The sequence below is a fragment of the Streptomyces sp. NPDC046870 genome (assembly GCF_040704595.1).
GTDB classification, from domain to species: domain Bacteria; phylum Actinomycetota; class Actinomycetes; order Streptomycetales; family Streptomycetaceae; genus Streptomyces; species Streptomyces argyrophylli.
In genome coordinates this window covers 422770-479597 of record NZ_JBEYXM010000002.1, presented here as the reverse complement: position 1 = coordinate 479597, position 56828 = coordinate 422770, and the positions used below count along the sequence as shown (strand labels likewise).

General features: G+C 70.9%; 48 protein-coding genes and 4 pseudogenes (2 of these 52 only partly in view). 20 read left to right on the top strand and 32 right to left on the bottom strand.

Features of this window, described 5'->3' with window-relative positions; genetic code table 11:
- Positions 1–21 carry the 5' portion of a helix-turn-helix transcriptional regulator gene (locus tag AB0946_RS06625; RefSeq protein ID WP_366759495.1) on the bottom strand. 888 nt of this gene lie to the left of the window's left edge, so 21 of the gene's 909 nt are visible here — the first part of the coding sequence; the start codon lies at positions 19–21; the stop codon falls past the left edge of the window.
- Positions 22–192: 171 nt separating this feature from the next.
- Between AB0946_RS06625 and AB0946_RS06620 the strand changes: the two genes are divergently transcribed.
- Positions 193–1233, top strand: coding sequence for an NAD(P)-dependent alcohol dehydrogenase (locus AB0946_RS06620; protein WP_366759494.1), 1041 nt, complete (start codon positions 193–195; stop codon positions 1231–1233).
- Positions 1234–1398: 165 nt separating this feature from the next.
- Here the strand turns inward: AB0946_RS06620 and AB0946_RS06615 are convergent, their stop codons facing one another.
- Complete coding sequence (locus AB0946_RS06615) at positions 1399–2124, bottom strand: Type 1 glutamine amidotransferase-like domain-containing protein (protein ID WP_366759493.1); 726 nt, start codon at positions 2122–2124, stop codon at positions 1399–1401.
- Between the two features lie 104 nt (positions 2125–2228).
- Positions 2229–2327 (bottom strand): annotated as a pseudogene (locus AB0946_RS06610) (peptide-methionine (S)-S-oxide reductase); the annotation flags it as partial.
- A gap of 46 nt (positions 2328–2373) precedes the next feature.
- Between AB0946_RS06610 and AB0946_RS06605 the strand changes: the two are divergent.
- Together AB0946_RS06605 and AB0946_RS06600 are read left to right on the top strand one after the other, a co-directional pair.
- Positions 2374–3861 carry a recombinase family protein gene (locus AB0946_RS06605; RefSeq protein ID WP_366759492.1) on the top strand — a complete coding sequence of 496 codons (1488 nt, stop codon included), beginning with the start codon at positions 2374–2376 and terminating at the stop codon, positions 3859–3861.
- A gap of 253 nt (positions 3862–4114) precedes the next feature.
- A pseudogene (locus AB0946_RS06600) lies at positions 4115–4797 on the top strand (sporulation protein); the annotation flags it as partial.
- A 3-nt stretch (positions 4798–4800) separates the two neighbouring features.
- Here the strand turns inward: AB0946_RS06600 and AB0946_RS06595 are convergent.
- From AB0946_RS06595 to AB0946_RS06560, 8 genes are all read right to left on the bottom strand, one after another.
- Entirely contained in the window at positions 4801–5715 is a 915-nt protein-coding gene (locus tag AB0946_RS06595) for an aminoglycoside phosphotransferase family protein (RefSeq protein WP_366759491.1), read from the bottom strand.
- A gap of 777 nt (positions 5716–6492) precedes the next feature.
- The gene (locus AB0946_RS06590; RefSeq protein WP_366759489.1) at positions 6493–7188 is read right to left on the bottom strand and encodes a DUF4145 domain-containing protein; all 696 of its coding nucleotides are present in this window, start codon (positions 7186–7188) and stop codon (positions 6493–6495) included.
- 861 nt (positions 7189–8049) lie between these two features.
- Positions 8050–10059 (bottom strand): caspase family protein, encoded by a 2010-nt coding sequence (locus AB0946_RS06585; protein WP_366759488.1) that lies wholly within the window; start codon positions 10057–10059, stop codon positions 8050–8052.
- A gap of 8 nt (positions 10060–10067) precedes the next feature.
- Positions 10068–10394 (bottom strand): hypothetical protein, encoded by a 327-nt coding sequence (locus AB0946_RS06580; protein WP_366759815.1) that lies wholly within the window; start codon positions 10392–10394, stop codon positions 10068–10070.
- Positions 10395–10913: 519 nt separating this feature from the next.
- Positions 10914–11585, bottom strand: a complete 672-nt coding sequence (gene msrA, locus AB0946_RS06575; protein ID WP_366759487.1) for a peptide-methionine (S)-S-oxide reductase MsrA — start codon at positions 11583–11585, stop codon at positions 10914–10916.
- 89 nt (positions 11586–11674) lie between these two features.
- Positions 11675–12793 (bottom strand): hypothetical protein, encoded by a 1119-nt coding sequence (locus tag AB0946_RS06570; protein WP_366759486.1) that lies wholly within the window; start codon positions 12791–12793, stop codon positions 11675–11677.
- 84 nt (positions 12794–12877) lie between these two features.
- Complete coding sequence (locus tag AB0946_RS06565; RefSeq protein ID WP_366759485.1) at positions 12878–14509, bottom strand: M48 family metalloprotease; 1632 nt, start codon at positions 14507–14509, stop codon at positions 12878–12880.
- A gap of 210 nt (positions 14510–14719) precedes the next feature.
- Positions 14720–15838, bottom strand: a complete 1119-nt coding sequence (locus tag AB0946_RS06560) for a hypothetical protein (RefSeq protein WP_366759484.1) — start codon at positions 15836–15838, stop codon at positions 14720–14722.
- A 260-nt stretch (positions 15839–16098) separates the two neighbouring features.
- On the opposite strand from AB0946_RS06560, the gene AB0946_RS06555 reads away from it, so the two are divergent.
- Positions 16099–17256 carry a cystathionine gamma-synthase gene (locus tag AB0946_RS06555; RefSeq protein WP_366759483.1) on the top strand — a complete coding sequence of 386 codons (1158 nt, stop codon included), beginning with the start codon at positions 16099–16101 and terminating at the stop codon, positions 17254–17256.
- Positions 17257–17262: 6 nt separating this feature from the next.
- On the opposite strand, the gene AB0946_RS06550 is transcribed toward AB0946_RS06555, so the two are convergent.
- The 3 genes from AB0946_RS06550 to AB0946_RS06540 all read right to left on the bottom strand — a co-directional run bounded on the left by AB0946_RS06550 (position 17263) and on the right by AB0946_RS06540 (position 18752).
- Positions 17263–17511: a hypothetical protein gene (locus AB0946_RS06550; protein ID WP_366759482.1), complete on the bottom strand. Its 249-nt coding sequence runs from the start codon at positions 17509–17511 to the stop codon at positions 17263–17265.
- 94 nt (positions 17512–17605) lie between these two features.
- Positions 17606–18109 carry a sigma factor-like helix-turn-helix DNA-binding protein gene (locus tag AB0946_RS06545; protein WP_366759481.1) on the bottom strand — a complete coding sequence of 168 codons (504 nt, stop codon included), beginning with the start codon at positions 18107–18109 and terminating at the stop codon, positions 17606–17608.
- 136 nt (positions 18110–18245) lie between these two features.
- Positions 18246–18752, bottom strand: coding sequence for a MarR family transcriptional regulator (locus tag AB0946_RS06540; protein ID WP_181140640.1), 507 nt, complete (start codon positions 18750–18752; stop codon positions 18246–18248).
- A 162-nt stretch (positions 18753–18914) separates the two neighbouring features.
- Here AB0946_RS06540 and ilvA point away from each other — a divergent pair, with 162 nt between their 5' ends.
- The 3 genes from ilvA (at position 18915) to AB0946_RS06525 (ending at position 22206) form a co-directional block, all read left to right on the top strand.
- Positions 18915–20144, top strand: a complete 1230-nt coding sequence (gene ilvA / locus AB0946_RS06535) for a threonine ammonia-lyase (protein WP_366759480.1) — start codon at positions 18915–18917, stop codon at positions 20142–20144.
- A 230-nt stretch (positions 20145–20374) separates the two neighbouring features.
- Positions 20375–21358 carry an ATP-binding cassette domain-containing protein gene (locus AB0946_RS06530; protein WP_366759479.1) on the top strand — a complete coding sequence of 328 codons (984 nt, stop codon included), beginning with the start codon at positions 20375–20377 and terminating at the stop codon, positions 21356–21358.
- The gene (locus AB0946_RS06525; protein WP_366759478.1) at positions 21355–22206 is read left to right on the top strand and encodes an ABC transporter permease; all 852 of its coding nucleotides are present in this window, start codon (positions 21355–21357) and stop codon (positions 22204–22206) included. The genes AB0946_RS06530 and AB0946_RS06525 overlap by 4 nt, the downstream gene beginning before the upstream one ends.
- 100 nt (positions 22207–22306) lie before the next feature.
- Here the strand turns inward: AB0946_RS06525 and greA are convergent, their stop codons facing one another.
- Together greA and AB0946_RS06515 are read right to left on the bottom strand one after the other, a co-directional pair.
- A complete protein-coding gene (gene greA, locus AB0946_RS06520) occupies positions 22307–22804 on the bottom strand; it encodes a transcription elongation factor GreA (protein WP_171153308.1) in 498 nt (165 codons plus the stop codon).
- A 200-nt stretch (positions 22805–23004) separates the two neighbouring features.
- The gene (locus AB0946_RS06515; RefSeq protein ID WP_366748743.1) at positions 23005–23403 is read right to left on the bottom strand and encodes a DUF4307 domain-containing protein; all 399 of its coding nucleotides are present in this window, start codon (positions 23401–23403) and stop codon (positions 23005–23007) included.
- 103 nt (positions 23404–23506) lie between these two features.
- Here AB0946_RS06515 and mca point away from each other — a divergent pair, with 103 nt between their 5' ends.
- The gene (gene mca, locus AB0946_RS06510) at positions 23507–24388 is read left to right on the top strand and encodes a mycothiol conjugate amidase Mca (RefSeq protein ID WP_366759477.1); all 882 of its coding nucleotides are present in this window, start codon (positions 23507–23509) and stop codon (positions 24386–24388) included.
- Entirely contained in the window at positions 24381–24629 is a 249-nt protein-coding gene (locus tag AB0946_RS06505) for a hypothetical protein (RefSeq protein ID WP_366759476.1), read from the top strand. Before mca ends, AB0946_RS06505 begins: the two co-directional genes overlap by 8 nt.
- 10 nt (positions 24630–24639) lie before the next feature.
- On the opposite strand, the gene AB0946_RS06500 is transcribed toward AB0946_RS06505, so the two are convergent.
- A complete protein-coding gene (locus AB0946_RS06500) occupies positions 24640–27846 on the bottom strand; it encodes a tetratricopeptide repeat protein (RefSeq protein WP_366759475.1) in 3207 nt (1068 codons plus the stop codon).
- Positions 27847–28095: 249 nt separating this feature from the next.
- Between AB0946_RS06500 and AB0946_RS06495 the strand changes: the two genes are divergently transcribed.
- On the top strand, positions 28096–30129 hold the full coding sequence (locus AB0946_RS06495) for a thioredoxin domain-containing protein (protein ID WP_366759474.1): 2034 nt from the start codon (positions 28096–28098) through the stop codon (positions 30127–30129).
- Positions 30130–30554: 425 nt separating this feature from the next.
- Here AB0946_RS06495 and AB0946_RS06490 read toward each other — a convergent pair whose 3' ends face one another.
- The 3 genes from AB0946_RS06490 to AB0946_RS06480 form a co-directional block, all read right to left on the bottom strand.
- A complete protein-coding gene (locus AB0946_RS06490) occupies positions 30555–31277 on the bottom strand; it encodes a Mut7-C RNAse domain-containing protein (protein WP_366759473.1) in 723 nt (240 codons plus the stop codon).
- A gap of 33 nt (positions 31278–31310) precedes the next feature.
- A complete protein-coding gene (locus AB0946_RS06485) occupies positions 31311–31943 on the bottom strand; it encodes a TetR family transcriptional regulator (protein ID WP_366759472.1) in 633 nt (210 codons plus the stop codon).
- Positions 31944–32107: 164 nt separating this feature from the next.
- Positions 32108–32821 carry a hemolysin III family protein gene (locus AB0946_RS06480; protein ID WP_366759471.1) on the bottom strand — a complete coding sequence of 238 codons (714 nt, stop codon included), beginning with the start codon at positions 32819–32821 and terminating at the stop codon, positions 32108–32110.
- A gap of 280 nt (positions 32822–33101) precedes the next feature.
- Between AB0946_RS06480 and AB0946_RS06475 the strand changes: the two genes are divergently transcribed.
- On the top strand, positions 33102–34925 hold the full coding sequence (locus AB0946_RS06475) for a phosphoenolpyruvate carboxykinase (GTP) (protein WP_366759470.1): 1824 nt from the start codon (positions 33102–33104) through the stop codon (positions 34923–34925).
- A 171-nt stretch (positions 34926–35096) separates the two neighbouring features.
- Here AB0946_RS06475 and AB0946_RS06470 read toward each other — a convergent pair whose 3' ends face one another.
- The 6 genes from AB0946_RS06470 to AB0946_RS06445 all read right to left on the bottom strand — a co-directional run bounded on the left by AB0946_RS06470 (position 35097) and on the right by AB0946_RS06445 (position 41567).
- Positions 35097–35723, bottom strand: coding sequence for a hypothetical protein (locus AB0946_RS06470; protein ID WP_366759469.1), 627 nt, complete (start codon positions 35721–35723; stop codon positions 35097–35099).
- Positions 35710–37248, bottom strand: a complete 1539-nt coding sequence (locus AB0946_RS06465) for a substrate-binding domain-containing protein (protein ID WP_366759468.1) — start codon at positions 37246–37248, stop codon at positions 35710–35712. Before AB0946_RS06465 ends, AB0946_RS06470 begins: the two co-directional genes overlap by 14 nt.
- Complete coding sequence (locus AB0946_RS06460; RefSeq protein WP_366759467.1) at positions 37245–38408, bottom strand: toxic anion resistance protein; 1164 nt, start codon at positions 38406–38408, stop codon at positions 37245–37247. Before AB0946_RS06460 ends, AB0946_RS06465 begins: the two co-directional genes overlap by 4 nt.
- A 17-nt stretch (positions 38409–38425) precedes the next feature.
- Entirely contained in the window at positions 38426–39502 is a 1077-nt protein-coding gene (locus AB0946_RS06455; RefSeq protein WP_366759466.1) for a substrate-binding domain-containing protein, read from the bottom strand.
- Between the two features lie 344 nt (positions 39503–39846).
- On the bottom strand, positions 39847–40266 hold the full coding sequence (locus AB0946_RS06450; protein ID WP_366759465.1) for a hypothetical protein: 420 nt from the start codon (positions 40264–40266) through the stop codon (positions 39847–39849).
- Between the two features lie 89 nt (positions 40267–40355).
- The gene (locus AB0946_RS06445) at positions 40356–41567 is read right to left on the bottom strand and encodes a pyridoxal phosphate-dependent aminotransferase (RefSeq protein ID WP_171153286.1); all 1212 of its coding nucleotides are present in this window, start codon (positions 41565–41567) and stop codon (positions 40356–40358) included.
- Between the two features lie 126 nt (positions 41568–41693).
- Here AB0946_RS06445 and AB0946_RS06440 point away from each other — a divergent pair, with 126 nt between their 5' ends.
- Positions 41694–42533, top strand: coding sequence for a hypothetical protein (locus AB0946_RS06440; RefSeq protein ID WP_366759464.1), 840 nt, complete (start codon positions 41694–41696; stop codon positions 42531–42533).
- A 609-nt stretch (positions 42534–43142) separates the two neighbouring features.
- Positions 43143–44006, top strand: a complete 864-nt coding sequence (locus AB0946_RS06435; RefSeq protein WP_366759463.1) for a serine protease — start codon at positions 43143–43145, stop codon at positions 44004–44006.
- A gap of 7 nt (positions 44007–44013) precedes the next feature.
- Here AB0946_RS06435 and AB0946_RS06430 read toward each other — a convergent pair whose 3' ends face one another.
- Together AB0946_RS06430 and AB0946_RS06425 are read right to left on the bottom strand one after the other, a co-directional pair.
- Entirely contained in the window at positions 44014–45624 is a 1611-nt protein-coding gene (locus AB0946_RS06430) for a D-aminoacylase (protein WP_366759462.1), read from the bottom strand.
- A 9-nt stretch (positions 45625–45633) separates the two neighbouring features.
- Positions 45634–46905 (bottom strand): amino acid deaminase, encoded by a 1272-nt coding sequence (locus tag AB0946_RS06425; RefSeq protein ID WP_366759461.1) that lies wholly within the window; start codon positions 46903–46905, stop codon positions 45634–45636.
- 171 nt (positions 46906–47076) lie between these two features.
- Here AB0946_RS06425 and AB0946_RS06420 point away from each other — a divergent pair, with 171 nt between their 5' ends.
- From AB0946_RS06420 to AB0946_RS06400, 5 genes are all read left to right on the top strand, one after another.
- The gene (locus AB0946_RS06420; RefSeq protein WP_366759460.1) at positions 47077–48192 is read left to right on the top strand and encodes a sugar kinase; all 1116 of its coding nucleotides are present in this window, start codon (positions 47077–47079) and stop codon (positions 48190–48192) included.
- Positions 48189–48953, top strand: a complete 765-nt coding sequence (locus AB0946_RS06415; protein WP_366759459.1) for an IclR family transcriptional regulator — start codon at positions 48189–48191, stop codon at positions 48951–48953. The genes AB0946_RS06420 and AB0946_RS06415 overlap by 4 nt, the downstream gene beginning before the upstream one ends.
- Entirely contained in the window at positions 48950–49360 is a 411-nt protein-coding gene (locus tag AB0946_RS06410; RefSeq protein ID WP_366759458.1) for a RidA family protein, read from the top strand. The genes AB0946_RS06415 and AB0946_RS06410 overlap by 4 nt, the downstream gene beginning before the upstream one ends.
- A gap of 143 nt (positions 49361–49503) precedes the next feature.
- A complete protein-coding gene (locus AB0946_RS06405) occupies positions 49504–50988 on the top strand; it encodes a gluconate:H+ symporter (RefSeq protein WP_366759456.1) in 1485 nt (494 codons plus the stop codon).
- Positions 50989–51121: 133 nt separating this feature from the next.
- Entirely contained in the window at positions 51122–51634 is a 513-nt protein-coding gene (locus AB0946_RS06400) for a hypothetical protein (RefSeq protein WP_366759814.1), read from the top strand.
- Position 51635: 1 nt separating this feature from the next.
- Here AB0946_RS06400 and AB0946_RS06395 read toward each other — a convergent pair whose 3' ends face one another.
- The 3 genes and pseudogenes from AB0946_RS06395 to AB0946_RS06385 form a co-directional block, all read right to left on the bottom strand.
- Positions 51636–52982, bottom strand: coding sequence for a M14 family metallopeptidase (locus AB0946_RS06395; RefSeq protein ID WP_366759454.1), 1347 nt, complete (start codon positions 52980–52982; stop codon positions 51636–51638).
- 190 nt (positions 52983–53172) lie between these two features.
- Positions 53173–53343 carry a DUF397 domain-containing protein gene (locus tag AB0946_RS06390; RefSeq protein WP_366759453.1) on the bottom strand — a complete coding sequence of 57 codons (171 nt, stop codon included), beginning with the start codon at positions 53341–53343 and terminating at the stop codon, positions 53173–53175.
- A 6-nt stretch (positions 53344–53349) separates the two neighbouring features.
- Positions 53350–53487: pseudogene (locus AB0946_RS06385) on the bottom strand (Scr1 family TA system antitoxin-like transcriptional regulator); the annotation flags it as partial.
- Between the two features lie 68 nt (positions 53488–53555).
- Between AB0946_RS06385 and AB0946_RS06380 the strand changes: the two are divergent.
- Positions 53556–54464, top strand: a pseudogene (locus tag AB0946_RS06380) (hypothetical protein).
- Between the two features lie 193 nt (positions 54465–54657).
- Here the strand turns inward: AB0946_RS06380 and AB0946_RS06375 are convergent.
- Positions 54658–56373, bottom strand: coding sequence for a glycoside hydrolase family 18 protein (locus AB0946_RS06375; protein WP_366759452.1), 1716 nt, complete (start codon positions 56371–56373; stop codon positions 54658–54660).
- A gap of 238 nt (positions 56374–56611) precedes the next feature.
- Between AB0946_RS06375 and AB0946_RS06370 the strand changes: the two genes are divergently transcribed.
- On the top strand, positions 56612–56828 hold the start of the coding sequence (locus tag AB0946_RS06370) for a hypothetical protein (RefSeq protein WP_366759451.1). It continues 707 nt past the right edge of the window; only the first 217 of its 924 coding nucleotides appear in the window; its start codon is at positions 56612–56614; its stop codon lies off the right edge, out of view.

The following is a 56828-nucleotide window of genomic DNA, read 5'->3' as shown; positions in this document are numbered from 1 at the left end:
CTGCTCGTCCCTGCTGTCCATGCCTCCAGTATTCCTGGTCGTATGCACGGCAGCCTGACCCCGCCGGTGGTAGGCACGGCGGTCGTACGCAAAAGCGTGGTCTGGGTGGGCGGCGCCCCGCCCGGCAGGCTGGAGACCGTGCCCGGCGGGAAGGCAGCCGGGCACGGAACCCCTCGCTAGGAGATCCTCCGCATGACCACTGTTGCCGCATACGCCGCGCCCGCCGCGAAGGCCCCGCTGGAGCGGACGACCATCGAGCGACGCGCGGTCGGTGAGCACGACGTCCTGATCGACATCAAGTTCGCCGGTATCTGCCACTCCGACATCCACCAGGCCCGCGAGGGCTGGGGCGAGGCGATCTTCCCGATGGTCCCCGGCCACGAGATCGCGGGCGTGGTCGCCGAGGTCGGCGCCGGCGTGACGAAGTTCCAGGTGGGCGACCGGGTCGGGGTCGGCTGCATGGTCGACTCCTGCCGCGAGTGCGAGAACTGCCTGCGAGGCGAGGAGCAGTACTGCCTCAACGGCATGGTCGGCACCTACAACGCCGTCGGCAAGGACGGCGAGCCCACCTACGGCGGCTACTCCGAGAAGATCGTCGTCGACGAGAACTACGTCCTGCGCATCCCCGACGGGCTGTCCCTGGACGTCGCCGCGCCGCTGCTCTGCGCGGGCATCACCACCTACTCCCCGCTGAGCCACTGGAACGCCGGCCCCGGCAAGAAGGTCGCGATCGTCGGCCTGGGCGGGCTCGGCCACATGGCCGTCAAGATCGCCCACGCCATGGGCGCCGAGGTCACCGTCCTGTCCCAGTCCCTGCGCAAGAAGGACGACGGGCTCAAGCTGGGCGCCGACCACTACTACGCCACCAGCGACCCGAAGACCTTCGAGGAACTGGCCGGCACCTTCGACCTGATCGTGTCGACCGTGTCCGCGCCGATGGACTTCGGCGCGCTGCTGTCGCTGCTGAAGACGGACGGCGCGCTGGTGAACGTGGGCGCCCCCGAGGAGCCCGTCGCGCTCAACCTCTTCTCGGTGATCGGCGGCCGCAAGACGCTCGCCGGCTCCATGATCGGCGGCATCCGCGAGACCCAGGAGATGCTGGACTTCTGCGCCGAGCACGGCATCGGCGCGGAGATCGAGCTGATCAGCGCGGCCGAGGTCAACGAGGCGTACGAGCGGGTGCTGGCGAGCGACGTCCGCTACCGCTTCGTGATCGACACGGCCACGATCTGACCTGCGGTCCTGCCCGGCCGTAGCGCTGACAGGCCGTAGCCCTGCGAGGCCGTAGTCCTGCCGGGCTACGGCCTTCGGCGGATCAGCTGCGGGGGCGCGGGCGGTCTGCCGGGTGCGGACCGTCGTGGCGGCCGTTCGCGCAGTTCCCCGCGCCCCTTCGGGGCACTATCCGAGACCGAATCCCTCCCCGGCGCCGTACGCCCGCACCGTGACGGCTCCGTCGTCCGCCGGCCGTACGACATGGGCCCGGCCGGACCCGGCCACCCGGGCCTCGCCGTCCCCCACCATGAGCAGCGTGTTCTCGTCCACGGCGACCCCGTACGGCGCGTCCCCCCGCGCCACCGCCGTCACCAGCCGCGCCAGCGTGCCCCACTGGGCCGCGTGCACGTCCACCGCGAACGGCACCAGGCCGAGCCCCGGCCGGACCTCGATCTCCGCCAGGTCCTCCCCGGTCTCCTCCGCGCACACCGGGACCCCGTCCAGCAGCCAGCCGCCGGCGACGGCCCGTCGCGCGGCCACGGCGGCGCCGGCGGAGAAACCGGCGTACGGCATCCCGCGCGCCGCCAGCAGCGCCGGCAGCCGCTCCAGGCAGTCCGCGAGCGCGTCCAGGTAGGCGGGCGTCAGCCCACCGCACACCAGCAGCCCGTCGATCCCGTCCAGCACGGCCTCCGGCTCGAACCGTCCGCCCAGCGGCACGAGCAGCGGCACCGGTGTGCACGGCGGCCCGGCCTTGCCGAGCGCCGCCGCGTACCGCTCGAACTGCGCGGCCCCGTCCCCCTCGTCGAGGACCAGGCACCCGACCCGCCGCTCACCGCCCAGCTCCCGCAGGAACGGCTCATACACCTCGGCGTGGTCCCAGCCCCCACCGATGAGAAAAACCCGACTGCCCATGCCCTCCCCTTCGCTCCGCGCCGAACCGTCTCGACACGGGGGCGAATCTACGGGGAGAGGCCCGGAGCCGTCGCCGGAATCAGCTCAGCCCCGCGCCGGCCGTGTCAGGCTCGCGCGACCCCGACCGGGCAGGACACCCCGGTCCCGCCCAGCCCGCAGTAACCCGCGGGGTTCTTGTCGAGGTACTGCTGGTGGTAGCCCTCAACTTGGTGCAGCATAAGAACTCCTCACGGAACTCGGGGAGTTGGCATGAGCAACAACGATCACTTAGTACCGGTGGTGGCGTACGCCCGGATCTCGGCTGACCTGGCCAGGGACGCCCACGGGGTGGAGGACCAACACAAGGTCAACGACGAGACGGCAGCCGCGGTCGGATGCCGAATCGTGCACTACTACACGGACAACGATCACTCTGCGGCGAAGGCCGACCTCGTCCGGCCGGACTTTGAAGCGATGCTCAAGGCGCTGAAGGCCGGCCGCTTGCCGGACGGCCAGGCAGTGCGCGGTGTGATCGTCGTCGCGGACGACCGTCTTGTGAGGCGGGTGGGCGACTACGAACGATTCGTGGACGCTCTGACGTACGAAGACGGCCGGCTGTACGCGGACGCCAAGGGCCTCAAGGATCTCTACAACGAAGACGTCGAGTCCATGGGATTGTTCGGCGTCGTCATCTCCAAGGCGGAGGTGCGCAAGATCCGACGTCGCACGCGCCGCTCGCACCGTCGCCGGGCAGAGCAGGGCATCCCTGTGGGTGGTAAGCGCCCGTTCGGCTGGAACGACGACAAGCGGACGCTTCGCCCCGAGGAAGCGGAGCGACTTGCCCAAGCGGCCCGTGACGCGATTGCCGGGAAGTCGCTGCACTCGATCCTCTTGCAGTGGCGCGAGGAGGACGTGCGGACCGTCCATGGCAATGCATGGAGTGCCCGATCACTCAAGCTCGCGCTGTGGAATCCCCGGCTGTGCGGATGGCGACGCCACAACGGGGAGTTGGTGCGAGACGCCGATGGCATCCCCGTGGTGGGCCAGTGGGAGCCGATCATCACGCCGAAAGAGTGGATGGCGATCGATGCCCTCTTCTCGGCAAGGATCAAGCCCAACGTCAAGGCCGATGGGACGGTGACGGACTACCGGACGCCTTCCCACCTGCTCACAGGGATACTGCGATGTGGCAAGCCCAAGCCTGACGGCCGGATCTGCAACGCGCCGATGCGCGTCAGCACACGGCGGGACCTGTCGGGTGGGTTCGTCTACCAGTGCCCTGCACGCTCCATGGGCGGGTGTGGCGGCAGTGGGCGGAACGGCGTGAAGGTGGATGAGTACGTGACGGAAGCTGTCTTGGCCAAGCTGGAGGAGCGCGCCGCCGTCAAGCGCGAGAGCGAGGGGGAGTGGGACGGGGCGGAAGAGCTGGAACGGCTCACGAGGAAGCAACGGACCATGCTCCAGAAGTGGCAGGACGACCTCATCTCGGATGAGCTGTTCTTCCCGGAGAACCACAAGATGGAAGTCCGCATCAAAGAGCTGCGCAAGGAACGCACCGAGCACGCGTTGCGCGTTCAGCGAGCGTCGAAGGTGACCGCGAACGTGCGAGAGCGGTGGTTCTCAGGCGACCTCGACATGGCCCAGAAGCGGGCACTCGTCCGTGAGGCACTCCACGCGGTGATCGTTCTACCGGTCGGGGGAGGGGGAAGGCGCCCCTTCAACCCGGACCTCCTTGTTCTCAAATGGAGGGACGGCTGAGAGCCGGATTGTCAGTAGGTCCGAGTACGGTCGCCGTACTCGGCCGGACGGAGATCCTGCGGGACTCGCGGCGATGGGGGGTGGGTATTGAAGGTCCCCGGCAGCCAGCTCGGGACTGGAATGGGATCCATGGCCCCACCCCCCACTCATTCGTTAGGCGCCCGTCTCTTGCGGTGCCCTCCTCCGCGAGGGTCCTCCATCAGTTCAATCCCAAGAATCCTGGCGACGCGGTGCCAGCGTTCCTCGCTCCACGCGGCTTGCCCACCGCTACCTCACGTCCACACTGCGGCTGTCCCAGGTCATCGATGACCGCATGTTCGGGGCGCGCATCCTGGGCAACCTCAGCCACCAGGCCAACTACCTGGGCAACCACACCCAAGCCATCCAGCTCGCCCGCGCAGCCGTCGAGGGTGCCAAAGGCCGAGCCACCCCGCGAGCCATGGCGAACTACTGGGCGATGGAGGCGCGCGCACTCTCCAACGCCGGCGATCGAGCCGGGCGGCCGACGCGATGAACCAAGCGGAACGAAACTTCGAGCGGGCCGACAGCGCCGATGACCCGGCATGGCTGAGCTACTTCGATGATGCCGAACTCTTGGGCGAATTCTGCCACTGCTTCAGGGACCTGAAAATGCGACGCGAAGCCGTAGAGCACGCACAGCGCGCCGTGGACACCACCGACCCGCAATATGCCCGCACGTTGGGCTTCTGCCGCATGGTGCTCGCCCAGAGCCAGCTACTGAACGGCGAACTGGAAGCCGCCGTCACCACCGCGAGCCTTGCTGTGGACGGCGGCGACTCCCTCCAGTCCTCCCGCTTCCAGCGCTACGTCACCGACTTCCAGGCCGAGGTCAGCGCGCACGCCGCCCACCCCGCCGTCGTAGCCTTCAACGAGCAGGTGAACGAAGCACTCGCCCGCCTGGACGACGACGAGTAGCAGCTACCAGGGACGCCAGTCGCGCGGCGCGTCGTCGTTACGCAACCCAGCGATGCGCCGGCGGTACTCGGCCGCCGTCTCCTCGCTCTCCCGCACGTTCTGCATGAGCCACGTCGTCATGCCGAACTCTTGGAGCCGCCGGAGCGTGTCGTAGCCAGGCCAGTCGTACAGGTCCCGCCCGTAGGCTCGCACGAAGTCGGCGTACTGCTCATCGCTCTGCCACCCAAGGCTGTGGTGCTCGACCGCCGTGACCATCAGGTCCCACTCGGGGTGATCGAAGCAGAAAGCCTCGAAGTCAATCAGGATCACTTCATCCCGATCGTTCACCATGAGGTTCTGCACGTGGGCATCACCGTGCACCGGCCCCTCCGGAGTATCGAACGACAACTCCTCGAACTGACCGCGCAACTCCTGCCACCGCTTGCGGAGGAAGATCCGGTCATCGTCCGAGATCGGCGCCCTACTGATCCGCAGCTCTTGCTTGTCGAAGGGATCGAACGCCGGCAGCTCAAGACCGGCGGGCAACGTCATGGAGTGCAGGTCCCGCAGGATGCCGCCCAGTTCGCCGTACGTGGCCTTGCGGTCACCTTCCACGATGAGGCGCCAGAAGGTCACCGGATGGCTGTCGATCAGAAGCGGCTGTTCCAGGCCGTCAACGAGTCGGGATGCCGGGAAGCCTTCCGCAGCCAGCCACTTGGCGACAGCAACCTCGACACGAGCCTTCGGCAACCATGGTTCACCCCGAGCTACCCGAACGATCACTGGTGCAGTAGCCAGTCGGAACAGCGCGTTTTCCCCGAGGCGAATCAACTCTGCGTCCGTGTCATCCAGGCCAGCCGCCTTGCAGGCCAAATGCATCACCTTCGTAGCCCTCGTGGACGTGAACCCCTCTTGCGATCGAGCAGCGTCAACCGCCATGTCCGTACCAGCTCCCCTAGTCGCGCGCGATCAACCGGCGCACGTCTAGGTGACCAACCCGACGCGCGCCAGACACAGCAACGACCGTATCTGTGGGAAGCGGTGCTCTGTCCACCCCCAGAGACAGCGCTGCATCAAGGGCGTGCCGGGTGACCGTGTTGGAAAATCCGCCGCATGCTGCTGCCATCAAAGCCGTCAGCCCGGCAGAGCACACATAGAATTCCGTCACCTGTTCCAACGGACACAGAATCCGGCGCACATGCCACGAAAGCCCATACCGCTATCCTCCTCGCGCCACTTTCGGGCTGCTAATCGGCCAAGTCGAACCAGTTTTGGTCAAGCGAAATAGCAAGCAATCCGGCATCAGATCTAACTGCAAGACGACCATCCGCTTGAGCGAGTGCAGTAACTGAGTGATGTATCGGGACTTCCAATAGGAAGCGCCAGCTTCGCATATCCCAACAAGCGCACTGCTGGACTAGCTTGTAGGCGACTGCATGACCGAGTTCCCCCTTCTCAGCATGGAAGGGGGAACGTTGACGTTTAGCGTTGCGAGAGGGCAGGTAGCCACACACACTCGCGCTACGACCCCCGGATGCAGATGTGTGCGGGCCTGCCGGCTACCACCGCTTCAGGAGCGAGGCGGGGCAACTTGTCGTCTGACCAGCGGGATACCGACTTGGGTGTCTGTCCGCTGTGGTCCCTGGCAGCAGCCGCAGTTCACCCTGAGTCCCCGCCCCTGGCACGGTTCTGGCACGGGGAACCTCTGGCTAGGGCCTACGCTTCTTGTCTAGTCGTCGGTTTGGGATTTGGCGGCGGAACCTTATGAGCCTGTCGCTTTTCTTGCGCGTCCTGCCGTCGTTGCTTGAACGCATTGAATTGGGCGTGAAGCACGTATAGATAGTCGAGCAGGGCCTCTGCTAGGGCTAGTCCGTCAGCAGCATCTTCCCGTGTTACAGACGTGCTGCTGTAGTGAGCCCCCTGGTTGCCGAGGCTGCGGAGCTCATGCGCCCACTCGAAGAGACGACCATCGATCTTTCCTTGATCGCGCATCTCTTCGAGCATTTTAAACAATGGTTTCGGGCGGCCTGGAGCATCGCTGACCATTCCCTGATCGACGCATACGGCCTCTAGCGTGCGGCGCACCATCACAGCAGTTGCTGTATACGCCTTCGCAGAAAAGCACCGTCGCCCCTCTGCGTGCACGCGGCGTAGGTCCTCAGGTACGTGCAAGCTTAGGGGTCGCTGCTGTTCCGGCCATAGAACACCGGGTTCCCCGTCCCACCCTTCTCCGTAGTCCTCCTCGACAGCGAGAAAGGGCTTTGAGCACTTACTGCAGCGGACCAGCTCAAGCAGATACGGGGGGCTGCCGTCCTCGTCGATACCAGACGCTTCCCCAACCACCACGGCGAGCGTGGGCCGTTCGCAGTGCGGGCACGTGATCAGCACGTCTGTGCCAAATCGTTCGCTCATGGAGACGATTCTGGCACCATTTCCCACTGACAGACAGTCAATTCATCGAAGGTGAAGTCATATCGGGAAGCTGCCCTCGACCCATCCCACCAATCACCCCAACTCCCATCCCGTACGCCGTCGACCCACACACCGTGGAGCATGCGTGGTTCATGGCGTTTAGGTGGAGCGCGCCACTGTACGAACGACTTGGACGCCATGGGCCACGTCTGCTCGGCTGCCTAGGTCGATGGCGTACGGGATAGGAGCACCCCGCGTACGCCACGACGGACCTGCGGACGGAAACGGCGCCCCCTCCATCTCGGTGCTGGCCCATCCCCCGCCGGAGTCACTGCTCTGGCCCGCTACGCGATGCTCGAGTCATGATCACCGGCCCTATCCACATGTGGACGCGTGTCGGAGCAGCGCGGGCGGAGTGGGCCGAAGGCAGGAGCGGCGCCTGCAACGCAGCCGGGGCTGGACGACGTGGAACGACTTGCAAATCAGTTGCGTCGGGCACTCCTCAGCGCCGCGCACGGACACACGGCCACCGAAGACCAGCGAGCCGCCTTCCCAGTCAGGGAAGGAGATTCGTTGGAGCCACACGGTCGTGGACAAGCATGTACTGACCCTCAGGCCCACCCCGCCTCCGGGCCTGGCAGCGGCGCCAACCGGCGAGGGCGCGAAGCATCGACCGCCGCCAACGCCGCAGTTATCTCCGCCTCGTGCGCGTGGCCACCCGCGCCGGGCGTCGGACCGCGTTCTTGACCGCCAGGTGAGTTTGTTTCGCAGGTGGACTGGTGTCACAACTGAGATTGGTTCCCTTGATCTCACAAAGTGCCCCTTGCGACCTCTCTGCATTCACCCCTTCCCTGCTGTCGCCTAGTTAGGTTCCCTCCGAGTCGCTACGTCAATTTCCCATGAAGTTCCAAAATGTTCGCAGATCGCTCGCTCCATAACCTCATGAGATCCACTAGACATGAAAGTCTCCCTGGATCCCTCATTGATAAATTCGATCCGCAGCTTATTTCCGTCAAGCCGAGTCGCCTTTGCGTTCTGACTCAGGAGAAGCCAGGTAAAGCGTCGCTGCGTTTTAACAACCTCAAGGATGGTCGACCACAATTTTTGTATTTCCGAGAGCCCGCCTGCCCCTTCTGCAGAGTTCAGCTTCGGACTCTTCGGCCATTCACCAGGGCGGCGTGTCGATTCTCCAGTCCCGTCGCTTACTCTCGCCGTTACCGCAGGAGCTGGGGCCTTCCGATCTGCGACCTCGACTCGCCACGATATATCAAATTTCTCTCGGATCACATCCCCAAGGACATGCTGCACACCTGCTGACCAATAGTTAGCCTTAGACGATTCATTCAAAAATTCAAGTTCGATGGTCTCGCCATCGAACTGGACCACTTTAGCAGTATCCCTGAGGAGAATCCAGGCGAATCGTCGCCGTCCTTTAACTTCTTCGAGAATTCTCGACCACACTTGCTCAAATGCTGGCAGTCCGGTTGCATCTCTACGTGGAGGCTGTTTCACATTCGGCCAAACAGTGCGTTCACTGTCGGAGTTGACAGCTTCCGCAAGAGGTGGCGCAGCTTTCTTAGCCACCGGCCATGCGCCGGGCCGTGGTCGATCCGTGGGGGCGGCCTCCGTGGGAGGAGCAGAGCTGGAGGGCTGAGTCTTCTTGGCCGTAGGCCACCCGCCAGGGCGGCGCTCATCAGCAGGGAGCAAGCCCGACCCCTCAACGGCTGGAGCCAGCAGGCCCGGCACTGCCGGGGCGGCCTCCGCGGGAGGGGCAGAGCTGGGGGGCTGAGCCTTCTTGGTCGTAGGCCACCCGCCAGGGCGACGCTCATCGGGGGCGAGCAGGCCCGGCACTGCCGGGGCGGCCTCCGTGGGAGGAGCAGAGCTGGGGGGCTGAGTTTTCTTGGCCGTAGGCCACCCGCCAGGGCGGCGCTCATCAGCAGGGAGCAAGCCCGGCACCGCCGGGGTGGCCGCCTCCACAGAAGCAGCTGAACTGGAGGGCTGAGCGTTCTCGGTCGTCGGCCACCCGCGGCCGTCCAGAATATTGCTCAATGGGCCAGCCGCCGCCTGTGGGACTTGCTCTATTTTAGGCGGTTCCAGCTTCTGTGCTTCTCTGGCAGGAGGAAAATCGCCCCATCCCCGCCATTTTTTATTCTTGGCGAGTGTCAGACCTCCGGGTGAATTACGCACCCTCTTGTGAGGTAGGGGGCGGGCTTTGGCGCGCAGTGAACTCCTCAGGTGGGTAAACGCTGTATCCAGGTCGATGAATCTCTTAGTCTCATCAGGTACACCGGCTCGAATGAGGCGTACTAGCTCACCCGTGAATACAGTGAAGCCGCCGCCGTCGTCCGACATGGCGACTTGGGTTTCGCCTGCTGCGGCAATAAGGTAGGTTCCCTCAACCACTGCATCTTCGGCTACGGCATGGGCAGGATCTGCCATCACTCCGAGGGCGCTAGCAGCGTAACAGCAATCAAGGATGACTATTCGGCGAGCCGCAGTTGACTCAATAAGCGCTTCCCGGATGTCATTATAGTCTGTGGAAGTATGAGAAGCGCCAGCCCTGGAGGTAGAACGACTCAGGCGAAACTCTCCCCTATTAGCCCCTTTAAGGCCATGGCCAGCGTAATACACAAGCAGTGTGTCGGTAGCTTCCTCTGCACTCTGCACGATCGGATCTACCAGCTCTTCCGGGGTCCTTGGGTTCTGGATCACCACACAGTGCTCAGACGGAAGGTTCCACGACAATTGGGTCGTCAGGATTTCCTTCAGGGCCTCGACGTTGCTTCTCACTGCGGGCAGTGACGGTAGAGTCGTGTACTCGCTGACGCCAATTATGACAGCCCGAGATTTGTAAGGGTCAGGAAAGGTCACGGATGCCGCTACTCCTCCGTGAGCGCCCGCATAATACCTTCGACCGTGGCGCTATCGCCGCCCTCCAGGGTGACGACTTTCCCGTTATGTTCGATCGTTACCTGTGACGGCCTTTTCCGCGTCTTTCTCCATGCGAGATAGCTTAGCGAAAAGGTTGTGATCTGCCAGAAATTATCCGTTACCAACTGGAGCGTATCGAGTGTGCCAGCACCCATTTCTCCTGGACGGGGCTCGGTAGTTACCCATGAGATCTTGGCGTGCTGTCGAATCTCGGGGGTCTCCAAGAGCCATGAGCGGAATGAACGCAGTTCCTCGTCAGCGCCTGGGCCAACCATTTTGATCCGCATCATGATGTCAGTCCCCTCCGTCCCCTGTGCCAGTCGCGTGGCTGCAGCCAGTTTAGGTGACACCCAGTCATCACAGGACTATATCCGTACAGTTGCTCTCAGAGTGGTCTGCGGACCTGAGGGTGGGCATTCTTCGATGGAGCAGCACCCACGACATCCCCGTCCTGAGTGGGTGGACAGCAGCGAGTCCCCTCCCTGATTGAGAGGGGACACACCGCGCCGTACAGCCGATCATGAGGCTGGAGGGGGCAGATCGACTTCAGCTCGGAGACGATGTGTGGTGAGGCGCCGGCCTCCGATAGCGGTGTTCGAGACACCACCAGCGGGGCCGCGAGGCGAGAGACGCCAACCGCAGCAAGCACCGCAGCCTCCTCCTCCTCGCTCACCCCCCGCAGCGCCTCAATCACCTGATCGAGTGCCTCACCACCTCAGCGCGCGTGAACACTCGAAGCCGGCGCCGGACCAGCGTTCTTGTAACGTCTCGTCCGTTGGGTCGATTTGAAGAGATCAGCCATCCGCCTGGGCCACGCCGATCGGGCAGGACACGCCCGTGCCGCCCAGCCCGCAGTACCCACCCGGGTTTTTGGTGTCCGAAAGATACTGCTGGTGGTACGCCTCGGCCGGGTAGAAGGCGCGGCCCTGTGCCGGGAGGATCTCCGTGGTGATGGTGCCGTAGCCGGAGGAGGTCAGGACCTTCTGGTAGGCCTCGCGGGAGGCCTGCGCCGTAGCCGCCTGCTCGGGGGTGTGGGTGTAGATCGCCGAGCGGTACTGGGTGCCCACGTCATTGCCCTGGCGGAAGCCCTGCGTCGGGTCGTGGGACTCCCAGAAGGTCTTGAGCAGGCGGTCGTACGAGATCCGCCGGGGGTCGTAGACCACGCGGACGGCCTCCGTGTGGCCGGTCAGGCCCGAGCAGACCTCCTCGTACGTCGGGTTCTCGGTGTAGCCGCCCTGGTAGCCGACCAGAGTGGTGTGCACGCCCGCCGGGAGCTTCCAGAACGTGCGCTCCGCGCCCCAGAAACAGCCCAGGGCGAAGTCGGCGACCTCCAGACCCTCCGGGTACGGGCCGAGGAGCGGGGTGCCGAGGACGGTGTGCCGGTCGGGGACCTCGTAGGGGAGTGCGGGGCGGCCCGTGAGTGCCTGCTCGGGGGTGGGCAGCCGGGGCGTGCGGCCGAAGAGCATGGGGTCTCCCTGTCGGTCGGGGGATGGGGTGCCGGCGGCCTCGCCGGCCGGCACCGCTGATAACGTCCGGGGCACCCGCCGCATTCCGGTCAGGCGGGTGCCGCCGCGGTCTCCCGGACCGCCCGCACCACGGTGTCGCGGACCCGGCAGTAGTGCCCGGCCATGTCGCCCCGGTAGCGCCACGGCAGCGCGTTCACATGGCCGTCCACCAGTGTGAACTGTTCCAGCGCCGCCTCGTTGCGGTCCTGGAGGTGCAGGTAGAACGCCAGCAGGTGCCGCAGTTCCGGCAACCGTGGGTGGGTCGGGTCCGCCGCCGCGGCGTCTTGGAGCGCCGCCTCGACCTGGGCCAGCATCTCCGGCGTGTTGTCGGCCGCGGTGTCCTCCGACTCGTCGTGCTCGAAGTGCGCGATGAGCGGCAGCGCCGTCAGCAGGCTGCCCGACGGCGCGTCGGCGGCGGCCCGTTCGGCGAACTCGAAGGCCAGCCGCTCGGAGCCGCGCCATTTGGCGCACCAGTACTGGAGCGCCGAGAAGTGCGCCTCGTAGTGGTGCGGGGCGCGGGCGGAGATCTCCGCCCACAGCCTGTCCATCTCGGCGTTCGGATAGCCGAGGCCCAGCGCCACCCATATCTCCGCGACGTACGGCGTCGGGTCGTCCGGGTTCAGCGCCGCCGCGCGGGTGATCTCCTCACGGGCCGAGACCAGCGTGCGGTGGAAGCCCTCGGCCTGCTCCCGGGTCGTGTACTGGGCGGTCTTCGCACCGCGCAGCTTCCACGCGAGGATCACCGTGCTGCGCGCCCGGACCACGGCAGCGTCGGGGTCGTCGCGCCGCTCGGCCTCCCAGGCCAGCAGCCAGGCGTCCTCCTCGGCCGCGCGGTCCGCCAGCAGGTACACGAGCGCGGACCGGCGCTCCCAGTCCCGGCCGATCGCCGCGAGCAGGTCGGCGGCCGGCCGCCAGTCACCCTCGCGGACCGCGGTGAGCGCGGCGCTCCAGTCCGGCGGCAGGGGTGCGGCCAGGTCGGTGTTCTGCCGCTCGGCGGGCAGCAGCCCGAGCTTCTCCGCGGCCTGCGCGGCTTCCGCCGCCTCGGCCGCCTCCGCGTCGTCGTCGGGGCTCGGGTGGAACAGCTCCTTGAGGAACACCCAGGCCAGCCACAGCACGAAGAGCAGCGTGGGCACGGCCAGGATGCCCAGGATCCACAAGAGGACGGTCATCGGGGGTCGGGTCCGTTCGTTTCGGGAGGTACGGCAGGGGTGGGCGGCGCGGGCCTGCCGGGCAGTGGGCAGGCCCGTGGCCCGTCAGGCGTTCTGGGTCGCAGGGGGCAGGAGCGCCCGCAGTCGTGTGGTCTCGGGGTGGTCGGCGACCGCCGCCTCCACGGCGGCCTCCAGTGCCGCCTCCGGATTGTCGTCCTCCGTCTGTGAGCCCCAGCCGGGCAGCCGCACCGTCGCCGGGCGGGTCCAGGAGAACTCCCAGTGCAGCAGCGAACGGGAGCTGAACTCCGCCAGCACCATGGTGCGCAGCGAGCGGCGCAGCACGGGCCGGACGAACTCGCGGAACGCCCGCCCCTTCGCGGCGGCCGCCTCCTCCGACAGCGGCAGCTGTTCGGCCACCCGCCACAGCCGGCCGTCGTCGATGACGTCCAGCAGCGCGGACAGCGTCGCCGGCTGACCGGTGTACTGGGCCAGCGCCTGGTGCAGCGGGGTCCGCGCCGTCGACAGGCCCGTGGCCATCGAGGCGTCCAGCAGCTCTTCCCAGCCGGCCGCGCGCGGGTAGCCGAGCAGTTCGTCGGCGAGGACGGCGTCCTCCAGGGCGGCCAGGGTGCGCGCCGGGTCGGTCAGCAGGGTCAGCGCCGCTCCCTTGGCCTCGTCGGCGCGGCCGTCCGCGGGCAGTGCCTCGACCCGGCGCACGCGCTCGGCGATCGGCGGGTGCGAGTCGTACGGTCCGGCCGGCTCGTCCGGCAGCTGCGAGCGGAGCCCCGCCAGCTCCAGTTCACGGGCCGTCAGCAGGCGGCCGAAGCCGCCGAAGAACTCGCCGCGGGGCGGCAGCAGCCGGGTCTGCAGGCCGAGGGTGGCGTAGGACTCCAGGTAGAAGTCGTGGGAGGCGGACAGGACGGGGATCTCGCGCAGCGCCGACGCGGTCGCGTCGCGTCCGGCGATCCGGGCGGCGGTGAGGTCGGCGGCGAACTCCTGGCCGCGCGCGGTGGAGAGGGAGGCGCGCAGGTAGAGCCTGCCGTAGGCGGTGTAGATCCTCGCCATCGTCCGGTACGTCGTTCCGACGCCGGTCGTGTCGATCCGCTTGGCCTGCTTGCCCTTGGCGATCCGCTTGGCGGACGCCCGTTCCTGCCGGGCCCGGTCGGCGGCCACCTTGTCGTCCGCCTTCTCGTGGAACTGGCCGATGACCCGGCCGATCTGCACGCGCCCGCGCACGACGAGCGCGGAGAGCCGGGTGTCCCCGCCGGTGAAGTGCCCGAACTCGTGGGCGAGTACGGACCGCAGCTGGGCCTCGGTCAGACCGGTCAGCAGCGGGACGCCGAGGTAGAGCCGGCGCGGGCCGGGGAGCAGGCCGAGCAGCCGCGGGTTCTCGCTGACGGCCGCGTTGACCTCGCCGGTGAGCAGGATGCGGTCGGGTGCGCGGGTGCCGGCCGCCGCGGCCAGCTCCCGGACCAGTGCCCACAGCCGGGGCTCGTCGGCCTCGGTGACCGGGATGCCGGGCCCGTCCTCGCCTTTCGGGGTGCGCAGCATCAGCATGCCGCGGACGACGGGGACGGCCAGCAGTACCGTGACGAAGCCGACCTTCACCGTGAGCGGGCCGTGTCCCCAGCCGTACACGAGGACGTCGATGCCGATCAGCGCGGCGAGCAGGACGAGGCTCAGCAGGTAGAAGCCGAGCAGCAGGACGAGGGCGCGCAGCGCGCGCAGAGTTGCGCCCATCGGGCAGATCCCCCCACAGGACCTCGGAAAAAGGGACATGACGGAGCGCCGGGCCGGTCGGTCGGGGGTGGTGCTTCGGCGGTGCCGGCGGTGCTCGGTGGTGCGGTGTGGGGGGATGCCGGAGTATGCCCTACCGCAGGTCAGGAGGGCAATGCGGATACGGGGAGGGAGGGGTGGTGGTCCGGGGAAGGGGCCCGGAGGCGGGGCGCGTCAGCCGGGGAGGCCGGCCGGGCTGCCGCCGTTGGCCTCGTAACCGGCCACGGCCAGCGCGCGGTGCAGGGCGAACTCGGCGGCCGGATCGGTGGACAGGATCCACGGCAGCGCGCCGACGTGACCGTCGATGTGTATCAGCTGCTGCATGGCCTCCGACCAGCGTTCGGCGCGGACCAGGAAGAACAGCAGCAGATGCCGGACGTGCGGCAGCATGGGGTCCTCGGGGTCGGCCGCGTGGACGGCGTGCAGCGCGCCGTGGATCGCCTTGGTGACGACCTCGCTCTGGTAGAAGCTCGCGACCAGGTTCACCTCCGGCAGGTGCTCGAACACCGCGAACAGCGGCAGCGCGGCGAGCAGCGAGCCCTCCGGGGCGCGGGCCGCGGCGGCCTCCGCGAAGGAGTACGCCTGCTCGCGCGAGCCCTGCCACTTCTCGCACCAGTAGTGCAACGCGGCCAGATGCGCGCCCATGTGGTGCGGGGCGCGGTCGAGGATCTTCAGCCACAGCTGGTCGAACTCGGCGTGCTGATAGGCCAGGCCGCGCGCGATGGACAGCTCCGTCACGTAGGGCACCGGGTCGCCGGGCGCCAGCAGGGCCGCCTGCGCACAGGCGTCCCGGGCCTCCTCCATGATGATCCGGAAGTCGTCCGTGCCCGGCGTCGACGTCCGCCAGGCCTGCTGCACCAGGAACTCCGCGTGGACGGCGGCGCCGCCCGCGTCCTTGGGCTGCTCGGCCCGCCACACCCGCAGCCACTGGCCGCCCGGCGTCTCGTGCACCCCGCCGGGCCGCTGCTGCAACTCCAGCGCGGCGGCACCGGCGAAGGCCTGCACCCGCTGCCAGCGCCGCTCGCCCTCGGACTCGGTGCCGGCCAGCAGCTGGGCGGCGGCCCGGTAGTCCTGCGTGCGCTGCACCAGCTCCAGGACCTGGAGCAGGTCCTCGTCCGGGCCGGGCAGGCGTACGTCCAGCTCCTCCTGGCGCAGGAAGCCGTAGGCCGCGGGGTCGGCGGCGTCCGGGTGTCCCGGGGGAACCTGCTCGATCACCCCGCGCCTGCGCCGTACGACCGGGAGCAGCACGAAGCCCAGCAGGAGCAGCGCCATCAGCAGCCAGAGAATCGACATGCCTCAAGCGAACCAGACGCCGCGGACAATTGGCGAACCCCGCCGCCGGACTGTGGACAACTCCGGTCGAGGACATGACACCGGGACGCCTCGGCGGCGCGGAGGAGGCGCATGAGGCCATGACGCTCACGAGGCAGGGCGGCCCGGAGCGTGCCGCCGGGAACCCCCCGGCCGCCCGAGCGTGACGGCCGGATTGCGCGGCACGACGAGAGCTCATGGCGGGCGTCACCATCCCGCCGGGCGCATTACGCTCGGTGCACATGAGCGACAGGCACATCAGTCAGCACTTCGAGACCCTCGCGATCCACGCGGGCAACACCGCGGATCCCCTCACCGGCGCGGTCGTCCCGCCGATCTACCAGGTCTCGACCTACAAGCAGGACGGCGTCGGCGGGCTCCGCGGCGGCTACGAGTACAGCCGTAGCGCCAACCCGACCCGGACCGCCCTGGAGGAGAACCTCGCCGCGCTGGAGGGCGGCCGCCGCGGCCTCGCCTTCGCGTCCGGCCTGGCGGCCGAGGACACCCTGCTGCGTACGCTGCTCACCCCCGGCGACCACGTGGTGATCCCGAACGACGCCTACGGCGGCACCTTCCGGCTCTTCGCCAAGGTCGCCACCCGCTGGGGGGTGGAGTGGTCGGTCGCCGACACCAGCGACCCGGCCGCCGTGCGGGCCGCGATCACCCCGAAGACCAAGGCCGTCTGGGTGGAGACCCCCTCCAACCCGCTGCTCGGCATCACCGACATCGCCGCCGTCGCCCAGGTCGCCCACGACGCGGGCGCGAAGCTCGTCGTCGACAACACCTTCGCCACGCCCTACCTCCAGCAGCCGCTGGCGCTCGGCGCCGATGTCGTCGTGCACTCCCTGACCAAGTACATGGGCGGCCACTCCGACGTGGTCGGCGGCGCGCTGATCGTCTCCGACCCGGGGCTCGGCGAGGAACTGGCCTACCACCAGAACGCCATGGGCGGGGTCGCCGGCCCCTTCGACTCCTGGCTGGTGCTGCGCGGCACCAAGACCCTCGCGGTGCGCATGGACCGGCACAGCGAGAACGCCACGAAGATCGCCGACATGCTGTCCCGGCACGCGCGCGTGACGAGCGTGCTCTACCCGGGGCTGCCCGAGCACCCCGGCCACGAGGTCGCCGCCAAGCAGATGAAGGCGTTCGGCGGCATGGTGTCGTTCCGGGTCGAGGGCGGCGAGCAGGCCGCGGTCGACGTGTGCAACCGCGCCCAGGTGTTCACCCTCGGCGAGTCCCTCGGCGGTGTCGAGTCCCTCATCGAGCACCCCGGCCGGATGACGCACGCCTCCGCCGCCGGTTCCGCGCTGGAGGTCCCGGCCGACCTGGTGCGCCTGTCGGTCGGCATCGAGAACGTCGACGACCTGCTGGAGGACCTGCAGCAGGCCCTCGGCAAGTAGCGGGGGTCACCAGCCGGACAGCGGTGGGGTCGTCTGCGAGGGCGGCTCCACCCAGGGGTGGGCGTCGGCCGCCCACACCGCGAAGGCGACGGCCGCGACGCAGGCCAGCAGCCACAGGACCCGGCGGACGAGCCGCCGCTGCCGCAGCAGGCGTTCCCCGCGGCGCACCGCGTCACCGTGCAGCTCCGGCGGCACCGGAGCCCCGCCCTGTTCCATGATCCGCCGCACGGCGGCTTCCCGCTCGCCCCGTCTCACCGCGGCCTCCCGCCGCCGGACCGGCGGTCGCGCGAGCAGGGGCTCCGGTGGCGGCCGTGCGAGGGGACGCGCCGTACGAGGTCGCCGGCGCGGCTCATGACGGTGCCGCCCCGGTGTTCGCCGCGCGGGGCGCGACCGGGCGGGCGGGGTGCAGGACGTCGGCCGTCGCGCGGTCGCAGAGGGTGTGGACGCGTTCCGCGGGCAGGCCGAGCAGGGCCGCCGTCTGCTCCTCGGCCACACCCTCGTAGAACCGCAGGACCAGGACCAGCCGCTCGCGCGGCGCGAGCGCGGCCAGCGGGCTGCGCGGATCCGGCCGGGCGCGGCCGAGGACGCCGTACCGGTGCCAGGTGGTGCGCGCGAAGCGGGTGGCGAGGTACTGGCGGGCGCAGTCGTACGGGTCCTCGCCGCGCAGCCGGTCCCAGCGGGCGTAGGTGTGGGCGAGCGCGAGCGTCAGCAGGCGCCGCGCGCGCGGGTTGGCGTCCGGCGCCTCGGCGGTGAGCAGCATGGCGGCGTGCAGCAGGCGCCCGGCCGCACCGGCGACGAACGCCTCGAACTCGCGGGCCCGGCGGGCATCACGGGCCACTTGCCGATCCCCCACCGTGCCTCCCCCCGACGGGGCCCCGCCCCGGTCCGCCGGAGCCGGTCCGGACGAACCCCTCTGCGGACCCGGTCTCATATCAGGCCAGTGGCGGGCCGGGGTCAAGACCTCGGAACCCGCGCGGTGCGGCGCGCGGTCAGGAGGCCGGGGGCTGCTCCGCCGCCGGTACGCCCTGGACGGTCATCCGCGCGGAGAGCGCGTGGTTGAAGCGGGTGAGCAGCGCGCAGAACTGCTCGCGCTCCTCCGGTGCCCAGTCGTGTGTCAGCTCGGCCATGAGCTGACGCCGGGACGAGCGCACCTCCTCCAGCCGCGCGGCGCCGCGCGGCGACAGCTGGAGCACCACCGCGCGCCCGTCCTCCGGGTGCGAGGTGCGCTTGACGAGCCCGGTGTCGACCAGGGGCGCCACCTGCCGGGTGACCGTGGAGGAGTCGATGCCCATGCTCGCGGCGAGCGCCTTGACGCCCATCGGGCCCTCGTTGTCGAGCCGGTTGAGCAGCAGGTACGCGGCACGGTCCATGGAGTTGCGCACCTGGCCGACGCCGCCGAGCCGCGTCTGTTCGGCACGGCGGGCGAACACCGCCACCTCGTGCTGGAGGGTGTCGAGGAGACCGGTGTCACCGACGGTCGTCATGTCCATCGACATTTCAGGTGTTGTGGGCATGGCCGGAGGCTCGCTTCATGAAGGGCTGCTGGGTTGGGGGACAGGGTACGCGGCCCGGCGCCGCGCCGTACCGGCGCTGCACGAACCGGTCTCGCTGCTTGGTCACACCCGTCGTGCGCGAACGTGAACTGCGATGCTGGAGTCATGAGCTACCGCACGGCTGACTCCTTGCGCTCCGTGACCCTCGACGATGTGCGCGGCGCCCAGAAGATGCTCTCGGGAGTGGCCCGTGTGACCGCGATGGAGGGCAGCCGGCACCTGTCCCAGCTGGTCGGCGCCCCCGTGCACCTGAAGTGCGAGAACCTCCAGCGGACCGGCTCGTTCAAGCTGCGCGGCGCCTACGTGCGGATCGCCGGGCTGCTGCCGGAGGAGCGGGCGGCCGGTGTGGTGGCCGCGAGCGCCGGCAACCACGCGCAGGGCGTCGCGCTCGCCTCCGCCCTGCTCGGTGTGCACGCGACGGTGTTCATGCCGAAGGGCGCGCCGCTGCCGAAGATCAGCGCGACCCGGGACTACGGCGCCGAGGTGCGCCTGCACGGCCAGGTGGTCGACGAGACGCTGGCCGCCGCCCAGGAGTACGCCGACCGGACCGGGGCGGTGTTCATCCACCCCTTCGACCACCCGGACGTGATCGCCGGCCAGGGCACGGTCGGCCTGGAGATCCTGGAGCAGTGCCCGGAGGTCCGCACGATCGTCGTCGGCATGGGCGGCGGCGGGCTCGCGGCCGGGATCGCGGTGGGGGTGAAGGCGCTGCGGCCGGACGTGCGGATCGTCGGCGTGCAGGCGGAGGGGGCCGCCTGTTACCCGCCCTCGCTGGCCGCCGGGCGTCCGGTGTCGTTGCTGAGCCCGGCGACGATGGCCGACGGCATCAAGGTGGGGCGGCCGGGCGTGGTGCCGTTCGGGATCGTCGGCGAACTGGTCGACGAGGTGCGCACGGTCAGCGAGGACCAGTTGTCGGCGGCGCTGCTGCTCTGCCTGGAGCGGGCCAAGCTGGTCGTGGAGCCGGCCGGGGCGAGCCCGGTGGCGGCGCTGCTGGCCGCGCCGGACGCCTTCGAGGGCCCGGTCGTCGCGGTGCTCTCCGGCGGCAACGTCGACCCGGTGCTGATGCAGCGGGTGCTGCGGCACGGCATGGCCGCGCAGGGCCGTTACCTGGCCGTCCGGCTGCGGCTGACGGACCGGCCGGGCGCGCTCGCCACGCTGCTCGGGGTGCTGTCGGCGGTCGACGCCAACGTCCTCGACGTCAGTCACGTCCGCACCGGTCCCCGGCTCGGTCTGACGGAGGCCGAGGTGGAGCTGCACCTGGAGACGAAGGGCCCGGCGCACTGCGCCGAGGTCGGCCGGTCCCTGCGGGACGCCGGCTACACCGTCATGGACTGACCCGGATCGGCCGGCCACGGCCACCACCCGTTCGAGCGAAGTCTCTTGAGAGACGCGATACATCGCGTTATGGTGTGTCGTGTGGTCGCCGGCCGGCCCGCCCGCAGGTGCACGGCACCCGCGCGCACCGGTGTTCCGCATCCGCGGAAACCACGGGCACGGCCGGGCGAACAAACCTAGCCTTTGCGAAGAATCCGTCCCCGAAAATCCCCGACGACGTGGAGACACATATGCCAGGTGCCATCTATGCCGAAGGCCTGGTGAAGACCTTCGGCGACGTAAGGGCACTGGACGGCGTCGACCTCGACGTGCCCGAGGGCACGGTCCTTGGCCTCCTCGGGCCGAACGGCGCCGGCAAGACGACGGCCGTCCGCTGCCTGACGACCCTGCTGCGCCCCGACAGCGGCAAGGCGGTGGTCGCCGGCGTGGACGTGCTGCGCCATCCCGACGCCGTACGCCGCTCCATCGGCCTCTCCGGCCAGTTCGCGGCGGTCGACGAGTACCTGACCGGCCGGGAGAACCTCCAGATGGTCGGGCAGCTCTACCAGATGAGGGCCAAGGCGGCCAAGGCACGCGCGACGGAGCTGCTGGAACAGTTCCACCTCGCCGACGCCGCCGACCGCCCCGCCAAGACCTACTCCGGAGGCATGCGCCGCCGGCTGGACCTCGCCGCGGCCCTCGTGGTCTCGCCGCCGGTGATGTTCATGGACGAACCGACGACGGGCCTCGACCCGCGCAACCGCCAGCAGCTGTGGGAGGTCATCAAACAGCTCGTCTCCGGCGGTACGACGCTCCTGCTCACCACGCAGTACCTGGAAGAGGCCGACCACCTGGCCCATGACATCGCGGTCGTCGACCACGGCCGGGTCATCGCCAAGGGGACCTCCGACCAGCTCAAGGCCCGCACCGGCGGCGAGCGCGTCGAGGTCGTGGTGCACGAGCGGGAGGAGATGGCCGCCGCCGCGGAGGTGCTGCGCGGCTTCGGCAAGGGCGAGACCACGGTCGAGGAGCACACCCGCAAGCTCACGGTGCCCGTCACCGGCGGCGCCAAGCTGCTCGCCGAGGTCATCCGCGAGCTCGACTCGCGCGGGATAGAGATGGACGACGTCGGGCTGCGCCGCCCCACCCTCGACGACGTCTTCCTGTCCCTGACCGGACACGCGGCGGAGAACGCCGAGCAGGACGAGCGCACCGGCAAGGAGGCCGTGAAATGAGTGCCGTCACCGACACCGCGCCCGTCGCGGCACCCGGCAACCCCGTGGTCAGATCCGTCCGCGACTCACTGGTCGTGGCCCGCCGGAACCTGATCCGCATGGGACGGATCCCCGAGATGCTGATCTTCGGACTGATCCAGCCCATCATGTTCGTGGTGCTGTTCACCTACGTGTTCGGCGGCTCGATCCAGGTCGGCTCGTCCAGCTCCACGCAGGCCTACCGCGAGTTCCTGATGGCCGGCATCTTCGCCCAGACCGTCACGTTCGCCACGGCGGGCGCCGGCGCCGGCATCGCCGACGACATGCACAAGGGCCTCATCGACCGGTTCCGCTCCCTGCCCATGGCACGCGGCGCGGTCCTCACCGGGCGCACCCTCGCCGACCTGGTCCAGACGGCGCTGACCCTGCTCGTCCTCGCGGTCGTCGCCGTGCTGGTCGGCTGGCGCACGCACGAGAACTTCGGCAAGGTGCTCGCCGGATTCGCCCTGTTCCTGCTGCTCGGCTACGCGTTCTCCTGGATCGGCGCGCTCATCGGCCTGTCCGTGCGCACCCCGGAGGCGGCGACCTCGGGCGGTCTGATCTGGCTGTTTCCGCTGACGTTCATCTCGAACGCCTTCGTGGACGCGAACCAGATGCCGGTCTTCCTGCGGCACATAGCGGAGTGGAACCCGTTCAGCGCCACCGTCCAGGCCTGCCGTGAGCTGTTCGGCAACCTGCCGCCGGGCTTCCGGACACCCGACGCCTGGCCCATGCAGCACCCGGTCCTGGCCTCGCTGATCTGGTCGGTCGTGATCATCCTGGTCTTCCGCACCCTCGCCGTGCGCAAGTACCGCTCCGCGACCGCCTGACAGCGCCACGGCGGCGGAACCGCCGCGGGACGGCCCGAACATGACAAGGCCCCCGGCACCCCTGAGGGCGCCGGGGGCCGGAAGTCGACCGGGGCCGGGATCAGCCCGTGTACGGCTCGGCCTTCAGGATGCGGACCGAGGCCTTCTTGCCGTTCGGCAGCTCGTACTCCGCGTCCTCGCCGACCTTGTGGCCGATGACGCCCGAGCCCAGCGGGGACTGCGGCGAGTAGGTCTCGATGTCGGCGCTCGCGTACTCGCGGGAGGCGAGCAGGAACGTCAGCGTGTCGTCCTCGTCACCGTCGAAGGCGATCGTGACGACCATGCCGGGCGCGACGGCACCGTCCGCGGCCGGCGGCTCGCCGACCTTGGCGTTCTCGAGGAGCTGGGTCAGCTGGCGCACGCGCAGCTCCTGCTTGCCCTGCTCCTCCTTGGCCGCGTGGTACCCGCCGTTCTCGCGCAGGTCGCCCTCCTCGCGCGCAGCCGCGATCTTGGCGGCGATCTCCGTGCGCGCAGGACCAGTAAGGTACTCAAGCTCGTCCTTGAGCTTGTTGTACGCCTCCTGGGTCAGCCAGGTGACGTTCTCGCTGGTCTGGGTCACAGGGTGCTCCTCGTCGGTACTGGGAATACAAAGCATCGCCCTACCCAGAAGAATGTTCCCTCATGGATGGGCGAAACCACGAGCCTAACAATTCAACGCCGGAAGGGGGAGGACATAAGCCATCAGAATTACATCAACGCAGGTCAGGGCCTACGCATTCCGGGTGAACCCGGACCGTGGCCGCGCGTGTCCGCCGGGTGTCAGCCGGCGTGGCAGCCCAGCAGCTCGGCCGTCGTCCCCTGCGCCGTCGTACGGAGCGTGACGACCTTGTCGATCCGGGTGGCCGATCCGGAGAAGCGGAAGTCCGCGCGGCCCACCTCGGCGCCGTCGGCCGACTGCGAGCGCAGGGTGCAGTAGCCGGACGCGCCGGCGTCCTTGCGGACCTCCAGGTGCACCTTGACCGCGTCGCCGGAGGCCTGGAAGGTGATGACCTCGGCGCTGATCTCGTTCTGCGCGACGTAGTGGTAGGCGAAGTAGCCGACCAGTGCGAGCAGGACCGCGCCGAGCACCGAACCGGCGATCCTGAGCTTGCGGTCGGCGCGCTGGTCCGAGGAACGGCCGTAGCGGCCCTCGGGCAGCCGCGTGCTCGCGGTACTCATGATCGTCCTCTCCGCGGAATTATTCGCCCCCCGATTCGGTCACTATAGAAGCCGCCGATCGCGCCCGGAGCCACGGGGGCGCCGACTTACCGAGGAATGAGTCTTGACTGAGCAGCTGCGGCTGATGGCCGTTCACGCGCACCCCGACGACGAGTCGAGCAAGGGCGCGGCCACCATGGCGAAGTACGTGTCCGAGGGGGTGGACGTGCTGGTGGTGACCTGCACCGGCGGAGAGCGCGGGTCCATCCTCAACCCGAAGCTCCAGGGCGACACCTACATCGAGGAGCACATCCACGAGGTGCGCCGCAAGGAGATGGACGAGGCCCGGGAGATCCTCGGCGTCAAGCAGGAGTGGCTCGGCTTCGTCGACTCCGGCCTGCCGGAGGGCGACCCGCTGCCACCGCTGCCCGAGGGCTGCTTCGCCCTGGAGGACGTCGACGAGGCGGCCGGTGAGCTGGTGAAGCAGATCCGCTCCTTCCGCCCGCAGGTGATCACCACCTACGACGAGAACGGCGGCTACCCGCACCCCGACCACATCATGACCCACAAGATCTCCATGGTGGCGTTCGAGGGCGCGGCGGACACCGGGAAGTACCCCGAGGACGAGTTCGGCCCCGCCTACCAGCCGCTGAAGCTCTACTACAACCAGGGCTTCAACCGTCCCCGCACCGAGGCCCTGCACCAGGCCATGCTCGACCGCGGCCTGGAGTCGCCGTACGGGGAGTGGCTCAAGCGGTGGAACGAGATGGAGCGCACCGAGCGCACCCTGACCACGCACATCCCGTGCGCGGACTTCTTCGAGATCCGCGACAAGGCGCTGATCGCCCACGCCACGCAGATCGACCCGGACGGCGGCTGGTTCAAGGTGCCGCTGGAGCTCCAGAAGGAGGTCTGGCCGACGGAGGAGTACGAGCTGGCGAAGTCCCTCGTCGATACTTCCCTCCCCGAGGACGACCTCTTCGCGGGCATCCGGGACAATGCCTGACATGAGCGCAAGCGTGAGCCTGGCAGTGACGCACCTCGTCCCCCTCGCCAAGGAGGTGGACGAGAACAAGGTCACCCCCGGCATCCTCGGTTTCATCGTCTTCGCGGTGATGGCCGTGGCCGTGTGGGGGCTGATGAAGTCGATGAACAAGCACATGCAGAAGGTCGACTTCAAGGAGTCCCCGGACGCGGACGCGGAGCAGGGCCGGGAACAGGCCGGCTCCGCGGCCCGGCAGCGCTGACCCGCCGGGGTCAGCCTTCCGCCGGCACCGCCACCCCCATCACCTCCCGGGCGTGGCGGTCCGGAGTCATGCGCAGCCGCCAGGCCTGCCAGCCGGCCTCCAGCTCGACACCCCGCTCCAGCAGCAGGGCGTACGCCGAGACGTAGTCCGCCAGCTTCTCGTCCCGCAGTGGGTGCGAGGCGCGGGCCAGCCGGGCCAGCTCCTCCTGGGCGACGGCCGTGCCCACCTCCACCCCGCCCGGCGCCGCGTACGGCAGCAGGGTGCAGCGCAGGAAGCGGGCCCAGTCCTCGCCGCGCCGGTCGCCGTAGGACGTGAACAGGGCGAGCGCCTCGTCGCACAGCGCCAGCGCCTGCTGCGACCGCGCGTTGCCCGCGTCCACCACCGCCAGCTCCAGGCAGGTCCAGGCCTCGCCGTGGGCGACGCCGATCCGCTGGAAGTCGGCGCGCGCGTCCACCAGGAGCTGCCGGGCGAAACCGGAGTTGCGCAGCGAGCCGGTCCGCGCGGCCCGCTGGTCCCGGGTCGCCCGCGCCGAGTGGTGCCGGGCGCAGGCCAGGCCGTACACGTCCCGTATCCGGGAGAACATCGTCCGGGACCGCTCCAGGTCCCGCACGGCCTGGTCCAGCTCACCGGTCTCCTCCAGCGCCTGCCCCAGGTAGTACAGCGTCCACGCCTCGCCGCGCGCGTCCTCGTTCTCCCGGTGCCGGGGCACCGCCCGGCGCAGGCTCTCCACGGCCGCGGGGGCATCGCCGGCCACCAGCCGGGCCCGGGCCAGCTGGGTCAGCGCCCACGCCTCCCCACGGGCGTCCTGCGTCCTGCCGTACCGCTCCAGGGCCGCCCGCAGCTCCGTCTCCGCGCGCGGTACGTCCCCCAGCCGCAGGGCCAGCTGGCCCAGCTGGAAGTGCGCCCAGGCCTCGCCGTGCACCGAGCCGCCCTCGCGGTGCAGGACCAGGGAGCGGGTGAGCAGGTCCAGGGCCTCCGCCAGGCGGGCGCGGTCCCGCTGGACGGCCGCCAGCGCGTGCATCGTCCACGCCCGGTCCGTCGCCAGCTCCGGTGCCGCCTGCATGTCCAGGGCCTCCTGGAGCCTGGCCGCCGCCTCGGTGAGGTTGCCCTGGTGGTGCAGCGTGATCCCCAGCGAGGTCAGCGCGCGGGCCGCCCCCGCCTCGTGCTGGGCCTCCCGGTACAGGTCCACGACCGAGGTCAGCGTGGTCCGTGCCTTGTCCAGCTCGCCGAGCTGCCGGGCCGCGATGCCGGTACGCCACTGCACCGAGCGCACCAGCAGTCCCTGGTCCACCGACTGCGCCAGCTCGCTGATCTCACCGAGCCGGTACAGGTCGCCGCGCAGCAGGCAGTAGTCGCACAGCGCGCCCAGCAGGTTCAGCACGGCCGCCTGGTCCACGCCCTCCGCGTGCCGCAGGGCCGCCGTGATGAAGCTGGACTCGTCGTCCAGCCAGCGCAGCGCCTCGTCGAGGGAGGGGAAGCCGTGCGAGCCGAACCGGTTCGACCGCGTCGACATGTTCCCGTCGACCAGGCGCAGCACCGAGTCGGCCAGCTCCGCGTAGTTCACGATCAGCCGCTGCTGCGCGGCCGCCCGCTCGGCCGGGTCCTCCTCGTCCAGCAGCCGGGCGTGCGCGAAGGCCCGCACCAGGTCGTGCAGCCGGTAGCGGCTGCCGCGCACATGGTCGATCAGGCCCGCCCGGGCGAGCGCCACCAGATGCCGGGTGGCCTCGGCCTCGTCCGTGGCGAGCAGGGAGGCCGCCGCCGCCGCGCCCAGCGAGGCCCGGCCCGCCAGGGCGAGCCTGCGCAGCAGCCGGCGGGTGGGCTCCGGCTGGTCGGTGTAGCGCAGCCACAGCGCCCGCTCCACCGGCTCCACCGGGCCGTACGCCCCCAGGTCCGCGGCCAGCTGCCGGGGTGAGCGCGGGCCCAGCGCCGAGCCCGCGACCCGCAGCGCCAGCGGCAGCCCGCCGCACAGCTCGCGGACCCGGTCGGCGGAGTCGGCGTCGTACGGCCCCGACGCGTCCTCGGCCACCGCGTTCAGCAGTTCCTCGGCGCCCGCCGCGTCCAGCGCCGGGACGGGCAGCTCGTGCACCCAGGCCGGCAGCTCGGCGGGCAGGTCGAGGGGAGAGCGGGCGGTGACCAGCACCAGGCTGTCGGAGCGCTCCGGCACCAGGGCGCGCACCTGCTCCGGGTCCGAGGCGTCGTCCAGCACGATCGTCACCGGCAGTCCGGTCAGATGCCGGTGGTACAGCTCGGCCAGCCGCTTGACCTGCTGGTCGGGGGAGGAGCGTTCCCTGAACAGCAGCTGCTCGCGGGGCGCGCCCAGCCGGTTGAGCAGGTGCAGCAGGGCGTCCCGGGTGGACAGTGGCGCCTCCTCCCGGCTGCCGCCGCGCAGGTCCACCACCACCGCGCCCCGGAAGTGGTCCCGCAGCTCGTGCGCCGCGCGCACCGCGAGCGTGGTCCGGCCGGAGCCGGGCTCGCCGTGCAGCACCACCAGCGTCGGCCGGGTCTCGGTGGCCGCGCGCGCCGCCTGCGCCCACTGCCTGATCCGCGCCAGCTCCGCCCGGCGCCCCGCGAACGGGCCGTCGGCGTCCGGGAGCTGCCCGAAGGACTGCTCCAGCACCGAACGCCTGCGGGCCGCCGCGCTCTTGTCCGCACCGCGCAGCGCCGGGCCGGTGCCCTTCTTCTTGGCGCCGGTGGAGGCGCTGAGCACCCGCTGCTGGTCGAGGAACGGACGGATGCCGCGCACCTCCAGCGCGGTCAGCCACTGCAGCCGCAGCTGCTCCGGGCCGCCGGGCTGGCCGGCCGCGCCCGCGCGGTGGTGGGCGGCGGGCAGATGCGCACCGGCCACCTTCACCACCGTCGCCGCGGCGCCCACCGCGCCCGCGGTGACGCCCGCGCCGAGGGCCGTGCCGGTACCGGTGCCGAGGGCCAGGTCGGCCACCGCGGCGGCGACGGCGGCGACCGCCGCGACGAGCAGGGCCGTTCCGGCGCCTTCGCGGGCGTACCGCTGGCCGAAGGTCAGCCGGCCGGCCTCCGCCTCGTCCAGTGCGCGCGTGTAGGCCTCGTACTCCTCGCCGGCCGCACCCGCCATCGCCTCCAGCGCGCCGCGCGCCCGCGACAGCAGCAGCTGACCGTCGATCCGCCCGCCCGAACGCCGTACCTCCTCCTCCACGGCCCGCACCAGCAGCCGCTCGGCCTCCGCCCGATGACCGTCCCGCATGTCCCGTCCCCCTCCGGCGGCAACTCCCTCGCGTACGAGTGTCCTTCGGGGACGACGGGATGGCGAGGGGGTGGCGATCAGCGGGCCGGTGAGGGTTCCGTGCCGGTTTCCGTGCCGACTGTCTCCCCCCGGTCACGTCCGGGAGCCGTGCCCCACGGCGCCGCCGCGGCGCCCGCCCGTTCCGCGAAACCGGGGGTCGCCGTCCGGGCCTGACGTCCCACGCGGGCATGGCTGCGGCAGGATGGGGGCATGCCGAATCGACTGGCCCATGAGACGTCCCCGTACCTGCTCCAGCACGCGGACAACCCCGTCGACTGGTGGCCGTGGTCCGGCGAGGCCTTCGAGGAGGCCCGCAGGACCGGCAGGCCCGTCCTGCTGAGCGTCGGGTACAGCAGCTGCCACTGGTGCCACGTGATGGCTCACGAGTCCTTCGAGGACCGGGCCACCGCCGACTACCTCAACGAGCACTTCGTCAGCGTCAAGGTCGACCGCGAGGAGCGGCCGGACGTGGACGCCGTCTACATGGAGGCCGTCCAGGCGGCCACCGGGCACGGCGGCTGGCCCATGACCGTGTTCCTCACCCCCGACGCGGAGCCGTTCTACTTCGGCACCTACTTCCCGCCCGCGCCCCGGCACGGCATGCCCTCCTTCCGGCAGGTGCTGGAGGGCGTCCAGCAGGCCTGGACCACCCGCCGGGAGGAGGTCGCCGACGTCGCCGGGAAGATCGTCCGCGATCTCGCCCAGCGGGAGATCGTCCGGCAGGCCGACACGGCCCCCGGCGAGCAGGAGCTCGCACAGGCCCTGCTCGGGCTCACCCGGGAGTACGACCCCCAGCGCGGCGGATTCGGCGGCGCGCCGAAGTTCCCGCCGTCCATGGTGCTGGAGTTCCTGCTCCGCCACCACGCCCGGACCGGTGCCGAGGGCGCGCTCCAGATGGCCCGGGACACCTGTGAGCGGATGGCCAGGGGCGGCATCTACGACCAGCTCGGCGGCGGGTTCGCCCGGTACTCGGTGGACCGGGACTGGGTCGTGCCGCACTTCGAGAAGATGCTGTACGACAACGCCCTGCTCTGCCGGGTGTACACCCACCTGTGGCGGGCCACCGGCTCGGACCTCGCCCGGCGGGTCGCGCTGGACACCGCCCAGTTCCTGCTCCGCGAACTGCGCACCGCGGAGGGCGGGTTCGCCTCGGCCCTCGACGCCGACAGCGACGACGGCAGCGGGCGGCACGTCGAGGGGGCGTACTACGTCTGGCGGCCCGATCAGCTGCGCGAGGTCCTCGGGGACGACGCCGGCCTCGCCGCCCAGTACTTCGGCGTGACCGAGGAGGGCACCTTCGAACACGGCCAGTCCGTCCTGCGACTGCCGCAGACGGAGGGCGTGTTCGAGGCCGAGAGGATCGCCTCCGTCAAGGACCGGCTCCTCGCCGCCCGGGACCGGCGGCCCGCGCCCGGCCGGGACGACAAGGTCGTCGCCGCCTGGAACGGGCTCGCCATCGCCGCGCTCGCCGAGACCGGCGCCTGCTTCGACCGGCCGGACCTCACCGAGGCCGCCGTCGCCGCCGCCGACCTGCTGGTCCGGGTCCACCTGGACGAACACGGCCGGCTCGCCCGCACCAGCAAGGACGGCCGGGTCGGCCCGAACGCGGGCGTGCTGGAGGACTACGCCGACGTCGCCGAGGGCTTCCTCGCGCTCGCCTCCGTGACCGGCGAGGGCGTCTGGCTGGACTTCGCCGGACTGCTGCTCGACCACGTCCTCGCCCGCTTCACCGACCCGGAGACCGGTGGCCTGTACGACACCGCGTCCGACGCCGAGCAGCTCATCCGCCGGCCCCAGGACCCCACCGACAACGCCGTCCCCTCCGGCTGGACCGCCGCGGCCGGCGCGCTGCTGAGCTACGCCGCCCACACCGGCTCCGAGCCGCACCGGACCGCCGCCGAGCGGGCGCTGGGTGTGGTGAAGACGCTCGGGCCGCGCGTGCCCCGGTTCATCGGATGGGGGCTGGCCGTCGCCGAGGCGCTGCTCGACGGGCCGCGTGAGGTGGCGGTCGTCGGACCGGCCCCGGACGACGAGCGGACGGCGGCCCTGCACCGTACGGCGCTGCTGAGCACCGCCCCGGGGGCCGTCGTCGCCTGCGGCACCCCGGACAGCGAGGAGTTCCCGCTGCTCGCCGACCGCACGCTCATCGACGGCGCGCCCACCGCGTACGTCTGCCGCGGCTTCGTCTGCGACCTGCCGGTGACGGACCCGGACGCCTTGCGGACGAAGCTGATCACTCCCTGAGAGCGGCGGCCGCCGGCCCGGGAACCGGCACCGGTTCCAGCCGGGCCGGCGAGGACCGCTCGGGGCACCCGGCCGCGGCCGCCGCCACCTGGACCGCCACGAGCGACGGCACTGTCCGCCGGGAAGTGTCAGGCGTAGCCGGGGATCAGCGCCGCCGGCGGCAGCCGGGCGCCCCACCGGACGAGCGGGGCGCCGGCCCTGGCGCCCGTCCACCGGGCCCGGAGTCACGCCGGCACGGCCGGACCGGCCACGAGAGAGGCCCGGAAACTGCGGAGCGTGGAGAGGAACGCCGTCGGCAGGAGCAGCCCGAGCCCCCACCCCGCTGCCACGCGGAAGACGTCCCGCACCCGGACGCCGGTCATCCGCGCCGTGTTCGTGCCCGCAGCCGGCCCCGCCGGCCGGTCACCGCGGATCGGGCGGCGTGCTCAGCCGCTCCGGGTGCGCATGCTCAGCGCCCGTTCCACGACCGCCTCCAGCCGATCGTGGTGCGCGCCCTTCCAGTAGGCCCGGCCGCAGGCCGTGCACTGGGCGAAGACGTCGTAGGAGCGTTGGGTGCCGTGCTTCAGCTGGGTGGCGACCTCGTCCTTGGTGGCCGCTCTGAGCAGGCCGTTGCAGGCGGTGCAGCGGGTCCAGGGGCTGAGGTCGGGGGCGAAGCGGTCGAGGACGTCGTGGAGCTGGTCGTCGGGGCGGGTGCTGTAGACGAACGCGCCGGCCCACAGTTCCCGGCGGCGCAGCAGGCCCCGGTCGCGGCTGAGCATGACCCGCTTCTCGGCCGCCGAGCGGGCGGCGAGCGCCGGGTCCCCGATGTCCGTCGACTCGTACGCCGTGTCCACGCCGAGCAGCCGCAGCCGGCGGGCCAGCGTGCCGAGGTGGACGTCGAGGAGGAAGCGGAGGGGTGCGCCGGGCACCCGCTGGGGGCGTTCCACCGGCCGGACGACCAGCCGCTCGGCCGGCTGCGGGACGTACGAGGGCGGGACCTCGCGGCCGTCCACGACCAGCGCGCCGACCTCGGTCAGCGGTACCCCGAGGGACTCGACGACATGGCCGAGGGACGAGACGCCGTCGGTGACGACCGTCCGCCGCGGTCTGCGCTGCACGAACACGCCCAGCTCGGGGGCGAACTCGACGTGGATCTCGGGACCGTTCACCCGGTCAGGATGTCATGGGAGCCGACCGTGGCCTCAGGGTTTTCCGGTGGGCAGGCCGTGCTCCAGGACGTCCAGGGCCCGGTCCACCATGCCGCGCAGGTCGTCCTGGAAGCCGTTCTCCGCCCACGCCATGGTGACCTCCATCAGGCCGCCGACGAGGGCCGTCGCGTAGACGCGCACTTCGAGGCCGTCCGCGGCCAGCCCGGAGCGTTCGGCGAGGGCCTCGCGCAGCAGGCGCCCGGTCCGCGACAGGCTCTCGGCCATCCGGGACCGGACGGCGGGGACCCGGGCCGCGAGGTGTGCCCGCGCCCGCACCACGTCGGGGTCCTCCGCCGTCATCGCGTCGACGGCCTTGCGCATCACGTGCCGTACCGAGTCCGTCCACGGCTCTCCCGCGGGCCGGGCGCGCAGCTCCTCCACCATCAGCGAGCCGAACTCGTCCGTGAGGACGATGTCCTCCTTGGCCGGGAAGTACCGGAAGACGGTCGACGGTGACACCTCGGCCCGGTCGGCGATCTGGTCGATCGTCGTGGCGTCGTAGCCCTGCTCCTCGATCAGCGCGTAGGTCGCGGCACGGATCGCCTCACGGGTCTTGATCTTCTTGCGTTCACGCAGGCCCGGCTGGGGTCGGTCGGCGGGGGAGAGCGGGGAGCGTGCGTGCCTCATGCCGGTCATTGTCCGGCATCGGCCGTGGTGGGGGCGCCGGCGTGTGGATGTGGGAGTGACTCGCACCTCCACGGGACTGTCCATCGCCGAACAGCGTCGGGGCGCGAAGACGGCCACGGCTCGAAGGAGCCGTGGCCGGTGGGGGGGGGCGAGGGCGGACGGCGTCACGTGTGCTGGTACGCCACCAGCGAGATCCCGACGTAGTGGACGACGAACGCGGCCAGGGTGAAGGAGTGGAAGACCTCGTGGAAGCCGAACCAGCGCGGTGACGGGTTCGGGCGCTTGATGCCGTAGATCACGCCGCCGGCGCTGTAGAGCAGACCGCCGACGACCACCAGGACCAGGACCGCGACGCCGCCCGTGCGCAGGAAGTCGGGCAGGAAGAAGACCGCCGCCCACCCCATCGCGATGTAGCAGGGCGTGTACAGCCAGCGCGGGGCGCCGACCCAGAAGACGCGGAAGACGATGCCGGCCGCCGCGGCGGCCCAGATGCCCCACAGCAGCCACTGGCCCTTGGTGCCGGGCAGGAGCAGCAGGGTCAGCGGGGTGTAGGTGCCGGCGATGATCAGGAAGATGTTGGCGTGATCGAGGCGGCGCAGCACGCCGTCCATGCGCGGGCTCCAGTTGCCCCGGTGGTAGAGCGCGCTCACGCCGAACAGGAGGCAGGCCGTCAGGGCGTAGATGCCGCAGGCGACGCGGCCTCTGGTCGAGTCGGCGAGGGCGGTGAGCACGAGGCCCGCGATGAGTGCGGCCGGGAACATCCCGAGATGCAGCCAGCCGCGGAGCCTGGGCTTGACCGGATGCGGCAGGGAGAGCTCCACGGGGCCACGGCCGGCGTCCGGCGTGTCCGTGGGCGCGTCGGAGGCGGACACAGTCATGGCCCGCATGGTACCGAGGCTGCCGTAAGTCATTCATCAATGCGCGGTCAATCAAGTCACCCGGCAAAAAGTCCTTCAGCTGAACCCAACGTGGACGCAAAGAGTCGTGGTAACCGTGGGATTCCTCACGCCGCTCACTTGTGATGCCCTCTGGACAGATGGGCACTAGACTCGGATGATCAAATGAGTGCGGTCGGCACCGGATGAGCAGGCTACGAAGCATCCGGGTCGCGGCCCCCACGGGGCGAGAACACAAAAAATCCCTCACTTAGGAGCAATCGTGGCGCGCGACATCGCGGCTCCCACCGTCGTCCCCACCAACCACCGGGAACTGATCTCGTGGGTCAACGAGATCGCCGAACTGACGCAGCCGGACAGCGTGGTCTGGTGTGACGGGTCCGAGGCCGAGTACGAGCGGCTGTGCGAGGAACTGGTCGCCAAGGGAACCTTCAGGAAACTCGACCCGATCAAGCGCCCCCACTCCTACTACGCCGCCTCCGACCCGTCCGACGTCGCGCGCGTCGAGGACCGGACCTTCATCTGCTCGGAGAAGGAGGAGGACGCGGGCCCGACCAACCACTGGAAGGACCCCGCCGAGATGCGGGACGTCTTCACCGGTGAGCAGGGCCTGTTCCGGGGCTCCATGCGGGGCCGCACGATGTACGTCGTGCCCTTCTGCATGGGCCCGCTCGGCTCCCCGCTGTCCGCGCTGGGCGTGGAGATCACCGACTCCGCCTACGTCGCCGTCTCGATGCGCACGATGACGCGCATGGGCCAGGCCGTCCTGGACGAGCTGGGCGACGAGGGCTTCTTCGTCAAGGCCGTCCACACGCTCGGCGCCCCGCTGGAGCCCGGCCAGGAGGACGTCCCCTGGCCCTGCAACCGGACCAAGTACATCTCGCACTTCCCCGAGTCGCGGGAGATCTGGTCCTACGGCTCCGGCTACGGCGGCAACGCCCTGCTCGGCAAGAAGTGCTACGCCCTGCGCATCGCCTCCGTCATGGCCCGCGACGAGGGCTGGCTGGCCGAGCACATGCTGATCCTCAAACTCACGCCGCCGCAGGGCGAGTCCAAGTACGTCGCCGCCGCCTTCCCCTCCGCCTGCGGCAAGACCAACCTCGCCATGCTGGAGCCCACGATCTCCGGCTGGACCGTGGAGACCATCGGCGACGACATCGCCTGGATGCGGTTCGGCGAGGACGGCCGGCTGTACGCGATCAACCCCGAGGCCGGCTTCTTCGGCGTCGCGCCCGGCACCGGTGAGCACACCAACGCCAACGCGATGAAGACCCTCTGGGGCAACGCGGTCTTCACCAACGTCGCCCTCACCGACGACGGCGACGTGTGGTGGGAGGGCATGACCGAGGAGCCCCCGGCCCACCTGACCGACTGGAAGGGCAACGACTGGACGCCGGAGTCGGAAACCCCGGCCGCCCACCCCAACGCCCGCTTCACCGTGCCGGCCGCGCAGTGCCCGATCATCGCGCCGGAGTGGGAGGACCCGAAGGGCGTGCCGATCTCGGCGATCCTCTTCGGCGGGCGCCGCGCGACGGCGGTGCCGCTCGTGACGGAGTCCTTCGACTGGAACCACGGCGTCTTCCTCGGCGCCAACGTGGCCTCCGAGAAGACCGCCGCCGCCGAGGGCAAGGTCGGCGAGCTGCGCCGCGACCCGTTCGCGATGCTGCCGTTCTGCGGCTACAACATGGGCGACTACATGGCCCACTGGGTCGACGTCGCCAAGGACAAGGACCAGTCCAAGCTGCCGAAGATCTACTACGTCAACTGGTTCCGCAAGAACGACGAGGGCCGGTTCGTCTGGCCGGGCTTCGGAGAGAACTCCCGGGTCCTGAAGTGGATCGTGGAGCGGCTGGAGGGCAGGGCCGAGGGCGTCGAGACCCCGATCGGCGTCCTGCCGGCGAAGGACGCCCTGGACACCGACGGCCTCGCACTCTCCGACTCCGACATGGAGTTCCTGCTCACGGTCGACAAGGAGGTCTGGCGCGAGGAGGCCGCGCTGATCCCCGGGCACCTGGAGACCTTCGGCGACCACACCCCGAAGGAGCTGTGGGACCAGTACCGGGCGCTGGTGGAGCGCCTGGGCTGAGCCGCCCGCCCATGACTCCGCGGCCGGTCGCCGTGCCCTGACCAGCGATCGTCACGACCGGCCGCGGTGAACGGCCCACCGGGCCCCGCCGGGCGCGGGGCCCGGTCGCCGCACGGACCGGCCCGGCACCGGCCGCCCGCCTCGCCGGCGACCGCCGCCGGGACGTGCACGTCAGGCGCCGGGTTCGCCCTGCCCCGTCCCGCCCCGGTCCTCCAGGTACCGGGTGTGGGACTCCTGACGGCGGGCCTCGGTCTCGCCGAGCTCCGCCGCGAGCCGCTCGGCCTCCCGCCGCAGCAGATCGAGCTGCCGCTCCAGATGGCGTTCGGGAGGCTCGGTGCCCGGCGCCAGACGCGTCCACCAGCGGGTGCGGACGAAGGCGTCCACGGCCTCCGGGAGGTCCTGCCGCACCGCCCGGGAGACGGTGTGCACGGCCTCCGGGTCCCGGCCGAGCGCCTCGGCGGCCCAGCCCGGTTCCAGCAGCGCGCCCAGCAGACCGGTCAGCGCGCCGAGCCGGGTGGCGGCCCCGGGCGGCAGGTCGACGTCCGCGAGGTAGCCGCCGAGCCGGCCGAAGTCGGCGCGCAGCTCCTCCAGTTGGTCCGACGGGCTCGGGAAGTCCGGCGGGGCGGGCCGCTCCGGCGGGGCGATGAGCGCGCCCGCGCCGTACAGCCCGGCCACCACGACCGGCCAGTACGGTCCCGCGACCCCGGTGAAGGTCAGCACCAGACCGAGCAGCCCGCAGGCGCCGCCGGTGAGGTTCTTGCGGGACTCCAGATAGCCGAGGACCTCACTGGTAGCCACGGATCTCCTCGAAGGCGCCGTCCAGCGAGCCCTGCCGGGCGTCGAAGAGGCGGCCGCCGGTCAGGTCGGCGATGTGCCGCAGTGCGGAGCGGGAGGAGTCGCCGAACAGGATCGGGAAGACCGGGATGTCCCGCCGGTCGCGGCCCAGGGCGCGGTAGAAGCCGTCGAAGTCGCCGGCCTCGGCGCCCGCGGTGTTCTCCCCGTCGGTCATCAGCACGATCGAGGTGAACGTGTCCCGGTCGGCGCCGAGATGGTCGTACGCCTGCTCCAGCGAGGTGTAGACGGCGGTGCCGCCGTCGGCGCTGAGGGCTTCGGTGTCCCGGCGGATCGCGGCGAGCCCGGCCCCCGGGTCCTCCGGGTCGACGACATGGGTGCGCACGCTCTTCACGTCCGAGCCGAACGGCATCAGCGTCACCTCCTCCCGGTCCCGGAAGTCGCCGGTGAGCCCGGCCAGCGCCTTCTTCAGCGCGGCGAGCCGGTCGCCCTCCATGGAGCCGGAGGTGTCCAGGACGTACACCGTGCGCGAGGGGCGGCGCAGTTCGTTCTCGTACGAGTCCAGCAGCCCGTCGGCCACCGAGCGGCTGCCGGGGAAGGGCAGTTCACGGCGCCGGCCGGTGTCGAGCCCGGCGGCGGGCCGCACCGAGGGCACGACCGGCCGGCGGTGCGTGGTGTCGGTGATCAGCTTCTGCACGGCGCCGGTGCGCAGGTCCGCGGTCACCTTGCGGACGTCCTCGCGGGTGCGGGCGTCGGTGGACGCGAGCGAGGAGAGCGGGTAGTCGGCGGTGACGACGCCGTCGCGGGGGCGGATCACGGTGAGGCCCGGGATGCCCTTGAGGACGGACTCGTAGTTGAGCAGGGCGTCGACGGTGCCGCGCCGCCGGTAGGCGGAGGCGAGCCAGCCCGACGAGCCCGAGGTCAGCTTCTGGCCCCGGAAGAACTCCTTCAGCCGGGGCGTCGCCTTCGCCACGTCGGCGTCGGTGAGCGCGGACTGGGCGCCGGAGAGGGCGGAGGCGACCGACACCAGCGTGGCGAAGCCCGAGTTGGAGCGGGCCGGGTCGGTCATGCCGTAGGTCAGCTTCCCGTCCTGGACGGCCTGCTCCACCCGGGACCAGGTGACGTCCTCGGGCTTCCAGCCGAGCTCCCGCACGGTGGCCGTCCGGACGCCGACGGCGACCGGGCTGGACATGACGGGAGTCTCGGACACCACCTTCTTCGCCGCCTCGGGCCGCAGCCGCAGGTAGTCGTCCGACGACAGCCACAGCGCGTCGTACGCCCCGTCCGCCTTCCCCCGGGCCAGCAGGTCGACGGCGTCCAGGGTGCCCATGTAGGTGGGCCGGACGGTGATGCCGGTGTCCTCGCGGACGCGGTCGAAGACGGCGGTCATGTCGCTGAGTTCGCTGGAGGCGAGGACCCGGAGCGTGCCGGGCTCCGGCGCGTTCGCGTCGTCGTCGGCGTCCTGCGAGGTGCACGCGCCCAGCAGGCCGGCGGTGACGGCGACCACGGCGATCAGAGAGCGCCGTCTCATCCGAGGCCCCCCTCCAGCGCGCCCTGGGCGCGGCTGCGCTCCAGGTGGGCGGATGCGCCGCGCAGTTCGTCCGTGAGGGACTGGACGGTGCTCGCCATGACCTCGGTCGCCTGCACCTTGTAGCTGTCGATGGCGTCGAGGGTGCGGTAGATCTGCTGGAACGCCGCGCGCAGGGTCTCCGCGCCGACCGCCGGGTCGGCGGCGATGCGCTGGATCTCGCCGCTCTGCGTGGCGAGCATCTCGGCGTTGCCCCGGATGAGGTCCTCGGTGGTCCCGCGCAACGCGTTGACCTGCTCGACGACCTTCTTCTGGCTGTCCAGGGCGGAGGCCAGCATCACGGAGATGCGCAGCGCCGAGACGGTGGTCGTGGCGGCCCGGTCGACCCCCTTGACCAGTTCGTCGTTGTTGCGGCGCACGACGTCCATGGCGAGGTAGCCCTGCGCGCACACCGCGAGCTGGGTGAGCAGGTCCTGGTGCTTCTGCCGGACCGGGAAGAGCACGTCGGCACGGAGGGCGTCGGCCTCCTGCGGGTCGCCGGTCCCGGCGATGTGCTCCTCCACGGCGGCGTCCAGGGCCTGGGTGAGGACCACGTACTCCTGGAGCTTGCCCATCGTCTCCCACAGCCGCACCCGCTCGGTCTGCAACGCGGCGTTGTCCCGGCGCAGTTCGTCCTGCCCGCCGCGCAGCGCGCCCACGATCCGGTTCAGGTTGCCCTGCGCGGAGGCGTACTTGGCGAGGTGGTCGCGCAGCTTGTTGCCGCCGGGCAGCCTGGACAGGAACCTGCGCCCCTTGTTCGCGGGCAGGTCCCGCGGGTCCAGGTCCTCCACCACGCGGCGCAGTTCCACGAGCGAGCCGGCCACCTTGCCCTGGGCGTCCCCGCCCCTGTCGGGCAGGCTGCGCACGGCCCGCTCCAGCATGCGGTTGGACTGGACGGCGGCGGTGCGCATCTCACCGGAGCCGAGCGCGGTGATCTCGCCGACCTTGCCCGCGAACTCGGGCGAGCGGGCGTCGAGCGCGGCGAGCTGCTCGACGAAGGCGGTGGCCTTGCGGGCCATGTCGGTGCGCACCGCGTCCTCGACGGGCACCAGACCGCCGGCCTTCTCCCTGGGCACGGGCGGTACGGGGTCGGGCGGGGTGAGCTGGAAGTCGCTGTCGGTCATGCGGTGGGTCCCCCGTGTCATCCGCGGGCCCGGCGGGCCATCTCGTGCAGCACCGCGGAGGTGGGCACGGGCGCCTGCCGGACACCGGTGAGCTTCTGGTTGAGGTAGGCGGCGCGGCCGGCGGTGGCCGCGACGAACTCGGCGGCGTCGCCCTGCGGCCTGAATCCGTGCCGGACGGCGAGCCTGCGCAGGGCCGGGTCGGTGCTGAGCAGCTCCCCGAGCGCCCGGCCGTCCGCGTCCAGCGGTACGACGGTGTGGTCGCTGTTGACGGTGGTGTCCGGGTACAGCACCACGAGGTCGTCCACGTCGTGCTGCTCCGCGAGGAGCGCCGCGACCTGCGACTCGTACACCAGCACCAGCGGGTTGCCGGCGCCGCTGACGAAGTCCCGGAACACCGCGTCCGTGCTGGACTGCTGGGCGCCCTGCACGCTGACCAGCTTGTGCAGCAGGGGAGCGGTGCGGTCGAGGTCGGCCTTGCCGGCGACCACCTTGCCGCCGTTGGCCACGTAGGAGGCGGCGGCGAGGTAGAGGGCGCCGGAGTTGGACGACTCGGGGTCGGTGCTGGCGATGTACAGGGTGCCCGTCAGCTCGCCGTGGGCCTTGGCGCCCTTGAGCTGCTGCCAGGTGCGGTCGTGCCGGGCGGCGTCCACGTAGGCGCCCGTCCTCAGCGTGCCGCGGTTCTTCCCGTCGAGCACCGCCAGTCCGTTGGCGGCGAGCACGTCGGCGGCGCCGCGGTGGGCCACGACGACGAGCGGCGAGTAGAAGGGCCGGGGCAGGGGCTCCTGGACGTGGTACTTGCGCGCCAGCTGGTCGGCGGGTGCCTGGCTGGACGGGAAGGCGAAGTCGTACCCCTCGAGGTCCAGCCCCTCCATGGCCCAGGACCCGGAGGCCTCGGTCCTGACGGTGTAGCCCTTGGCGGCGAGGGCCTTCACCACGTCGGGATCGGAGAAGAAGTCGGCCTTCTCCGATCCGATCACACCACGCACGGTCTTCGTTGCCGTGCCCTTGTCCTCCCCTTGCCGGCCCGCGACGACGGCGGCCACCACGCCACCGATCAGCAGAACCGCGAGGACGATTCCCGCGATACGTCTCACGCCGGGGAGCGTGCTCCCGGAACCCCACGTTCCCCACGCATCGAGATGAACGGGGCGTGACGTCCCGTTCCCGGTATGCAACCGGAAGTCATCCCTCCGGAACGGGGCGGCGACGCCGGGTCGGCGGAGAGTGCCGGTCACCCCTTTCCCGCCACAGCGGCGCTCACCCGCACACACCTGGCCGGCGGTCTGCGTAGCGCTCGGCCACGAGGGATCGGCGCCCCGCGGAAAGAAACACACGGCACTCCCGACCCGGCCGAAGCCGAGCGCAGCGTATGGCGCCCGGTCCGCGCGTCGCTGCGGGTGCACGCGGACTGGGGCCGATCGGGGGACCCCCGCGGGGGTCAGGCGGTGCTGAGCTCCTTGGGGTCGGCGGACAGCGCGGCGGTGTGCGCGTCCATCCGCTCGGCCGAGAGGATCGCCGCCGCCGTGTCGGCGCGGGACGCGGCCACCACGAGCGCGCGCCCGGCGAGGGCGTGCGCTCGCCGGTGCAGGGCGCCGGGGTCACCGGCGGCGGCCGGCGCCGCCCGCAGCGGGGTACGCCCTCCCCGCAGCCGGGCCACCTGCGCCGCGAGGCGCTCCGCTGCCGTGTCCAGGTCGGCGGACGGGGACAGCGCGCGCAGCTCGTCGGTGACCGCGAGCAGCGCCGCCAGGTGCCCGGCGAGCTGGATGTCCAGCTCCTCCTCGCGCGACCGGTGGGGGAAGTCCGAGGTGGTGCCGGCCATCGTGCTGTGGACCGACTTGGTGCGGATCGGCTCGTACATGGGGGATGGCCTCCTGTGCTCTGACAGGAAACCATCTTAGCTTGGATTTCGTCTAAAGTTGAGTCGGATCACGGAGCGGGGCCCGTCGACTACGGCTGGCTGTATCCGTCCAGGAAGGTGCCGATGCGGGTCACCGCGTCCCGCAGGTCCCCCACCGTCGGCAGCGTCACCACCCGGAAGTGATCCGGCTCCGGCCAGTTGAAGCCCGTGCCCTGGACGACCATGATCTTCTCCTTGCGGAGCAGGTCCAGGACCATCCGCCGGTCGTCCTTGATCTTGAAGACGTCGGGGTCCAGCCGCGGGAACAGGTACAGCGCGCCCTTCGGCCGTACGCAGCTCACCCCCGGAATCCGCGTCAGCAGCTCGTACGCGGTGTCCATCTGCTCCTTCAGCCGACCGCCCGGCAGCACCAGGTCGTTGATCGTCTGGCGTCCGCTGAGTGCGGCGACCACCCCGTGCTGCCCCGGCATGTTCGCGCACAGCCGCATGTTCGCCAGGATCGTCAGGCCCTCGATGTAGGAGTCGGCGTGGGCGCGCGGGCCCGAGATCGACATCCAGCCGACGCGGTAGCCGGCCACCCGGTACGCCTTCGACATGCCGTTGAAGGTGAGGGTGAGCAGGTCGGGGGCGACCTTCGCGGTCGGGGTGTGCGTGGCGCCGTCGTAGAGGATCTTGTCGTAGATCTCGTCGGAGCAGACCAGCAGGTTGTGCCGGCGGGCGATGTCCGTCAGGCCCCGGAGCACCGTCTCGTCGTAGACCGCGCCGGTGGGGTTGTTCGGGTTGATGATGACGATCGCCTTGGTGCGGTCGGTGACCTTGCGCTCGACGTCGGCGAGGTCCGGCATCCAGTCGGACTGCTCGTCGCAGCGGTAGTGCACCGCCGTACCGCCGGAGAGGGACACGGCCGCCGTCCACAGCGGGTAGTCCGGGGCCGGTACGAGCACCTCGTCGCCGTCGTCCAGCAGGCCCTGCATCGCCATCACGATCAGCTCGGAGACGCCGTTGCCGATGAAGACGTGCTCGACGTCGGTCTCGATGCCGAGGGTCTGGTTGTGCATCACGACCGCGCGGCGGGCGGCCAGCAGCCCCTTGGCGTCGCCGTAACCGTGCGCGGTGGAGACGTTGCGGAGGATGTCCTCCAGGATCTCCGGGGGGCACTCGAAGCCGAAGGCGGCGGGGTTGCCGGTGTTGAGCTTGAGGATGCGGTGGCCCGCCGCCTCAAGCCGCATGGCCTCCTCGAGAACCGGGCCCCGGATCTCGTAACAGACGTTGGCGAGCTTGGTCGACTGGATCACCTGCATGTGCGTGAGCTTACGACCCGGTAACGCCTCATGGCTCGTGTTTTCCGCCACGTGAGACACGGAGATTTGCCCGGATATCACCGTCGGCTGTCTCAGGAGTCGCTTGCGTCCCTACAATTCGCTGGCATGTCCACGGAACGGGAGTACGAGGCGGGGGCGGACGGCATGGACGGAGCGGGCGGCGTGTCCGGGACCCGGCCGAACGTGTACCACCCGCAGCCGGCTCCGGCCCCCGCGTACGAGCAGTACGCCGACCCCGCCGCCGCGCACGGCTGGCAGAACGCCTACGACGCGACCCGCGAACTGTCCGCCCTGCCCGAGGCCGGCGAGGTTGTCGGGGCTCAGGGGGCTCAGGGGGCTCAGGGGGGCGATGAGACGGCGCGGACCGTTGCGTCGCTCGGAGCCGAGGACCACGCGGAAGCGACGCGTCCGTTCGATCCGTTCGGCCCCGTCGCGGCCACCGGCGTGCCCGGCGGGGGCCGGGCCGGCCGGCGGCGGGCCGCGCGCCGCGCGGGCGGCCGGCGCCGGGTGGCGATCGTCGCCGGAGTCCTCGGCGTGGCCGGCGCCGTGGCCGCGTTCGCCATGCTCGGCGGCTCGGGCTCCCCGGCCGGCGCGCGCCCCGAGGACGGCAAGGGCGCCGGCGTCGGCTCCGCCCCCGCGAGCCCGCGCGGGGACACCGGCTCGCCGGGCGTGACTGCCCCGGAGTCCGGCGATCCCGCGCCGTCGCACCCGGCCGGCCCCTCGGCAACCGTCGCCGGGGGAGAGGCGAACAGCGGGACGGCCGACGGTCCGGCGGCCACCACCACACCCTCGGCGCCGGGCGGTTCCCTGTCGGCCACACCGACGCCGACGACGACACCGACCCCCACGGTGACGGCGTCGTCCGGCACGCCGCAGACATCACCGTCCGGCACCCCCGGCCGGGGCCACGGCCACGGCCACGGCACGACGAAACACCCAGGCTGAGGGCCGACCCGCAGCGTGCCGCACCACGCCTCCGCCGCCAGGCGCGTCACCGTCCGGGCCGCCGGCAGGGGCCACGGCACCACGAATCTCCGGCGGCGGGGGCCGGGTTGCCGACCGTCGCGCCTCGGCGGCCCCGCCACCGCTGCCGCCCGTCTGTGGGGGACCGCCGCGCTCTGGGCACCAGGCGTGTCGCCGTCCGGCACCTGCGGCAGGGGTCACGTGATCGCGAACCGCCCACGCTGAGAGCCGGGTTGCCGACCATTGTGCCTTCGTGGTCCCGCCGCCGCTGCCCGTCCGTGGCGGTCACCGCCGCGCCCTCGGCATCAGGCGCACAGCCGTCCGGCGCCGCCGGCAGGAATCGCGGCATCACGAACCACCTGCGCTGAGGCCCGGGTTGCCGACCCTTGCCCCTCGGTGGCCCCATCGCTGCCGCCCGGCTCCACGAAGCGCCCCTGCCGGGCGCCGCGCCCCTGCCGTCCGCACAGGGAAACCCCTATGACCTGACGCCGTGTCTTGTCGCCGCCCCTCCTCGACATTGAGAATGCGCATGACAACCGAGTGGGCGACCGGAGTACTCCGGTCGCCCAAGTCGTAAGAGGGGACCCCCACATGAAGAAGCCTCTCGTCGCCGCGCTCTCCTCCCTGGCCCTGGCAGGGCTGGGCGCGACCCCGGCGATGGCCGCCCCGCACACCACCGCCCCGCACACCACCGCCCCGCACCCCGCCAAGGCCGCCGCGGTCACCGTCGACTTCGCCGGCACCGTCTCGCTCAGCAACTGCTCCGGCTCCGTCATCCGCTTCCCGGGCTCCGCCGACACCGACCCGGCCCTGGTGCTGACGAACGGTCACTGCCTGGAGACCGGCTTCCCGGCCCCCGGCGAGGTCATCACCGGCCAGTCCTCCAGCCGTACCTTCGGCCTGCTGAACTCCGCCGGCACCAAGGTCGCCACCCTCCGCGCCAACCAGGTCGTCTACTCGACGATGACGGACACGGACGTCACGATCTACCGCACCACCACCACGTACGCGGCGATCAGGAGCTCCTACGGCATCAGCCCGCTCACCGTGCAGGACACGCACCCGGTCGCCGGCACCGCCATCAAGGTGGTCTCCGGCTACTGGAAGCGCATCTACAGCTGCAACATCGACGGGTTCGTGTACCGGCTGAAGGAGGGCGACTGGACCTGGAAGGACTCGGTCCGCTACACCTCCGCCTGCAACACCATCGGCGGCACCTCCGGCTCCCCGGTCGTCGACACCGCCACCGGCAAGGTCGTCGCCGTCAACAACACCGGCAACGAGGACGGCCAGCGGTGCACGGAGAACAACCCGTGCGAGGTCGACGCCAACGGCACCGTCACCGTCCGCCAGGGCATCAACTACGCCGAGGAGACCTACAACATCCCGGCCTGCTTCACCACCGGCAACAAGCTCAACCTGAGCGCCGCCGGCTGCACCCTGCCCAAGCCGTAGGCGCGGTTCACACTGGCGTACGGCGGACGGACCGTCCCGCCAGGACGTCCGTCCGCCTGCCGTCCTCGATGACGAACCGTCCGTCGACCAGCACGTACGGGATGCCGGACGGCAGCCCGCGGGGCTCGGTGAAGGTGGCGCCGGACGCGACCGTCCCCGGGTCGAACAGGACCAGGTCGGCCCGGTAGCCCTCGCGCACCAGCCCGCGGTCCGGCAGCCGCAGCCGCGCCGCGGGCCGGGAGGTGAGGTGGGCCACGCACTCCTCCAGCGTCAGCACCCCCAGCTCCCGCACGTAGTGGCCGAGGTAGTGCGGGAAGGTGCCGTACGCGCGCGGGTGCGGCTTGCTGCCGCGCAGGATGCCGTCGGAGCCGCCGGTGTGCGCGCGGTGCCGCATGATCGCGCGGACGTTCTCCTCGTGGCCGACGTGCTGGAGGACGGTCGTCCCGAGCCGGTCCCCGACCAGCAGCCGGTGCGCCGTGGCCCAGGGGGTCTCGCCGCGCAGCCGCGCCGCCTGCCGGACCGTACGGCCCACGGCGTCGGCCAGGGCCGGATCGGTCACCCCGGAGATCTCGACCGTGTCCCACTCCACCGGCACGCCGTGGCAGCCGTCCGAGCCGGTGACCTCCAGGTCGTGCCGGATCCGCTCGGCCGTCGCCGGGTCGGTGAGCCGGGCCAGGATCTCCTCCGGGCCGCCCTCGCTGGCCCAGCTCGGCAGCAGCGCGGCCAGCGTGGTGCAGCCGGGGGTGTAGGGATAGGTGTCGAGGGTGATGTCCGCGCCCTCGTCCAGGGCCCGGTCGAGCAGGGCGAGCAGTTCCGGAGCCCGGCCCTTGTTGACGCCGAAGTTCATCGTCGCGTGCGCGAGGTGCAGCGGGCAGCCCGCCTCCCGGGTCAGGCCGACCATCTCGGCGTACGCCTCCAGGGCGCCGGCGCCGTAGGAGCGGTGGTGCGGGCAGTAGTAGCCGCCGTAGGACGCCACCACGCGGCACAGCTCGGTCAGTTCGGCGTTCCGGGCGTACATCCCGGGCGTGTACGTCAGCCCCGAGGACAGCCCGACCGCGCCCTGTTCCAGCCCCTCGGCCACCAACCGCCGCATCCGGTCCAGCTCTTCGGGGGTCGCCTCGCGGTCCTCCCAGCCGACGACGAGGGCCCGGACCGTGCCCTGCGGGATCAGGTAGGCCGCGTTCACGGCGATGCCCCGGTCCAGCCGGTCCAGGTACTCGCCGACGCTCCGCCAGTCGAAGTCGACGTCCTCGCCGTACCCGTTCCAGCCGGTGATCGCCCGGCGCACCTCCTCCAGCGTGCGGTCGTCCACCGGGGCGTACGACAGCCCGTCCTGGCCCAGCACCTCCAGCGTGACCCCCTGCGCCGCCTTCGCGCTGTGGTCGGGGTCGCGCAGCAGGGCCAGGTCGGAGTGGGCGTGCATGTCGATGAAGCCGGGGGAGAGGACCAGGCCCTCCGCGTCGATCTCCCGCATGGCGTCCGGGCGCTGGCAGCCCGCCGCCGCGGCCTCCTTGACGATCGAGACGATCCGGCCGGCGTCGATCACGACATCGGCGCGGTAGGCGTCCGCCCCGCTGCCGTCGACGACGTCGGCGTCCCGGATGACCAGGTCCTCCACGAGGGCCTCCTAGAAGAACGTACGGATGTAGTCGACGACCGTGCCGTCCGCCTCGGCGACCGGGATCAGCTGCCACTTGTCGAAGGACGTGCACGGGTGGGACAGGCCGAAGCCGATCCAGTCACCGACCGCCAGGTCGGCCTCCGGGTCCGTGCGCAGCCAGGCGTGCTGGTCGGAGAGCCCGGTCACGGTGATGCCGGTCGCCGGGCGCTCCTCGCCGTCCCGGCGCACCACCTGGGCGGTGGGCAGGTCCAGGTCGTAGGCCGCGTCGCGCTTGCCCGCGTCGGCGAAGGCCTGCTCGGGCGTCGGCCGGGAGACGACCCGCGCCCACAGCCGGAAGGCGGGCTCCAGGGCGCCCTCCTCGGGCACCCGGCCGAACGGGGTGAGCCTGCGGTAGTGCCCGTCGTCGTGCGAGACGTACGCGCCCGAGCGCAGCAGCTTCAGTACGGGCCTCGACAGTTCGGGGATCCCGGCGAAGACGTCGGCGACGGCGTCGAACCAGGCGCTGCCGCCCGCGCTCACCACGATCTCCCCGGCCTCGTCGAAGCGGCCGTCCTTGTCGAGGCCGGCGGCGAGCGCCACCAGCCGCAGCAGATACGCCCGCACGCGCTCCGGATCGGCCCCCGGCACCTCGCCCTCGTACCCCGCCACGCCGACCAGGCGCAGGGTCGGTACGGCGGCCACGGCCGCGGCGACGGCCGCGCACTCCGCCTCCGTGCGCACACCCGTCCGGGCCCCTTCGCCCGCGCCCAGCTCGATCACGACGTCCACCGGACGGGCCGTGCCGGCGAGGGCCGCGTCCATCAGCTCCACCCCGCGCACGGAGTCGACGTAACAGACGAACCGGAACTCCGGGTCGGCGGCCAGCTCGCCGGCGATCCAGCGCAGGGCGGGCGCGCCCACCAGCTCGTTGGCGAGGAAGACCCGCTGGACACCGAACGCGCGGGCCACCCGCACCTGGTGCGGCACCGCCAGCGTGATCCCCCAGGCGCCGTGCTCGATCTGGCGGTGGAAGAGCTGCGGGGCCATGGAGGTCTTGCCGTGCGGGGCGAAGGCGAGACCGTGCCGGGCGGTGTACGCCTCCATCAGCGCCAGGTTGTGCTCCAGGCGCTCGGCGGACAGCGCGAGGACGGGAGTGGTGAAGCCGTCGCCGTCCCGGAATAGGTTGCGGCGCTGGGCGGCCAGCTCGGCGACGGTCAGGCCGTCGGCGTCCGGGGGGAGCCCCTTGAAGCGGTGGTCGACGCGTTCCTCGGACAGGCGGGTGAGCGCTTCGGTGCCCATGGAGCCCCTCTCCAGCGTTGCAGCTAATGCAACGACCATTGCGTGTTCTGCTTACCGGTGTCTAGCATCTCGCCGAACACCGGGTCAACGGATCCGCCGGCCTGGCGATCGACAGGAGTCATCATCAACGACGCTGCTTACGCCTCGGCCGTTGCGCACCCGCGTACTGTCATGGACGTGGACGTGGTGGCGCTCGGTGAGTCCATGGTCACCTTCCTGCCCAGCCGGCCCGGCCGCCTCGCCGACGTCCCCTCCTTCGACCGGGCCATCGGCGGCGCCGAGTCCAACGTCGCCTGCGCCCTGGCCGCGTTCGGGCACACGGCACGCTGGGTCAGCCGCGTCGGCGCGGACGGCTTCGGCGACCACCTGCTGGAGCGGATCGCCGGGTACGGCGTCGACGTCACCGCCGTGGACCGCGACCCCGCCCGGCCCACGGGCGTCTACTTCCGCACCGCCGGGGACCGGGGAACGGGCGCGCACGAGGTGGCGTACTACCGGGCCGGCTCGGCGGCGTCGGCGATGTCCGTGACCAACGTGGACCTCACGGCGGCCCGCGCGGCCCGCGTCCTGCACCTGACCGGCATCACCGCCGCGCTGTCGCGGGAGTGCCGGGAACTGCTGCACGAGCTGACGGCCCCCGTCCCGGGGCGCCCGCTGGTGTCCTTCGACGTGAACCACCGCCCGGGGCTGTGGAGGGACGGCGAGGACGCCCGGCTCCTGCTGGACCTGGCCCGGCGCGCGGACATCGTGTTCGTGGGCGCGGACGAGGCGGAGCAGGCATGGGGCGTCACGGGCGGCCCCGAGGCCGTCCGCGGGCTGCTGCCCGAGCCGGCGGCGCTGGTGGTGAAGCAAGGGGCGCAGGGTGCGACGGCCTTCGCGCGTCCGCTGCCCTCGGGCGGTGGCGCCGCGCGGGCGGCGGACGTCCCCGGGAAGGACGGCGCCCCGTCGGCGCCCGGCCGCGCGGCCGGTCCCCGGCCCGATGCCACCCCGCCCGCCTTCGTACCCGCCCTCAGCACAGCGGTCGTGGCGACCACCGGCGCCGGGGACGCCTTCGCCGCCGGCTTCCTCTCGGCGACCCTGCGGGGGCTGACCGTCAAGGACCGGCTCCGCTACGGCCACCTCTTCGCCGCCGCCGCCCTCACCACCCCCGGCGACCTGGCCGCGCCCCCCGCCCGCGGCCACGCCGACCGCCTCGCCGCCCTGGACGACGACGCATGGGGGAGACTTCGACTCGGCCCCGGCTGGACGCAAGCCGAGCAGGCCGAGGAGGAGGCGAACATCCCATGAGTCAGACCGTCGACCGCGCCCTGAGCATCCTGCCGCTGCTCGCCGAGGGCCCCGCCGACCTCGGCCAGGTGGCCGACCGCCTCGGCGTGCACAAGTCCACGGCCCTGCGCCTCCTGCGCACCCTGCACGAACACGGCCTGGTCTACCGCCAGTCCGACCAGCGCTACCGCCTCGGCGCCCGCCTCTTCGCCCTCGCGCAGGAGGCGATGGAGAACCTCGACATCCGCGAGATCGCGCACCCCCACCTCGTACGGCTGAACGAACAGTGCGGCCACACCGTCCACCTCGCCGTGTACGAGGAGAACGAGGTGCTGTACATCGACAAGGTCGACAGCCGCTACCCGGTCCGCATGTACTCGCGGATCGGCAAGCCCGTCGCCATCACCGTCGCCGCCGTGGCCAAGCTGCTCCTCGCCGACCTGCCCGAAACCGAGCGCCGCGCCCTTGCCGAGCGGCTCGACTACCCCCTGTACACGGCCCGTTCGACCCCCCACGCCGAGGCCTTCCTGAAGGAGCTGGCCACGGTGCGCGAACAGGGCTGGGCCACCGACCTCGGTGGCCACGAGGAGTCCATCAACTGCGTCGCCGCCCCGATCCGCGGCGCCGACGGCCGGGTGGTCGCCGCCATGTCGGTCTCCGCGCCGAACGTGGTCGTCACCGCCGAGGAACTCCTCACCCTGCTCCCGCTGGTGCGCCGTACGGCGGACGCCATCAGCGGCGAGTACTCCGGACGCACCCCAGTGAAGGACCGCACCGCATGACCGACAAGATCGCCCTCACCCCGAAGACCCACACCACCCCGCCCGCGAAGTTCTCGCACGGCGTGCGCAAGGGCAACATCCTCCAGGTCGCCGGCCAGGTCGGCTTCCTGCCCGCCGAGGAGGGCAGGCCCCCGACGCCCGCCGGTCCCACGCTGCGCGAGCAGACCCTGCAGACCCTCGCCAACGTCAAGGCGATCCTGGAGGAGGGCGGCGCCGGCTGGGACGACGTGATGATGATCCGCGTCTACCTCACCGACGTGGACCACTTCGCCGAGATGAACGAGATCTACAACGCCTACTTCGAGGAGCAGGGCCTCACCCAGCCGCCCGCCGCCCGCACGACCGTCTACGTCGGTCTGCCGGCCGGCCTCCTCATCGAGATCGACGCCCTCGCCGTCCTCGGCTGACGAGCCCTCACCCCCCTCACCCCCCTCACCCCCCTCACCCCCCTTACCTCCCGCACGTGCTGTACGGCACGGCACCTCATGGGGCGCCGTGCCGCGCTCCCCCCTGCCCGAAAGCAGTATGCATTTACGTAGAGGACCCCCGTATGTCCTATCCGCTCGCCGCCCCCGCTCCCGCTCCCGCCGCACCACCCCACACCGGAGGCCTGCTCCTCCTCGTCGACGGCACGGCCGGACTGCTCACGGTCGCCGCCGTGGGCATCGCCCTGCTCCTCTTCCTGATCATCAAGGCCAGGCTCCAGCCGTTCGTCGCGCTGCTCGCCGTCTCCATAGCCGTCGGCCTGCTGGCCGGCCTGTCGGTCACCGAACTCTTCGGCACGGTCCAGCGCTCGGACGCGGTGTCCACCATCGAGTCCGGCATGGGCGGCATCCTCGGCCACGTCGCGATCATCATCGGCCTCGGCACCATGCTCGGCGCCGTCCTGGAGGTCAGCGGCGGCGCGGAGGTACTGGCCTCGCGCCTGCTCGCCCTGTTCGGCGAGCGCCGGGCCCCCCTCGCCATGGGCCTGACCGGCCTGATCTTCGGCATCCCGGTCTTCTTCGACGTCGGCATCTTCGTCCTCGCGCCGATCGTCTACGCCGCCGCCAAGCGGAGCGGCAGGTCCATCCTCCTGTACTGCCTGCCCCTGCTGGCCGGCCTGTCGATGACCCATGCCTTCCTGCCCCCGCACCCTGGCCCGGTGGCCGCCGCCGGACTGCTCCACGTCGACCTCGGCTGGGTCATCCTCATGGGCGTCGTCTGCGGCATCCCCGCCGTGCTGGCCGCCTGGGCGTACTCCGCGTGGATCGGCCGCCGCCTCTTCGTCGCCGTACCGCAGGACATGGTGGAGGCTGCGGCGGAGGCGAAGCAGGCCGTCCTCCAGGAGCAGCGCGCCTCGGGTGCCGAACCGCGCGAGGAGCCGGTGCCGCTGGGCACGGTCCTCGCCATCATCGGCACACCGCTGATCCTGATCCTCGCCGCCACCTTCTCCTCGATCGCCCTGGACCCCTCCACCGGCCGCTCGGTCGTCGAGTTCTTCGGTCACCCCTTCGTCGCCCTGACGATCGCCCTCTTCCTCGCCTACTACCTGCTCGGCATCCGCCGCGGCTGGTCCCGCAAGTCCCTGGAGACGGTGTCCACGGCGTCCCTGAAGCCGATCGGCAACATCCTGCTGGTCGTCGGCGCGGGCGGCGTCTTCGGTGCCGTGCTGAAGGCGAGCGGGGTGGCGCAGGCGCTGTCGGACACGTTCCACGACGTGGGCCTGCCCGTCATCGTCCTGTCCTACCTGATCTCGCTCGTGCTGCGGGTCGCCCAGGGCTCGGCGACGGTCGCGATCGTCACGACGGCGGGCATCGTGGCGCCCCTGCTGAGCGAGGGCCACCACTCGCAGGCCTTCGTCGCCCTGGTCATCATGGCCATCTCGGCGGGGTCCATCTTCGCCTCGCACGTCAACGACGGCGGATTCTGGATGGTGGCCAAGTACTTCGGCATCAGCGAACGCGACACGCTGCGCACCTGGACGGTCCTGGAATCGGTGCTGTCACTGGCGGGGTTCGCGGTGGCGGCGGTGGTCAGCGTGTTCGTGAGCTGACTGGTTCCGGCACAGGGAAGTCGTCCATACTGCCGCCGTGGAGCAGCGCATAGGATCGAGCAGCGAGCCGACCGAGGCAGCGGAGCCGTTGAAGCCGGAGCTTTCGAAGGCCGGGCCGTCGAAGGCCGAACCCGTGAAGGCCGAGCCCGTGTTGGGCGCCGGTTTCGACCCGGCCTTCGTCCCGGGGATCACGGGTCCGGCGCCGACGGACGGGGTGACGAAGTCACCGGAGCCGGCGTCCGGGGCCGCACCGGTGGAGGACTCGGCACCGCCGTCGTCCTCCGACCCGGTGTCCTCCGAACCGGCGTCCCCTGAACGGGTGGACGCCGGGACCGACGCGGACGCGGACGTGGAGGACGAGGCCGGTGGCCCGGTCTTCGAGGCGTCCGACCGCCGGGCGCGGATAGTGGCCGACCGCAAGGGCGTCCGCCTCAGCCTGGACGAGGAGGCCTGCGAGTTCCGCTGGGACGAGATCGCGGCGGTGGAGACGGAGTCGCCCCGCTTCGGCAAGCGCTTCACGATCACCGTGCACACCCCTGACCGCCGCTGGTACCCGATCGAGATCGAGGCGGCGGCCAGGGCGCGCTTCAAGGAGTGGGACGAGCAGCTGGACGCGGTGCTCGACGCCTACTTCGAGGAGGCGTGAGCTAACCGCAGTACTGGGCGGCCTTGCCGATCGACCGGTACATGCAGTCGGCGTTCTCCAGCAGCTGCAGCACGGCGTCCCTGTTCCGGGAGGTCTCCCGCTCGATGACTTCGTCGGGCGGGTAGAACCCGCCTCCCGAGCTGGACGTCGGGTACATCTCGAAGGTGTAGTCGAAGATCTTGTGCACGCCCCAGAGGTAGTCGTCGATGGACCCGTCGGTGATGTACAGGTCGCTGGACTGCTCCGCCGTGTACCCGTTGCTGGCGGCCATCTTCTGCCCCACGGCCTTGAACGCGGCGGCGTCGTCCGCGGTCATGCCGGTGGCGGTGTCGTTGTACGTCCACCCGAACGGCCACAGCACCAGCTCGCTGTAGGTGTGGAAGTCGATGCCGGCCTTGATCTGCTGCCTGCCGCCGACGACCCGGCCGCGCACGAAGTCGGAGACGACCTTCACCTCGGGGGCGGACTCGGCGGCGGACCCGCGGTAGGTCTCGGAGGACGCCGACCCCGACGACCCGCCGCAGCAGCCCCACTTGTAGTTCCAGTTCCGGTTCAGGTCCGTGCCGACGTACGAGGAGCCGGAGTTGGGCTGCCGGTTCTTCCGCCATGACCGGTACGACCCGCTGGCGATGTCGTACTCGCCGCCGTCCGGGTTCAGGTCGGGGATGATCCAGATCTCCCGGCTGTTGACGATGTTCGTGATCCGGGAGTCGGACCCGTACCCCGCGCCGAGTTCGCGCAGCAGGTACAGCGCCATCTCCACGGTCAGGTGCTCCCGCGCGTGCTGGTGGGCGGTGAACAGGACTTCCGGCTCGTCCTCGTCGGTGCCGACGTTGTCGCTGACCTTGATGGCGACGATGTCCCGCCCCTGGTACGACTTGCCGATCACCCGCTTGCTCATGATGCCCGGGTAGGCGGCGAGCCGCTGGTCGATCTCGGCGTTCATCTCGGCGTAGTTGTGGTACTTCGCGTCGGCGCCGGGGAAGTCGTAGAGCCGCGCCCCGGACCGCTGCGGCACCGCCCCCAGCGGCTGCACGTCGTACCCGAGCCGCCGGAGCTTCCGGATCTGCCCGGCCCGACCGGACACGACGACGGTTTCCTCGTCGGCCTCGTCGACGGTGACACCGGTCGCCTGGATGGCCGTACGGGTCACGGGCGTCGTGCGCTGATGGATCTCGTACTGCCGGATGTCGTCACCGGTGGGCTCGGCCTTCCGGGCACCGTCGGCGCGGGCGGCCTGTCCGACGGTGGCCGAGACGGGGGCGGCGAGCACGAGGGCCAGCAGCGCGCCGAGAGCGGCGGTACGTCTGCTGCCCCGGGCGCCGGAGCCGCGGATGCGAAGTCGCATGAACTCTCCTTGTGGGGTGGAGGTGGGGCGTTCCCGTGCGACGTGCGGACACGAACCCACGGAGACCTTCGGTCGGGCTCCCTGTGAGTTCGCTGTGCGGGTTGGCGCTCATGGTGGGGGGTTGGCATGATCAGGTCAAGTACGGGCGGAGGGAACGTCCGGAAACGGCGGGACGACGCGAAGGCGCCTCTCAGCCCCCGTACGGGCGGCCCTTCAGCGCTTCGACGAAGGTGACGAAGGCACGGGCCGGGAAGATGAGGGTGGCTCGGGTGGGGGCCTTGGAGTCGCGGATGGATATGTGGGTGTCCAGGTGGGCGACTTCGACGCAGTCGTTGCCCTCACCTCCACCGGGGGTGGTCACCGGTCCTCACAGCTCCTTCGTCCACTGGTGGATCAGGTCACGCGACCGCTCGGGGGACAGCGCCTGCTCCCTCACCCTACGGAACAGCCTCCGGAAGTGCTCCAACCGCGCTTCCGCGTCGATGAACGCCGTGCCGTGCGGAGCGAAGTACGTGTGGTGCGCGAACTCGCGGCGGCCTGGCTCGTTGATCACGTCGTATGAAAGGAGAGCTGATGGTCGGCTCGTCGCATGAGGCGCTGCACCGGATCTTCCAGAAGGATCCGGCGTTGCTGACACGGGCGTTACAGCGGGTGCTGGACGTGCCGTTCCCGGAGCCGCGGGAGATCGCGGCGCTGAACGTGGACCTGACGGAGATCGAGCCGGTCGAGCGCCGGGTGGACACGTTGCTGCGGGCGGAGACGGACCAGGGCACGTACCTGCTGGTCGTGGAGTCGCAGGGGAAGGCGGACGAGCGCAAGCGGGGCAGCTGGCCGTACTACCTGTCGTACCTGTACGAGAAGTACCGGTGTGAGCCGGTGCTGATCGTGATCACGCAGAGCAGTGCTACGGCGAAATGGGCCTCGCGTCCGATCCGGTTCGGGTTCCGGGGGTGGGACTCGCTGACGGTACGGCCGCTGGTGCTGGGGCCGGACAACGTGCCGGTGATCGAGGACGAACGGCAGGCCGAACGGGACGTCCCCCTTGCGGTGCTCTCGGCGATGACACACGGGCGTGGGCCGCGGGCGGCGGCCATACTGGAATCCCTGGCAGCCGCCCTGCGGACCATCGACCCCGACAGTGCCGCGGTCTTCGTGTAGTTCGTCGACTCATGCCTGGCCGACCCCCAGGCGAAGCAGATGTGGAGGGATCTGATGACGGCGATCCAGTACTTCTGGCGACACCCGTTGGCCGAACAGGTACGGGAAGAAGGGCGGGAGCAGGGCCTGGAGGAAGGCCTGGAGCAAGGCCGGGCGCAGGCCAAGGCCGAGATGGTGCTTCACATCCTGGAATGGCGAGGCATCCCCGTGCCCGACGCCGTCCGCAAACGGGTGAACGCCTGCACGGATCTCGACCAGCTGGAGACCTGGGCCCAGCGAGCCGTGCACGCGGCGGACGCCATGGAGCTGTTCACCGGGGAATGAGCACGTGACCCTTGGGCCGCTCGCCTCCCGGCCGGTGCCGGGCTTCCGCCGGCAAGAAACGGGCGGCCCGGAACAGAGTGCCCGACTGCGGTCGCAAAGCGACTCCCGGCCGACCGATCAAGTCCGGCCGCCCCGCCCCACAGGACAGCGCCCGGACCGAAAGGTCCGGGCGCCGGGTGGGGGTGGGGTCAGGTCACGGCAGTGCGTGGACGTGGGGGCCGACCGTGTTCGACCACGCGTTGCCCGCCGTCGCGTCCCAGTTCGTGGACCAGGTCATCGCGCCCCGGAGCGCGGGGTACGTCTTGGACGGCTTGAAGGTGCCGCAGTTCGTGGCCGCCGTGAGGCAGTCCAGGGCGTTGTCGACCACCGTCGGGGAGACGTAGCCGCTGCCCGCCGCGCGGGTGGAGGCGGGGACGCCGAGGCCGACCTGGGACGGGGAGAGGCCGCCCTCCAGCTGGATGCAGGCGAGCGCCGTCAGGAAGTCGACCGTGCCCTGGCTGTAGACCTTGCCGTCGCAGCCCAGCATGGAACCGCTGTTGTAGTACTGCGTGTTGACGACCGTCAGGATGTCCTTGATGTTCAGGGCCGTCTGGAAGTACGCGTTCGACGTGGACTGCATGTCGATCGTCTGGGGCGCCATCGTGATGATCAGCGAGGAGCCCGCCTTCGACGACAGGGCGCGCAGCGCCTGCGTCATGTAGGTCGCGTTGAGGCCGTTCTCCAGGTCGATGTCGACGCCGTCGAAGCCGTACGTCTGCATCAGGGAGTAGACCGAGTTGGCGAAGTTGGACGCCGAGGACGCGTCGTTGACCGACACCGAGCCCTTCTCGCCGCCGACCGAGATGACGACCTTCTTGCCGGCGGCCTGCTTGGCCTTGATGTCGGCCTTGAACTGGTCGACGGTGTAGCCGTTCAGGCCGGCCGAGTCCAGGGCGAAGGAGACGGCTCCCGGGGTCGACGTCGCGTCGGCGAAGGCCACCGCGATGATGTCGTAGGACGACGGGACGTCCGAGAGCTTCTGGACCGTGGCGCCGTTGTTGAAGTTCTGCCAGTAGCCGGTCACCGCGTGCTTGGGCAGGGAGCCGCCCCCGTTGCCCGTGCCGGAGGCCGTCGTGCCCGTCACCGTGGCCGACTTGGCCGACTCGCCGGCCGCGTTGGTCGCCGTGACCTGGAAGGAGTACGACGTGGACGCCGTGAGCCCGGTGACCGTCGCCGACGTGCCGGTCACGGCCGTGACCTTCGAGCCGTTGCGGTACACGTTGTAGCCGGTCGCGCCCGACACCGCCGACCAGGACAGGGAGACGGAGGAGGACGTCGTACCGGTCACGGAGAGGCCGGACGGAGCCGCCGGGACCGTCGGGGCAGGGTCGCCGCCTCCGCCGCCGTCGGGGCCGTAGACCGAGACGTCGTCGGCGTAGTAGGCCGCCTGGCCGTACCAGCCGTGGGTGTAGACCGTGACCGAGGTCGTCGAGGAGCCGGTGGTGAAGGTCGTCGACAGCTGCTTCCAGGACGCCGAGTCGGGGGTCCACGTCGAGACGTCCGTCGTGCCGGTGCCCGTCACGCCCAGGTAGGAGTAGCCGCCCTGGACCCACGCGCTCAGCGTGTACGTCGAGTTGGGCTTGACCGCGACCGCCTGGGTGCACTGGGCGTTGTCCTGGCCCGCCGGGGTCGCCTTCAGGGCCCCGGTGCCCCCGTGCACCGGTGACGTGACCGTCGTGCCGCTGCCGGCCGTGCACGTCCAGTTGGCCAGGCCCGACTCGAAGCCCGCGTTCTTCACGTTGTTGACGTCAGCGGCGGACGCGGGGCCGGCCGTGGCGAGGCCCGCGACCGAGAGGGCCAGGGCGGTGGCGGCGGACCATGCCGCGAGCCGGCGTCCGCGTGGTCTGGGTATGCCTGGAGCGCGGTCCACTGGAGCCTCCGTGGGGAGTGGGCGGGGAAGGGAGGAGAGGGGCGGTGGCCACCGCTTGCGCCCTTAAGTTGGTCCAGACCAATCCGGGTGTCAAGAGGTCCAGACCAAAACCGTCTCCGAAGGGTGACTCAACCTGTCCGGGTTTGGCGGGACTTGCTCCGGGACAGTTCCACACCGGCTTCACCAACGCTGTTCTCCGGCCTCACGCCCGTGGATACAGTGCTCAGGTAGTCACGCAATGAAGTCGTCCTGGCGCACTGGAGTGACACCGGTCAGCCGGGCGGGTGGGAAGAGCGGGGAGCTGCGCGTGCCAACTGCCATTGCCGTGACCAGTGCCGACATGGCGCTGCCGGCGCAGGACGAGCGGACCATGCCCGCCGTCGTGCTGGCCGGCCTCGCAGACAAGCCGCTGGACCACGCCCTCACCGAACTCCACGCCCTCACCGAGCAGTACG

What these genes read in the sequence shown, in the direction of transcription:
- AB0946_RS06620 (WP_366759494.1), top strand. Translation starts at nt 193, where the DNA reads ATGACCACTGTTGCCGCATACGCCGCGCCCGCCGCGAAGGCCCCGCTG.
- AB0946_RS06615 (WP_366759493.1), bottom strand. Translation starts at nt 2,124, where the DNA reads ATGGGCAGTCGGGTTTTTCTCATCGGTGGGGGCTGGGACCACGCCGAG.
- AB0946_RS06605 (WP_366759492.1), top strand. Translation starts at nt 2,374, where the DNA reads ATGAGCAACAACGATCACTTAGTACCGGTGGTGGCGTACGCCCGGATC.
- AB0946_RS06595 (WP_366759491.1), bottom strand. Translation starts at nt 5,715, where the DNA reads ATGGCGGTTGACGCTGCTCGATCGCAAGAGGGGTTCACGTCCACGAGG.
- AB0946_RS06590 (WP_366759489.1), bottom strand. Translation starts at nt 7,188, where the DNA reads ATGAGCGAACGATTTGGCACAGACGTGCTGATCACGTGCCCGCACTGC.
- AB0946_RS06580 (WP_366759815.1), bottom strand. Translation starts at nt 10,394, where the DNA reads ATGGTTGGCCCAGGCGCTGACGAGGAACTGCGTTCATTCCGCTCATGG.
- msrA (WP_366759487.1), bottom strand. Translation starts at nt 11,585, where the DNA reads ATGCTCTTCGGCCGCACGCCCCGGCTGCCCACCCCCGAGCAGGCACTC.
- AB0946_RS06570 (WP_366759486.1), bottom strand. Translation starts at nt 12,793, where the DNA reads ATGACCGTCCTCTTGTGGATCCTGGGCATCCTGGCCGTGCCCACGCTG.
- AB0946_RS06565 (WP_366759485.1), bottom strand. Translation starts at nt 14,509, where the DNA reads ATGGGCGCAACTCTGCGCGCGCTGCGCGCCCTCGTCCTGCTGCTCGGC.
- AB0946_RS06560 (WP_366759484.1), bottom strand. Translation starts at nt 15,838, where the DNA reads ATGTCGATTCTCTGGCTGCTGATGGCGCTGCTCCTGCTGGGCTTCGTG.
- AB0946_RS06555 (WP_366759483.1), top strand. Translation starts at nt 16,099, where the DNA reads ATGAGCGACAGGCACATCAGTCAGCACTTCGAGACCCTCGCGATCCAC.
- AB0946_RS06540 (WP_181140640.1), bottom strand. Translation starts at nt 18,752, where the DNA reads ATGTCGATGGACATGACGACCGTCGGTGACACCGGTCTCCTCGACACC.
- ilvA (WP_366759480.1), top strand. Translation starts at nt 18,915, where the DNA reads ATGAGCTACCGCACGGCTGACTCCTTGCGCTCCGTGACCCTCGACGAT.
- AB0946_RS06530 (WP_366759479.1), top strand. Translation starts at nt 20,375, where the DNA reads ATGCCAGGTGCCATCTATGCCGAAGGCCTGGTGAAGACCTTCGGCGAC.
- AB0946_RS06525 (WP_366759478.1), top strand. Translation starts at nt 21,355, where the DNA reads ATGAGTGCCGTCACCGACACCGCGCCCGTCGCGGCACCCGGCAACCCC.
- AB0946_RS06515 (WP_366748743.1), bottom strand. Translation starts at nt 23,403, where the DNA reads ATGAGTACCGCGAGCACGCGGCTGCCCGAGGGCCGCTACGGCCGTTCC.
- AB0946_RS06505 (WP_366759476.1), top strand. Translation starts at nt 24,381, where the DNA reads ATGCCTGACATGAGCGCAAGCGTGAGCCTGGCAGTGACGCACCTCGTC.
- AB0946_RS06500 (WP_366759475.1), bottom strand. Translation starts at nt 27,846, where the DNA reads ATGCGGGACGGTCATCGGGCGGAGGCCGAGCGGCTGCTGGTGCGGGCC.
- AB0946_RS06495 (WP_366759474.1), top strand. Translation starts at nt 28,096, where the DNA reads ATGCCGAATCGACTGGCCCATGAGACGTCCCCGTACCTGCTCCAGCAC.
- AB0946_RS06485 (WP_366759472.1), bottom strand. Translation starts at nt 31,943, where the DNA reads ATGAGGCACGCACGCTCCCCGCTCTCCCCCGCCGACCGACCCCAGCCG.
- AB0946_RS06480 (WP_366759471.1), bottom strand. Translation starts at nt 32,821, where the DNA reads ATGACTGTGTCCGCCTCCGACGCGCCCACGGACACGCCGGACGCCGGC.
- AB0946_RS06465 (WP_366759468.1), bottom strand. Translation starts at nt 37,248, where the DNA reads ATGAGACGGCGCTCTCTGATCGCCGTGGTCGCCGTCACCGCCGGCCTG.
- AB0946_RS06460 (WP_366759467.1), bottom strand. Translation starts at nt 38,408, where the DNA reads ATGACCGACAGCGACTTCCAGCTCACCCCGCCCGACCCCGTACCGCCC.
- AB0946_RS06450 (WP_366759465.1), bottom strand. Translation starts at nt 40,266, where the DNA reads ATGTACGAGCCGATCCGCACCAAGTCGGTCCACAGCACGATGGCCGGC.
- AB0946_RS06445 (WP_171153286.1), bottom strand. Translation starts at nt 41,567, where the DNA reads ATGCAGGTGATCCAGTCGACCAAGCTCGCCAACGTCTGTTACGAGATC.
- AB0946_RS06440 (WP_366759464.1), top strand. Translation starts at nt 41,694, where the DNA reads ATGTCCACGGAACGGGAGTACGAGGCGGGGGCGGACGGCATGGACGGA.
- AB0946_RS06435 (WP_366759463.1), top strand. Translation starts at nt 43,143, where the DNA reads ATGAAGAAGCCTCTCGTCGCCGCGCTCTCCTCCCTGGCCCTGGCAGGG.
- AB0946_RS06425 (WP_366759461.1), bottom strand. Translation starts at nt 46,905, where the DNA reads ATGGGCACCGAAGCGCTCACCCGCCTGTCCGAGGAACGCGTCGACCAC.
- AB0946_RS06420 (WP_366759460.1), top strand. Translation starts at nt 47,077, where the DNA reads ATGGACGTGGACGTGGTGGCGCTCGGTGAGTCCATGGTCACCTTCCTG.
- AB0946_RS06415 (WP_366759459.1), top strand. Translation starts at nt 48,189, where the DNA reads ATGAGTCAGACCGTCGACCGCGCCCTGAGCATCCTGCCGCTGCTCGCC.
- AB0946_RS06410 (WP_366759458.1), top strand. Translation starts at nt 48,950, where the DNA reads ATGACCGACAAGATCGCCCTCACCCCGAAGACCCACACCACCCCGCCC.
- AB0946_RS06405 (WP_366759456.1), top strand. Translation starts at nt 49,504, where the DNA reads ATGTCCTATCCGCTCGCCGCCCCCGCTCCCGCTCCCGCCGCACCACCC.
- AB0946_RS06395 (WP_366759454.1), bottom strand. Translation starts at nt 52,982, where the DNA reads ATGCGACTTCGCATCCGCGGCTCCGGCGCCCGGGGCAGCAGACGTACC.